Annotated in this window: 37 protein-coding genes and 1 rRNA gene; 12 read left to right on the top strand and 26 right to left on the bottom strand. The window is 75.4% G+C overall.

The annotated features are described in order from the left end of the window. The 4 genes from ACFXPX_RS29200 to ACFXPX_RS29185 form a co-directional block, all read left to right on the top strand. A partial coding sequence (locus tag ACFXPX_RS29200) for a TetR family transcriptional regulator C-terminal domain-containing protein (protein WP_380644027.1) occupies nucleotides 1-300 on the top strand: 300 nt, incomplete at its 5' end. A 299-nt stretch (nucleotides 301-599) separates the two neighbouring features. Then, on the top strand, nucleotides 600-1,637 hold the full coding sequence (locus ACFXPX_RS29195) for an agmatine/peptidylarginine deiminase (protein WP_375893511.1): 1,038 nt from the start codon (nucleotides 600-602) through the stop codon (nucleotides 1,635-1,637). Between the two features lie 64 nt (nucleotides 1,638-1,701). After that, nucleotides 1,702-2,895, top strand: a complete 1,194-nt coding sequence (locus ACFXPX_RS29190) for an agmatine deiminase family protein (protein ID WP_380644026.1) — start codon at nucleotides 1,702-1,704, stop codon at nucleotides 2,893-2,895. A 158-nt stretch (nucleotides 2,896-3,053) separates the two neighbouring features. After that, nucleotides 3,054-3,500, top strand: a complete 447-nt coding sequence (locus ACFXPX_RS29185; RefSeq protein ID WP_380528728.1) for a hypothetical protein — start codon at nucleotides 3,054-3,056, stop codon at nucleotides 3,498-3,500. Nucleotides 3,501-3,658: 158 nt separating this feature from the next. Here the strand turns inward: ACFXPX_RS29185 and ACFXPX_RS29180 are convergent, their stop codons facing one another. Next, nucleotides 3,659-4,867: an agmatine/peptidylarginine deiminase gene (locus tag ACFXPX_RS29180; protein ID WP_380644025.1), complete on the bottom strand. Its 1,209-nt coding sequence runs from the start codon at nucleotides 4,865-4,867 to the stop codon at nucleotides 3,659-3,661. Between the two features lie 164 nt (nucleotides 4,868-5,031). Between ACFXPX_RS29180 and ACFXPX_RS29175 the strand changes: the two genes are divergently transcribed. Further along, nucleotides 5,032-5,670, top strand: a complete 639-nt coding sequence (locus ACFXPX_RS29175) for a TetR/AcrR family transcriptional regulator (protein WP_380405135.1) — start codon at nucleotides 5,032-5,034, stop codon at nucleotides 5,668-5,670. A 110-nt stretch (nucleotides 5,671-5,780) separates the two neighbouring features. Here ACFXPX_RS29175 and ACFXPX_RS29170 read toward each other — a convergent pair whose 3' ends face one another. Beyond that, complete coding sequence (locus tag ACFXPX_RS29170) at nucleotides 5,781-6,707, bottom strand: DUF4436 family protein (RefSeq protein ID WP_380528732.1); 927 nt, start codon at nucleotides 6,705-6,707, stop codon at nucleotides 5,781-5,783. Nucleotides 6,708-6,993: 286 nt separating this feature from the next. Here ACFXPX_RS29170 and ACFXPX_RS29165 point away from each other — a divergent pair, with 286 nt between their 5' ends. Continuing rightward, nucleotides 6,994-8,736: a protein kinase gene (locus ACFXPX_RS29165; RefSeq protein ID WP_380644024.1), complete on the top strand. Its 1,743-nt coding sequence runs from the start codon at nucleotides 6,994-6,996 to the stop codon at nucleotides 8,734-8,736. A gap of 85 nt (nucleotides 8,737-8,821) precedes the next feature. Here the strand turns inward: ACFXPX_RS29165 and tatA are convergent, their stop codons facing one another. Next, a complete protein-coding gene (tatA, locus tag ACFXPX_RS29160; RefSeq protein ID WP_380644023.1) occupies nucleotides 8,822-9,088 on the bottom strand; it encodes a Sec-independent protein translocase subunit TatA in 267 nt (88 codons plus the stop codon). Between the two features lie 243 nt (nucleotides 9,089-9,331). Here tatA and ACFXPX_RS29155 point away from each other — a divergent pair, with 243 nt between their 5' ends. From ACFXPX_RS29155 to ACFXPX_RS29145, 3 genes are all read left to right on the top strand, one after another. Further along, nucleotides 9,332-10,534 carry an agmatine/peptidylarginine deiminase gene (locus ACFXPX_RS29155; RefSeq protein ID WP_380644022.1) on the top strand — a complete coding sequence of 401 codons (1,203 nt, stop codon included), beginning with the start codon at nucleotides 9,332-9,334 and terminating at the stop codon, nucleotides 10,532-10,534. Nucleotides 10,535-10,628: 94 nt separating this feature from the next. Further along, nucleotides 10,629-11,387 carry an urease subunit gamma gene (gene ureA / locus ACFXPX_RS29150; RefSeq protein ID WP_380644021.1) on the top strand — a complete coding sequence of 253 codons (759 nt, stop codon included), beginning with the start codon at nucleotides 10,629-10,631 and terminating at the stop codon, nucleotides 11,385-11,387. Next, the gene (locus tag ACFXPX_RS29145; RefSeq protein ID WP_380644020.1) at nucleotides 11,384-13,108 is read left to right on the top strand and encodes an urease subunit alpha; all 1,725 of its coding nucleotides are present in this window, start codon (nucleotides 11,384-11,386) and stop codon (nucleotides 13,106-13,108) included. Before ureA ends, ACFXPX_RS29145 begins: the two co-directional genes overlap by 4 nt. Before the next feature lie 25 nt (nucleotides 13,109-13,133). Here the strand turns inward: ACFXPX_RS29145 and ACFXPX_RS29140 are convergent, their stop codons facing one another. The 9 genes from ACFXPX_RS29140 to ACFXPX_RS29100 form a co-directional block, all read right to left on the bottom strand. After that, nucleotides 13,134-14,507 (bottom strand): NADase-type glycan-binding domain-containing protein, encoded by a 1,374-nt coding sequence (locus tag ACFXPX_RS29140; RefSeq protein WP_380644019.1) that lies wholly within the window; start codon nucleotides 14,505-14,507, stop codon nucleotides 13,134-13,136. 3 nt (nucleotides 14,508-14,510) lie between these two features. Then, nucleotides 14,511-15,077, bottom strand: a complete 567-nt coding sequence (locus ACFXPX_RS29135; protein WP_380528746.1) for a phage tail protein I — start codon at nucleotides 15,075-15,077, stop codon at nucleotides 14,511-14,513. Then, entirely contained in the window at nucleotides 15,074-17,035 is a 1,962-nt protein-coding gene (locus tag ACFXPX_RS29130; protein ID WP_380644018.1) for a putative baseplate assembly protein, read from the bottom strand. Before ACFXPX_RS29130 ends, ACFXPX_RS29135 begins: the two co-directional genes overlap by 4 nt. After that, a complete protein-coding gene (locus ACFXPX_RS29125) occupies nucleotides 17,035-17,487 on the bottom strand; it encodes a GPW/gp25 family protein (protein WP_380528750.1) in 453 nt (150 codons plus the stop codon). Before ACFXPX_RS29125 ends, ACFXPX_RS29130 begins: the two co-directional genes overlap by 1 nt. Continuing rightward, the gene (locus tag ACFXPX_RS29120; RefSeq protein WP_380405161.1) at nucleotides 17,484-17,795 is read right to left on the bottom strand and encodes a PAAR domain-containing protein; all 312 of its coding nucleotides are present in this window, start codon (nucleotides 17,793-17,795) and stop codon (nucleotides 17,484-17,486) included. Before ACFXPX_RS29120 ends, ACFXPX_RS29125 begins: the two co-directional genes overlap by 4 nt. Before the next feature lie 101 nt (nucleotides 17,796-17,896). After that, nucleotides 17,897-19,675 (bottom strand): VgrG-related protein, encoded by a 1,779-nt coding sequence (locus ACFXPX_RS29115; RefSeq protein WP_380644017.1) that lies wholly within the window; start codon nucleotides 19,673-19,675, stop codon nucleotides 17,897-17,899. After that, nucleotides 19,672-20,394: a LysM peptidoglycan-binding domain-containing protein gene (locus tag ACFXPX_RS29110; protein ID WP_360244219.1), complete on the bottom strand. Its 723-nt coding sequence runs from the start codon at nucleotides 20,392-20,394 to the stop codon at nucleotides 19,672-19,674. Before ACFXPX_RS29110 ends, ACFXPX_RS29115 begins: the two co-directional genes overlap by 4 nt. Nucleotides 20,395-20,444: 50 nt before the next feature. Then, entirely contained in the window at nucleotides 20,445-20,870 is a 426-nt protein-coding gene (locus ACFXPX_RS29105; RefSeq protein ID WP_375893480.1) for a phage tail protein, read from the bottom strand. An 82-nt stretch (nucleotides 20,871-20,952) separates the two neighbouring features. Further along, nucleotides 20,953-21,291: a hypothetical protein gene (locus ACFXPX_RS29100; protein WP_380593509.1), complete on the bottom strand. Its 339-nt coding sequence runs from the start codon at nucleotides 21,289-21,291 to the stop codon at nucleotides 20,953-20,955. A gap of 1,795 nt (nucleotides 21,292-23,086) precedes the next feature. On the opposite strand from ACFXPX_RS29100, the gene ACFXPX_RS29095 reads away from it, so the two are divergent. Further along, nucleotides 23,087-23,500, top strand: a complete 414-nt coding sequence (locus ACFXPX_RS29095) for a hypothetical protein (protein ID WP_380644016.1) — start codon at nucleotides 23,087-23,089, stop codon at nucleotides 23,498-23,500. 760 nt (nucleotides 23,501-24,260) lie between these two features. Here ACFXPX_RS29095 and ACFXPX_RS29090 read toward each other — a convergent pair. The 8 genes from ACFXPX_RS29090 to ACFXPX_RS29055 form a co-directional block, all read right to left on the bottom strand. Beyond that, nucleotides 24,261-24,419, bottom strand: coding sequence for a DUF6760 family protein (locus ACFXPX_RS29090; RefSeq protein ID WP_380528759.1), 159 nt, complete (start codon nucleotides 24,417-24,419; stop codon nucleotides 24,261-24,263). Continuing rightward, nucleotides 24,416-24,904 carry a hypothetical protein gene (locus ACFXPX_RS29085; RefSeq protein ID WP_375893475.1) on the bottom strand — a complete coding sequence of 163 codons (489 nt, stop codon included), beginning with the start codon at nucleotides 24,902-24,904 and terminating at the stop codon, nucleotides 24,416-24,418. Before ACFXPX_RS29085 ends, ACFXPX_RS29090 begins: the two co-directional genes overlap by 4 nt. After that, complete coding sequence (locus ACFXPX_RS29080; protein WP_350509413.1) at nucleotides 24,901-25,341, bottom strand: phage tail protein; 441 nt, start codon at nucleotides 25,339-25,341, stop codon at nucleotides 24,901-24,903. Before ACFXPX_RS29080 ends, ACFXPX_RS29085 begins: the two co-directional genes overlap by 4 nt. Before the next feature lie 69 nt (nucleotides 25,342-25,410). Then, nucleotides 25,411-26,961, bottom strand: a complete 1,551-nt coding sequence (locus ACFXPX_RS29075) for a phage tail sheath family protein (protein ID WP_380644015.1) — start codon at nucleotides 26,959-26,961, stop codon at nucleotides 25,411-25,413. 224 nt (nucleotides 26,962-27,185) lie between these two features. Then, the gene (locus ACFXPX_RS29070; protein WP_380644028.1) at nucleotides 27,186-29,351 is read right to left on the bottom strand and encodes an ATP-binding protein; all 2,166 of its coding nucleotides are present in this window, start codon (nucleotides 29,349-29,351) and stop codon (nucleotides 27,186-27,188) included. 20 nt (nucleotides 29,352-29,371) lie between these two features. Continuing rightward, entirely contained in the window at nucleotides 29,372-30,115 is a 744-nt protein-coding gene (locus ACFXPX_RS29065; RefSeq protein WP_380644014.1) for a DUF4255 domain-containing protein, read from the bottom strand. 198 nt (nucleotides 30,116-30,313) lie between these two features. Beyond that, the gene (locus tag ACFXPX_RS29060; RefSeq protein WP_380644013.1) at nucleotides 30,314-33,565 is read right to left on the bottom strand and encodes a hypothetical protein; all 3,252 of its coding nucleotides are present in this window, start codon (nucleotides 33,563-33,565) and stop codon (nucleotides 30,314-30,316) included. Between the two features lie 355 nt (nucleotides 33,566-33,920). Next, a complete protein-coding gene (locus ACFXPX_RS29055) occupies nucleotides 33,921-34,664 on the bottom strand; it encodes a LuxR C-terminal-related transcriptional regulator (protein WP_380532610.1) in 744 nt (247 codons plus the stop codon). A gap of 221 nt (nucleotides 34,665-34,885) precedes the next feature. Between ACFXPX_RS29055 and ACFXPX_RS29050 the strand changes: the two genes are divergently transcribed. Both ACFXPX_RS29050 and ACFXPX_RS29045 read left to right on the top strand, forming a co-directional pair. After that, nucleotides 34,886-36,328: a hydrolytic protein gene (locus ACFXPX_RS29050; protein WP_380532613.1), complete on the top strand. Its 1,443-nt coding sequence runs from the start codon at nucleotides 34,886-34,888 to the stop codon at nucleotides 36,326-36,328. Nucleotides 36,329-36,749: 421 nt separating this feature from the next. After that, nucleotides 36,750-38,087 carry a DUF4157 domain-containing protein gene (locus ACFXPX_RS29045; protein ID WP_380644012.1) on the top strand — a complete coding sequence of 446 codons (1,338 nt, stop codon included), beginning with the start codon at nucleotides 36,750-36,752 and terminating at the stop codon, nucleotides 38,085-38,087. Between the two features lie 61 nt (nucleotides 38,088-38,148). Here the strand turns inward: ACFXPX_RS29045 and ACFXPX_RS29040 are convergent, their stop codons facing one another. The 6 genes from ACFXPX_RS29040 to rrf all read right to left on the bottom strand — a co-directional run. Then, a complete protein-coding gene (locus ACFXPX_RS29040; protein ID WP_380593513.1) occupies nucleotides 38,149-38,721 on the bottom strand; it encodes a hypothetical protein in 573 nt (190 codons plus the stop codon). Further along, nucleotides 38,718-40,109 (bottom strand): hypothetical protein, encoded by a 1,392-nt coding sequence (locus ACFXPX_RS29035; RefSeq protein ID WP_380644011.1) that lies wholly within the window; start codon nucleotides 40,107-40,109, stop codon nucleotides 38,718-38,720. Before ACFXPX_RS29035 ends, ACFXPX_RS29040 begins: the two co-directional genes overlap by 4 nt. Beyond that, nucleotides 40,106-40,915 (bottom strand): ATP-binding cassette domain-containing protein, encoded by an 810-nt coding sequence (locus ACFXPX_RS29030; RefSeq protein ID WP_375893457.1) that lies wholly within the window; start codon nucleotides 40,913-40,915, stop codon nucleotides 40,106-40,108. The genes ACFXPX_RS29035 and ACFXPX_RS29030 overlap by 4 nt, the downstream gene beginning before the upstream one ends. 32 nt (nucleotides 40,916-40,947) lie before the next feature. Then, on the bottom strand, nucleotides 40,948-41,775 hold the full coding sequence (locus ACFXPX_RS29025; protein WP_380644010.1) for a zf-HC2 domain-containing protein: 828 nt from the start codon (nucleotides 41,773-41,775) through the stop codon (nucleotides 40,948-40,950). After that, nucleotides 41,772-42,332, bottom strand: a complete 561-nt coding sequence (locus tag ACFXPX_RS29020; protein ID WP_375893453.1) for an RNA polymerase sigma factor — start codon at nucleotides 42,330-42,332, stop codon at nucleotides 41,772-41,774. The genes ACFXPX_RS29025 and ACFXPX_RS29020 overlap by 4 nt, the downstream gene beginning before the upstream one ends. Before the next feature lie 146 nt (nucleotides 42,333-42,478). Next, nucleotides 42,479-42,562 (bottom strand): 5S ribosomal RNA (gene rrf, locus ACFXPX_RS29015); the annotation flags it as partial.

Genomic DNA, 42,562 nt, shown 5'->3' with positions numbered 1-42,562 from the left:
GTCGAGGTCCGGGAGAACAGCACCGCCTGGGGCGAGCTGCGCGCCAGCGCCGTCTTCGACGAGACCCTGCGCGAGGACCTCGCCCGCGCCACCCGCCTCTGGGTGCAGGAGACCGCCGGGCTGCTCGGCGTGATCCGGCCGACGGCCTCCGCACTGGCGCTGGCCGGCGCCGCCGAGCGGCTCACCGCGCTGCTGGAGGGCCTCAGCACCCGCTGGCTCAGCGGCAGCCTGCCGGTCGCCCACGCGCGCGCCCTGATGACCGAGGCGATCGACACCGAGATCGCCCGGCTCGAAGCCTGATCCGCCCGAACCGCCTGGACCGCCGGGGCCGGCGACCCGGGCGGACGGCGCACTCTGTGACGGTGCCTGCGGTGAGAGTCACGGCCATTGCCCGAACTTGACTGACTTTTTAGTCAGTGCGACGCTGCAGGGGACAGCAGGCGCTGCCCGCCCCGTCCGTCGACTCCGTCCCGCTGTGCGCCCACGCGCCGTGACCCGGAGAGTGGAGACGGCTGCGGCCCCCTCCCCCGACGACGGACCGGCCCCCGGGACCGCGGCGCGAACGGCACCTGCGCACCCCGCACGATCAGGAGACCACCGTGAGCTACTACCACGACGACCACTCCGGCGAGTCGGGCCCCTGGGTGCCTGCCGACGACGTCCCGCACGCGCGGACCTGGATGTCCTGGCCCTCCCGCCGGGGCGTGTGGGGGCTGCGCCTGGGCGGCGTCCAGGAGGACATCGCCCTGATCGCCCGCACCATCGCCCAGTTCGAGCCGGTGGTCATGTGCGCCCCGGACGACTACACCGCGGACAAGGCCCGCTCCTGGTGCGGCCCCTCCGTCGAGGTGATCACCGCGATCCCCACCGACGACCTGTGGATGCGCGACATCGCCCCGGTGTTTCGCCGGGACGGCCACGGCGGGCTGGAGGCCGTGGTCCTCAACTTCAACGGCTGGGGCAACAAGCAGGTCCACTACGACGACGCCCGGGCCGCCGAGCGGATCGCCGCCCACCGCGGCCTGCGCCACTCCTATGCGGACTTCGTCGGCGAGGGCGGTGCGGTCGAGACCGACGGCGACGGCACCGTGATGGCCACCGAGAGCAGCCTGGTCAACAAGAACCGCAACCGCGGCATGAGCCGGGACGAGATCGAGGACGCCGTCCTGGAGGCCTACGGCGCGGACAAGATGATCTGGCTGCCCGGCATCAAGGGCGAGGACATCACCGACGACCACGTCGACGTCACCTCCCGGTTCATCCGCCCCGGGGTGGTGATGGTCCAGCTGCCGCCGGCCGACCGCAACGACTCCTGGGCGCGCGACGCCCGCGAGCAGTTCGCCATCCTCTCCGCCGCGACCGACGCCCGCGGCCGCCGGCTCCAGGTCATCCCCGTGCACGGCCCGGACACCGTCCGCTCCCGCAGCTCCAAGTTCGTCGACTCCTACCTCAACTTCGTCCTCGTCAACGGCGGGGTCATCACCGCCCAGTTCGGCGACGCCTACAAGGACGCCGCCGCCCGGGACGCGCTCGCCGCGGCCTTCCCCGGCCGCCACGTCGTCCAGCTCGACGTCGACCGGCTGATGACCGGGGGCGGCGGCATCCACTGCTCGACCATGCACGAGCCGCTGCCGTAGCCGGAGCGCGAGCCGCCCCCGTTCTCCTTCCCGGACCACCCTCGAACCTGCCCGGAGAGCCCGTATGACCAACGCCCGCACGCCCGACGCCCGTACGCCCGACGCCCTGTCCCGCCGCGGCATGATCCGCTCCATCGCCGGCATCGGCGTCGGAGTCGGCGTCCTCACCCTCGGCCTGACTGCCTGCGACCCCAACGACCTCGGCGACCTCGACGGCGCCGTGCCGCCGTCCCAGCAGCCCGGCACCCCCGGCGCCCGCCGCTTCGGCGCCGAGTGGGAGAAGCACCAGCGCACCGTGATGTCCTGGCCCGCCTCCGAGACCGTCTGGGGCGAGCAGCTCCCGGACGTCCGCAAGGACATCGCCGGCCTCGCCCAGGCCATCGCCGCCCGCGAACCCGTCGTCCTGATGGCCCGCCCGGAGCAGAAGGAGGCCGCCCAGAAGGCCTGCGGCGCCGCCGTCGAGGTCGTGCCGGTGGCCGTCGACGACCTGTGGGCCCGCGACACCCTCCCGGTGTTCGTCGAGGAGGGCGGCAAGGTCAAGGGCGTCGACTTCAACTTCAACGGCTGGGGCAACAAGCAGCAGCACGCCAACGACTCCAAGATCGCCCGGACGGTGCTGACCAAGTTCGGCGTCGAGCGCGTCGAGACCCCGCTGGTCGCCGAGGGCGGCTCCTTCGAGACCGACGGCCAGGGCACCCTGATGGTCACCGAGAGCTCCGTCGTCAACGAGAACCGCAACCCGGGGATGAGCCGGGACCAGGTCGAGGCCGAGCTCAAGAAGGCGCTCGGCGTGACCAAGGTGATCTGGCTGGCCGGCGTCAAGGGCAAGGACATCACCGACGCCCACGTCGACTGCCTGGCCCGCTTCGTCGCCCCCGGCGTCGTCCTGCTCGACCAGTCCTTCCCCGGCGGCCCGGCGGACGTCTGGTCTCGCGCGGCCGAGCAGGCCCGCGGCGTGCTCAGGAACGCCACCGACGCGACCGGCAAGAAGCTCCAGGTGATCGAGCTCCAGCAGCCGGACCCGGACAAGATCACCGGGCGCGGCGACGCCTTCGTCTCCTCGTACATGAACTTCTACGTCGGCTCCAAGGGCGTCTACCTGCCCAAGTTCGGCGACACCCGGGCCGACGAACGCGCCCAGCAGGTCCTCAAGCAGTACTTCTCGGGCCGGGAGATCGTCCCCGTGAAGATCGACGCGATCGCGGCCGGCGGCGGCGGTATCCACTGCGCCACCCACGACATCCCGGCCGTCGGCTGACCGGGTACGGGCTGCCGCGCGGCGCCGCGCCCGGCGCGCGGGGAGGCCGCTTCGCCCGGCTCACGGCCGTCCTGCGGGGCTGGCCGGCCCGGCCGGCGGTCGGGGGCGAGGCGGCCGCGGGCGAGGCCCCCGGTGAACTCCCGTACGGCTGGGCGACGGTGACGACCGCCGTGGCCCGGGCCGTGGCCGGCGTACCGCCGCAGGCGCTGACCGTGCGGTCGGCGCAGCGGCTGCCGGCCGTGCCCGCCGTCCAGGAGCACCTGGACGCGGTGCTGGTCGCGATGGTGGAGTCCGCCCTGCGGCGCAGCCCGCCGGGGGCACGGGTACTGGTCCGCACCGAGCTGACCGCCGGCCGGCCCGGAACGCCCGACCGGATCCGGGTCCAGGTGGCCGACCGCGGGCCGGACCTGGCCGGCGAGGCGCGCCACCGGCTGCCCGCGGTCCCCTCCGGATCCCCCGGCACGCACCGCGCGACGGCCGAACTGGCCTGTGCTGCAGCCCGGTTGAGCGCGGCGGGCGGCGGCGCCCTGTCCGCCGGGGCCAATCCGGGCGGCGGGCTGCTGCTGACCCTCGCCCTCACCACCGCGGCCCGCCCGGGCTGGTGAGGCCCGGGGCCGCCGCTTCCGCCGGGCGCTGGAGTGCCCCCGCCCGGATCGACCGGGCGGGGGCACTCCGTCGTTGCGTCGACCGTTGTCCCGGCCGGGGTGGCGGACCGGGCCTCGACGGCTCTACCGGGTTGACGGGTTCTGCCGGGGTGGTGGGTTCAGACGGCGGGCTGCTGCTGGGTGACGCAGTGGATGCCGCCGCCGCCCGCGCCGAGGTAGTCGATGTTGAGCTGCTCGACGGTCCGGCCGGGGAAGAGCCGCGCGAGCGCGGCCCTGGCCGCGGCGTCGGCCGAGGTGTCGCCGAACTGGGCGGAGATCACCGCGTTGTTGCAGAGGTAGTAGTTGGCGTAGGAGCCGACGAAGTTGGGGTCGGTCGAGCGGATCAGGTTGTAGTCGGGTCCCTGGATCTTGCTGACCGCGATCCTGACCCCCTGCGCGCTCGTCGCGCCCGAGAGGATCTGGTACTGCTGGCGCTCGTCGTTGGACCAGACGTCGGTGTCCCCGGACAGCGGCATCTGGACGGCGGCCGCACCGGCGCCGAGGAACCGCGAGGTCGCGTCGACGTGGTCGTCGGTGATGTCCTGGCCCTGGATGCCGGGGAACCAGATCATCTTCGAGGCGCCGTAGGCGGCGTACAGCGCGGACTCGATCTGGGTCTGGGACAGGCCGGGGTTGCGGTTGGAATTGACGATGCTGCTGCTGGTCGCCATCAGGGTGCCGGCGCCGTCGGTCTCGACGGCACCGCCCTCGGCGACGAGTCCGGCGGCCGTGAACGGGATCCCGAGGTAGGCGGCGACGCGCTGGGCCACCAGGGCGTCGTTGGCGTGCGTCTGCTTGTTGCCCCAGCCGTTGAAGTTGAGGCCCACCGTGTCCAGGCCGCCCGCGCCGTTGGTGCGGAAGACCGGGCCGGTGTCGCGCATCCAGCAGTCGTCGACGGGGATGGTGCCGATGACGGTGACCCGCGAGCCGCACATCGACTGCGCCTTGGCGACGCTGGCGGGGTTGGCGCACACGGTGACCGGCTCGTACTTGGCGATGGTCTTGGCGATCAGGGCGATGTTGGCCTGGACGCCGCTGAGCTTGTTGCGCCAGATGCCGGTGCTGTCCGGCCAGGCCATCCAGGTCCGGGTGTGCGGGACGGTGTCGACCGGGACGGCGTAGCCGGTGGTGGCGGGCGCCCTGCCTCCGGATGCCGTCCCGCCGGGTGCCGTGCGGCCGGGTGCCGTGCCGCGGGCGGCGGCCTGCGGCGCGTTCAGCCCGGTCAGCGCGGCGCCGGCGGCGGTCAGCCCGGCGGCTGCCAGGAACCCGCGCCGGCCGAGGCGCCCGAGGGGCGCCGGGTCGGGTCTGTGGTGATCGCGATCGTCCACTTCTACCTCCGTGTCAGTTCCGGCCGACGGCCGTGGAGTTGCCCAGAAGGTAGAACTGGCCAAGCGCTCGGTCAATATCTCGCGCACGGATCGGGTGGGGATCCCTCCGAATCGTTTTCCGGCCCGCCCCTCCCGCGGCCGCCCCGCTCGTTACAGTGGCGGCCATGGCGACACGGGCGACAGGAACAGCGCGGGAGGCGTCCTCCGCGCCGGGCGGCACCGGCCGGGCACGGGCCTCCGCCAAGGGCGAGCAGACCCGGGCCCGGCTGATCGCGGCGGCCCGGACGCTGCTCGCGGGCGGCGACGCCGGGCGGTTCACCACCCGCAACGTGGCCGCGCTGTCCGGGGTTTCGCACGGGATGTGCCACTACCACTTCGCCGACCGCACCGAACTGATCGTCGCGGTGGTCGCCGACATCCGGCCCGAGTGGATCACCCCGCTGGAGGAGGCGGTGGACGGCCCGGGCGGCTACGCCGAGCGGGCGGAGCGGGTGCTCGCCCTGCTCACCCGGCCGGAGAGCCCCGACCTGGCCCGGCTGCACGCGGCGCTGCACTGGCTGGCGCTCAACGACGAGCGGGTCCGGGCCAGTCTGGAGGCGGAGTACGCACGCTGGCGGTCCTGCTTCGTGCGCCTGTTCCGGACGCTGGCGGACGAGCGCGGCGACGGCTCCGACCCCCGCCCGCTGGGCGAGGCCTTCGCCGCCGCCGTGGACGGGCTGGCCGCGATCGGCTCGCTGGACGGGACGGTGGACGCGGGGCGGGTGCTGCGCAGGCTGATGGCCGCGCTGTCCGCGAGCGGGTGACCGGCCGAACCGCTGACCCGCTGACCCGCTGACCCGCTGACCTGCTGACCGGCAGACCGGCAGACCGGCTGACCCGCCCGGGCCCGTGGGGGCCGGGCGGGTGGGTGCGGTCAGGCGCCCTCGGCCTCGGCCTCCTTCTCCCGGCGCAGCCGGTGCTCGGTGCGGATGCCGCACCAGGCGGTGCAGGCCAGGCTCGCGGCGATGATCCCCTCCGCCCAGAAGAACGCCACGTAGTCCATCAGCGATCCGATCGGCGGCGCGCCGGGGGCCGCGTTGCGCATGCCGATCAGGGCGAACAGGCTGGCCGCCATCCAGCCCAGGGAGGGCCAGACCAGGCCCTCGCGCTTGCGGTAGAGCACCTCGGCGGCGCCGAGGACGGCCAGGGCGATGGCCCACATCGCCGCGATCATGAACCAGGAGAGGATGAAGGTGCTGCGGGAGCGGGTGATCCTGGTGTCCAGGGCCACCGCGCCGTTGCTCGCGGTGGTGGCCTGCGGGCGCAGCACGAAGAACGGGTCGGTGTCGGTGAGGACCACGCCGACCGGCACGGCCGTGCCTCCGCTGGTGGCGGCGAAGCCCACCTCCATGCGGTAGCGGTCGAAGGGGTAGTCGGTCTTGGTGCCGTCGTAGATCCCCACCTGGACGAGCTGGGAGGGCGCGGTCTCCCCCTCGGCGGCCTTGACGGTCACCTTGGGGGTGCCGGTGACGCTGATCTCGACCGGGCGGGCGAAGGTCTGGGAGCCCGGGCCGGCGGCGAAGCGGCCGTGCGGGACGGGCGTGACGTAGAGCGTCAGCTGCTGGGCCGTCGGGTCCACGTCCTGCGCGGTGACGTCGAGTTCGATCCAGTCGGCGGCCGAGGGGACGGCCAGCTCGCGGGTCTGCTCGCGGGTGTTGCGTTCGTTCAGGTAGAGGCCGATGCCGCTGCCGCAGAGGGCGACGACCATCGCCAGGAGGACGGCGAAGCGCCAGCTGCGGCGGCGGGGGGCTCGGGGCGGCGTGGCGGGGGGTGCGCCGGTCTCGTCGATGGTGGCCTGCACGGTGGTCCTTCCTGGAGCGCGCGTCGGACGCGGGGCAGGATCGCTGCCGTCCGGGCTGCCGCGCACCGGTGTCTCGTCCGGGGCTTTCCGCTGGGTTGCCCCGCATCCTCCATTGAACTGAAAATTCAGTCAAATGCCCGAATCGCTCCCGTTGCCCCGACCGCTCTACCAGCCCTTCACCGGCCCTGCGCCGGGCCCGCTGCGCCATCCCCTGAGGGAACCTCTAAACTTCGCGGCGATGCCATCCGTGCCCCACCCCTCCTTGTCCGCCGAGAGAGGCCGCCCCATGTCCGCTGACCGATCCCCCTTCGCCCTCCAGCCGGTCTTCCAGGCACTGACCGCGGACGACCCGCGCGAGGTCGGCGGCCACCGGCTGTACGCGCGGCTCGGCGCCGGCGGCATGGGCCGGGTCTACCTCGCCTACACCCCGGGCGGCCGCCCGGTGGCGCTCAAGGTGGTGCGCCCCGAGCTGGCCGGGGACCCGGACTTCCGGGCCCGGTTCGCCCAGGAGGTGGCCAGCGCCCGGCTCATCCACGGACTGTTCACCGCCCAGCTGGTCGACGCCGGGCCGGACGCCGCCACCCCGTGGCTGGCCACCACCTACGTGCCCGGCCCCTCGCTCCAGCAGGTGGTGCAGCGGTTCGGCCCGCTCCCCGAGCGCACCGTCCTGCTGCTGATGGCCGGGATCGCCGAGGCGCTCCAGGCCATCCACGCCAGCGGGGTGGTCCACCGCGACCTCAAGCCGGGCAACGTGCTGATCGCCGCCGACGGCCCCCGGGTGATCGACTTCGGCATCGCCCGGGCGGCCGACGCCGTCGCCCTGACCGGCACCGGACTGCAGATCGGCTCCCCCGCCTACATGGCCCCCGAGCAGGCCATGGGGCAGTCCGCGACCGCGGCCACCGACGTCTGGGCGCTCGGCGCCCTCGCCGTCCACGTCGCGGCCGGCGCCCCGCCGTTCGGCGACGGCCCGCACCCGGCCACGCTCTACCGGACCGTCCACGAGGAGCCCGACCTCGCCCGGGTGCCGGAGGGCCTGCGCGAGCTGCTCCGGCGCTGCCTGGCCAAGCGCCCCGAGGACCGGCCGACCACCGCCGAGGTGATCGCCGCCGCGGCCGGCCACCCCGCGGTGGGCGGGCAGCTGCGGTTCGGCGAGGACTGGCTGCCGCAGCCGCTGACCAGCCAGATCACCCGGCACACCGAGCTGCCGCAGACGCCCGCCGAGGCCGCCGGGACCGGCGGGACCGGCCTGAACGCGGCCCCGACGATGCTGGCGCCTGCGGCGATGCCGACGCCGATGCCTACGCCGACCCCGACCGTGCTCGCCACCGCCGCGGCGGCGCCGGGCGGCCCCGAGCTGCCGGGCGTGAGCGCCACCCCGTCCGGGCCCGCGTCGACCGCTCGGCCGAGGCGGTTGCGCGGGCGCACCGCGCTGGTCGCCGTGGTCGCCCTGGCCGTCGGCGCCGCGGCGACGGTGTTCGTGCTCGACGACCCGGACCCGGTGGAGGCGGCGACGGCCGACACCCCGGTGGCCGGCTCCCCCGGGCCCGGCACGCCCGCCGCCTCGTCGGCGCCCACCGGCCCGTCGGGCCCCGCCCGCACGCCCTCCGCCACCACCGCGCCGAGCCGCTCGACGCCGCCCGCCCCTGCCGCCGACTTCACCCCGGACTACCGGGCGGTGGAGCTCACCTCGGCGGATCCGAACTACGAGTTCGACCTGGCCGCGGGCACGGTGGTGCCGGTCGAGACCGTGAACTGGTACGTGGGGCGCACCGACAGCGAGTTCCTGATCCCGGAGACCGCCGACTCCTACATCGGCCGGGACTCCGGCCTCGGCCCGGCCGAGTGCCTCCAGGGGCTCGGAAGCCGTCCGACCGCCCGGGTGCCGTTCAGCGCCGTCGGGCCGCGCGGCGCCTTCTGCGTCCGGTCCGCGGACGGCAAGGAGCTGGCGATCGTCCGGGTGCTGTCGACGGCGGGCGCGGACGGGGCGGTCAAGGTCTCGCTGGACCACTACCGCCGCAACGGCTGACACCCCCGGGAACGGCCGAGAGCCCGTCGCCGCCCACGGCACGGGTGGGAGCGACGGGCTCTCGGCGCTGATCGGCGGCCCGGGGTCAGACCGGGCGCCGGGCCGGGTCGGCGGCAGCGGGGGCGGCAGGCCCAGGTGTGGCAGGCGCCGGCGCGGCGGGCCCGGCCGCCGGAGTCGCGGGCGTGGCGGCGGGCTGGTCCTCCTCCCGCATGGCCGCCGTCTCCGCCTTGAGGATGCGCATCGACTTCCCCAGTCCGCGCGCCATGTCGGGCAGCTTCTTGGAACCGAAGAGCAGCACCACGACCACCAGCACCACCAGCAGGTGCCAGGGCTCCAGTCCATTGCGCAGCATCGTCGCCTCACCCGGCCTTTCGTCGTCGGGACCGGGGCCGCGTGCGGCGGCCCGGGTCGTCTCGGGATGGTTTGGGTGCTTTCACCGTAGAGCTTGACTGATTTTTCAGTCAATGCGAGAGTGCAGTTCCGGCGATGCCCGGGCCGCCGTGCCCGCCGCCGATCGGCGCAGCGCGCAGCACTCCCCGGAGGCCCCGCCCGCCGCGCCGGACCGGATCCACCCTCGGCCCCACCGGAGTCCACCGTGTCCCAGTCCTCCCTCGCGCGCCGCACGGTGCTGCGTTCCCTCGCCGGCGCCGGCCTGATCGCGGCCGGCGCGACCGCCTGTGCCTCCGGCGGCGACGACGCGGCCGAGCCCGCGGCCCCGTCCTCCGCCCCCGCCGGGCAGCCGTCCGCGAGCGCCACCGCCGCACCGTCCGCGACGGCGGCCCCCTCCCCCGCCGGCGGACGCCAGCTCGGCGGCGAGTGGGAGAAGCACGAGCGGACCTTCATGGCCTGGCCCGCCTCCGAGAACGTCTGGGGCGAGCAGCTCGGCGGCGTCCGCAAGGACATCGCCTCGGTGGCCCGCGCCATCGGCAGCCGCGAGCCGGTGGTCCTGCTGGTGCGCCCCGGCCAGGAGGATTCCGCCCGCAACGCCTGCGGCAAGGACGTCGAGCTGCTGTCCGTCCCGGTGGACGACCTGTGGGCCCGCGACACCGTGCCGGTGTTCGTCGAGGAGGGCGGCAAGGTCAAGGGCGTCGACTTCAACTTCAGCGGCTGGGGCGGCAAGCAGCAGCACGACAACGACGCCCGGATCGCCCGCGCCGTCCTGGACAAGTACGGGATCGAGCGGGTCGCGACCCAACTGGTCGCCGAGGGCGGCTCCTTCGAGACCGACGGCCAGGGCACCCTGATGGTCACCGAGAGCTCGATCGTCAACGCCAACCGCAACCCGGGCCGCGACCGCGACCAGATCGAGGCCGAGCTCAAGCAGGCCCTCGGCATCACCAAGGTGATCTGGCTGGCCGGCGTCAAGGGCAAGGACATCACCGACGCCCACGTCGACTGCCTGGCCCGCTTCGCCGCCCCCGGCGTGGTCTTCCTCGACCGGGCCTTCCCCGGCATGCCCGCGGACGTCTGGTCCCGCTCGGCCGACCAGGCCCGGGCCGTGCTGGCGGACGCCACCGACGCCACCGGCAAGAAGCTCAAGGTGATCGAGATCAGCCAGCCCGACCCGGACAAGATCACCGGCCGGGGCGACGCCTTCGTCTCCTCGTACATGAACTTCTACATCGGCAACAAGGGCGTCTACCTGCCGCTGTTCGGCGATGCCAAGGCCGACGGGCACGCCCAGGAGGTCTTCAAGGACCAGTTCCCGGACCGCGAGATCGTCCCCGTGCAGATCGACACCATCGCCTCCGGCGGCGGCGGCATCCACTGCTCGACCCACGACCAGCCCGCCGGCTGACCCCCACCACCGGTACCGACGACCGGCCGGCCACCCGGCCGGCCGCCCCGCCGCCCGGCACCGCCGCCCCGCACCGAGGGAGAAGGGACCCCTTGTGCAGCTGACCCCCACCGAACGCGACCGGCTGCTGATCTTCACCGCCGCCGAACTCGCCCGTGCCCGCCGCGCCCGCGGCCTGCGGCTGAACGTCCCCGAGGCCACCGCGCTGATCTCGGACACCGTCTGCGAGGCCGCCCGCGACGGCCTGCGGCTGGCGGAGGCCGTCGCCCGCGGGCGCTCGGTGCTCTCCCCGGAGGACGTCCTGCCCGGCGTCCCCGACCTGGTCACCGAGATCCAGGTCGAGGCGGTGTTCCAGGACGGCACCCGGCTCGCCGTGATCGCCGACCCGTTCGGCGGGGGTGGCCTGGGCGAGGCCGCCCCCGGCGCGGTGCTCCCCGGCCGCGGCGCCGAGCCGGTGCCCGCACCGGTCCGCACGCTGTCCGTCCGCAACACCGCGGACGTCCCGGTCTCGGTCACCTCGCACTTCCACTTCTTCGAGGCCAACCCGCGGCTGGCCTTCGACCGCGCCGCCGCGTACGGCATGCACCTGGCCGTCCCGGCCGGCTCCTCGGTGCGCTTCGACCCGGGCTCGGACGTCGAGGTCGGGCTGGTGCCGATCGGCGGCGAGCGGGTCGCGATCGGCTTCGCCGGACTGGTGGACGGTCCGCTGGACTCGCCCCGGGTCCGGCGGGAGGCGCTGCGCCGGGCGGCCGAGCAGGGCTATCTCGGCGCCAACGGCCCGAGCAGTGCGGACGGCCCGAGCAGTGCGAGCAGTGCGAGCAGTGACGACGAGGCGGAGGAGAGCCAGCGGTGAGCAGCAGCAGCGGCAGCGCGTCGATCGAGGCGGCCGAGTACGCCGCCGTGCACGGCCCGCGAGCCGGCGACCGGGTCCGGCTCGGCGACAGCGGGCTGGTCGTCCGGGTCGAGTCGGACTCCCAGCGGCCGGGCGACGAGTTCCTCACCGGTTTCGGCAAGACCGCCCGCGACGGCCTCCACCTCAAGGCCGCCGCCGTCCGCGACACCTGCGACCTGGTCATCAGCAACGTCCTGGTGATCGACGCGATCCAGGGCATCCGGAAGACCTCGATCGGCATCCGGGAGGGGCGGATCGCCTCGATCGGGCGGGCCGGCAACCCGGACACCCTGGACGGCGTCGACGTGGTCGTCGGCACCGGGACGGCGATCGTCTCCGGCGAAGGCCTGATCGCCACCGCCGGGGCCATCGACACCCACGTCCACCTGATGTCCCCGCGGATCATGGAGGCCTCGCTGGCCTCCGGCGTCACCACCATCATCGGCCAGGAGTTCGGCCCGGCCTGGGGCGTCGGCGTCAACTCGCCCTGGGCGCTGCGCCACGCCTTCAACGCCTTCGACGCCTGGCCCGTCAACATCGGCTTCCTGGGCCGCGGTTCGTCCTCCCACCCGGCGCCGCTGGTGGAGGCGCTGGCCGAGGGCGGTGCCTGCGGCTTCAAGGTGCACGAGGACATGGGCGCCCACACCCGAGCGCTGGACACCGCACTGTCCGTGGCGGAGGTCCACGACGTCCAAGTGGCCCTGCACACCGACGGGTTGAACGAGTGCCTGTCGGTCGAGGACACCCTTCGGGTGCTGGAGGGCCGGACCATCCACGCCTTCCACATCGAGGGCTGCGGCGGCGGACACGTCCCGAACGTGCTCAAGATGGCCGGCGTGCCGAACGTCATCGGCTCCTCCACCAACCCCACCCTCCCGTACGGGCGGGACGCGATCGCCGAGCACTACGGCATGATCGTCTCCGTCCACGGCCTGAAGACCGACCTGCCCGGCGACGCCGCCATGGCCCGCGACCGCATCCGCGGCGGGACGATGGGCGCCGAGGACGTGCTGCACGACCTCGGGGCGATCGGGATCACCTCCTCCGACGCCCAGGGCATGGGCCGCGCCGGGGAGACGGTGCGCCGCACCTTCGCGATGGCCGGCAAGATGAAGGCCGAACGCGGACCGATGGAGGGCGACGGCCCGTCCGACGACAACGAGCGGGTGCTGCGCTACATCGCCAAGCTCACCGTCAACCCGGCCATCGCGCACGGGCTCTCGCACGAGGTCGGCTCGGTCGAGGTCGGCAAGCTCGCCGACCTGGTGCTGTGGAACCCGGCCTCCTTCGGTGCCAAGCCGTACCTGGTGCTCAAGGCCGGCTTCCCCGCGTACGGCGTCACCGGCGACCCCAACGCCGCCACCGAGAGCTGCCAACCCCTCGTCCTGGGGCCGCTGTTCGGCGCCCACGGCGCCACCCCGGCGGACCTCTCGGTGGCCTTCACCAGCCGCGCCGCCGCCGAGGCGGGCACCGGCGACCGGCCGTACGACCGGATGACCACCCGGCGCCGGCGGGTCGCCGTCCGGCACACCCGCGGCATCGGGCCGGCCGACCTGGTCCGCAACAGCCGGCTCGGGCAGATCATGGTCGACGGGCAGCGGGGCCTGGTCACCCTCGACGGGACCCCGCTGCACTCCGACCCCGCCGAGGAGGTCTCGCTGAACCGCCTCTACTTCCTCTGACCCCGCCGCGGCGGCGGACACCCCTTCACGTCCGCTTGAAGAACTCCACCTCGGCCAGCGCGACGGTGCGGCCCGGGCCGGTGCCCGCCGCCTCGCGGACGGTCAGCTTCACCTGGACGACGTCGCTGATGCCGGTCGCCACCGTCTGCGGGCCCGGCTGGTCGTTGAGCGTGACCTGCTTACGGTGCACCTCGCCGTCCGAGGCGGTGACCTCCAGGGCGAGCACCAGCGGGCGGGCCTGCTGCCGGAACTGCTCCGGGTCCGCGGAGGCGCCGGTGTGGACGATCAGGTCCACCAGCCGGAACGGGGTGCGGAAGGTGAAGTCGACGGAGTCGCCGATCGCGGGCGCGCCCCAGTAGGTGTTGGAGAGGCCGTCGTCGGCCGCGCTCGCGGGGTGCCCCTCGACCGCGGCCGACGCCGTGGTCAGCGAGGGCGAGACCGGCGCGGTGCTGCCCAGCTTGTCCAGCACGTCCTGGTAGGCGTTCTTGCCGAGCGGGTACAGCAGGACCCCCGCGACCACCAACGCGAGCAGCACGATCAGCGCGATCGTGCGGCGCAGCGCGTTGCCCGAACCGCCGATCCGCACCCGGCGCCGGAACGGCCACCGGGTGCGCCACCAGGGCAGCTCCGGGGCGGCCGCGGTGACGGTCAGCGGGGCCGCGCAGCGCCGGCAGAACCGGCGCTCGGGCAGGTTGGGGGTGCCGCAGCGCGGGCAGGGCGGGCCGTCCTGGGCCTCCTCGACGGCGGAGGCCCGGACGACGGGACGCGGCGCGACGGGCTTGGCGGGCTGCACGGCGACCGGGTCGGTCGGCTCGGTCTGCGGTGCGGCGGGCGGTCGCGGCCTCGGGTCCGGCTCAGGGGCCGGGGCCGGGGCGGGCTCGGATGGCGGGGCGGGAGCCGGTACGGGCCGCGCCCGGGTGGAGGTCGAGCGCGAGGTCTCGGCGGACGGCGGGGACGGCGGCTCCTCGACGGGCCGCTTCTCGACGGGCGGCTTCTCGACGGGCCGTTCCTCGACGGCCGCGGCGGGTTCCGGGACCGCGACCTCCGGGACCGCGACAGGTTCCGGGGCGACGGGCGGTTGGGTGCGCCGACTCCGGCTGGTGACCCGCCGGGAGACGTTCCGCCAGGTCCGCGAGGTGTCGGGGGCGGCCGGCTCGGGCGCAGCAGGCCCGGGCTCGGGCTGGGGCGCAGACTCCGCTTCGGGCTGGGGCCTGGGCTCGGGCGCAGCAGGCTCGGGCTCGGACCCCGTCGAGGCCGGCACGGGCGCGGGCCCGGCCACCGGAGCGGGCGCGGCCCCCGCGGCGGGCGCGCGTCGCGACCACCCCAGGTAGGCGCCGCAGTTGCCGCAGAAGTCGTCGCCCTCCGCGTTGGCCGTGCCGCATTCGGGACACACCGGCATCCGTCAGCCCTCCGCTCGCCCGGGTGGACCGGGCAGGATCTCGACCCGGCAGGTCAGGTGGACCGGGCAGCCGGCCCGGACGACGGCCAGCACCTGGTCCTCGTCCAGCCCCGCGCCGCCCAGCGGCCAGACCCGGACCAGCACCCCGCCGCCGCCCGGTGCGGGCGGCAGGGCGCCGTCGGGGTCGGTGGACCAGGCCGCGCCGCCGCCGTCCGTGATCTCGGCCCCGGCGCCCAGCACCAGGCGCAGCCGCTCGGTGAGCCCGCGCCGGGTGCCGCGCCAGCGGTGCAGTTCCACGGCGCGCCCGATCACCGCCCGGCGCACCTCCTCCGGCCAGGCCGGGTCGACCTCGACCGCGACCCAGGAGGCCAGCCAGTCGAGGAAGTCGGTGGGCGCGAGCTCGGGCCGGAAGTAGGCGGGCAGGTTGTCCAGGGTGGCGAAGACCGGGGCGAGGACGGTGTCCAGGCCGGCCGTGAAGCGCTGGGCGAAGTCGTCGTCGGCGAAGAGCGCGGGCAGCAGTTCGCCGATCGGGTGCGGGCTGGGCAGCCCGGGGACGGCGGCTCTGGTCATGGGGTGCCGTCCCCGGTGACGGCGGTGACCACGACCTGGTGCTGGTGCGAGAAGACCAGGGCGTCCGGCGGGACGTCGACCCGCTCGGCGGGCGCGCCCCGGCGTCCGGTGATCGGGTCGGCCGGGAAGAGCCGCAGCTCCTCGACGCCCGCGACGGCGGCCACCCGCTGGAGCACCGCGAACACCTCGCCGTACTGCACCGCCCGGCCGAACGGCCAGCCGGTGCCGGCGGCGCCGCCGCGCAGCGGGTTGAGGTGGCGGTAGAGCGCGTCCAGCACCGCCTCGCGGACCCGGTCGGGGTCGGCGGCGCGGGTGGTGAGCCGGGCGACCACGGTGACGCCCTGGTAGGCGGGCGGCTGGACGAGGACCCGGGTGCCGATCAGCCGCCGCTCGTCCAGCGCGGCCGCCACCTCGGCCAGCACCTGTTCGTCCGGGATGAGCTGCTCGAAGCGCAGCCGCTCGCCCTCGTCGGCGACGGCCTCCGGCACCACCAGCACCCGCACGGCCCCGGCCTCCCCGCCGGTGGCGGGCACGCAGCTGACCCGGGCGGCGGAGGGCGCGGCCTGCCGGGCGATCAGCTCGAAGTCCCCGGCGGTGACGGCGCGTTCCTGCAGCCGCAGCTGGTGCGGGGCGCGCGCCTTGGCGTTCTCGACCGTCTCGCCGTCGACCCCGCCCCGGGCGGCCTCCCGGTTGTCCACCCGGGCGACGTACGGGACGGAGCTGCGCAGCACCGTGACGGTGTTGCGGGCGACGTTGCCCGCGATCCCGCCGCCGGTGCGGTACTGCGGGACGCGCAGCCGGGCGCCCTTGGGCGGCACCGCGCCGAAGGCGCGCACGCTGCCGTCGGGCTCCCGGACGGCGGGCGGGAACAGGAACTCGCCGTTGGTGGCGTCCAGCACCACGTGCCGGTCGGTCGGCGCGGAGTCGCCGAAGTGCTCGACGACGGTCCAGCGCTGCCAGCCGTCGCCGGCCGAGACCTCGACCGCCGGTGCTCCGCCGTCCAGCAGTACCGGCGGCCGGGCGAGCCGGAAGCGCTGGCCCGCGACGCCCTCTGAGGTGCCCAGCGGCGCGTCGGTGACGGTCCGGGCGTGCACGGCGGTGGCGGTGCCGCCGACGGTGAACACCTCGGCCCGGCGCACGGTCGGGGACTCGGAGTAGAACGGCTGGCCGGGCTGGGGCTCGGTCACCCGGCAGCGCAGCCAGCCGGCCCGCCGCCCGGCCACCACCGAGGCGGTGTGCCCGGCGGGTACGAACACCACCACCTCGCCGGGCCGGTTGAGGCCTCCGGTGGTGTCGCTGCCGGTCTCGCAGGCGATCCAGCGGGCGCCGTCCCACACCTCCCAGACCAGCGGGGGCTGGCGCGGGTCGACGCCGACGCCCTCCACCCGGCTGTCCAGTCGCACGGCCAGGATGCAGCGCGGGACCACGGCGGGCAGGGCGAACAGCATGGCGTCCCCGGCCTCCGGCCGGGTCTGGAAGCACCGCACGTCCGCGCCGTCCGCCAGCCGGCCGGTGACGTCGGCCTGCTCGCCGGTGGCGGAGACGGTGACCAGCCGCTCCAGCGCGCTGGGGACAACCGGGAGGTCCTCGGCGGTGGCGAAGACCACCGCCTCGTCGGTCTCGGTGCGCAGGGTGGACACCTCGGTGCCGGCGCGCAGCAGGACCGTCTCGGGCTGCGGGGCGGAGAGCCAGAAGTCGACTTCGGCGCGGGCCGCGGCGGGCGGGAAGAGCCGGATGCCCAGCAGGTCCAGGAAGGCGGTGTAGTTCTTCTCGGGCACCCGGTTCAGCCGGTAGAGCAGCTGGTCGACCAGGTAGGCGAAGGTCTCGATCAGGGTGACGCCCGGGTCGGAGACGTTGTGGTCGGTCCACTCCGGGGCGCGCTGCTGCACGTACCGCTTGGCCTCGTCGACGAGTTGCTGGAACCGGCGGTCGTCCAGGTTCGGGGAGGGCAGTGCCATCAGCGGGCACCTCCGTTCGCGGCGGCGGCCCGTTCCGGGTCCGCGGTGTCCGCTTCCGGGGACTCCGGGATCGTGTAGAAGGGGAAGACCAGGTTGCGGCGGTCGTTGGTGGCCCGCACGGTGTAGTGGACGTCGATGTAGAGCGTGCCCTCGTCGACCCGGTCGAAGGCGATCACCACGTCGTCGACGGTGATCCGCGGCTCCCAGCGTTCCAGCGCGATCCGCACCTCGCGGGCGATCCGCCCGGCGGTGGTGCTGTCGCCCGGGGCGAAGACGTACTCGTGGATGCCGCAGCCGAACTCGGGGCGCATCGGCCGCTCGCCGGGGGCGGTGCCGAGGATCAGCCGGATCGCCTCGGCGAGCTCACGGTCCCGCTCCACCATGCCGATCCCGCCAGTGGCGTTCACCCGCAGCGGGAAGGCCCAGCCGCGGCCGATGAAGTCGTTGCTCATATGTCCCCGCCGATCAGCACGTTGAACGCCCCGGCGATGATCTGGGCGCCGCAGGTCGTCTTGTCCCGCATCCGGGCCGCGGGCAGGCCGCCGATCAGCACCACTCCCCTGGTCACCCCGCCGAGGTCGGGCTCGACCAGGTTGGCGGGGCCCATCTCCACGTGCGGGACGCAGGCGTGCACGGTGCCCGCCACCGCGGCGGGGCGGCCGCCGATCAGTACCGTCGCCACCTTGAGGGCACCCGGCGGCGGGGTGGTGAGGACGCCGCCGTGGTCGGTCGGGTCCCCGGTCCGGGCTGCGGGGGGCATGTGCGGTCTCCATTTCCGAGGGCGCCCTGCCGGGCACTCTTCGTGCTGCGGTTCCTGCGGCGGTTCCTGCTGCGCTTCTTGCTGCGCCTCTTGATGGTCCGTCAGTTGATGCGCACGAAGGCCCCCTTGAGGACGGCCTCGGCCCCGCCGTCCACGGTGACCGCCGTCGTGCCGCGCACGTTCACCGAACCGCCGCGCACGTTCACCTCGCCGGTGCCCGCGTCCAGGGTGATGCCGGAGGAGGTCAGGCGCACCGTGCTGCCCGCCCCGCCGACCCCGCCGTGCACGGTCAGCAGGATCTCCCCGCGTTGCTGGTCCAGCCGGACCTCCAGCTTCCCGTCGCCGCTGGCCAGCCGGACCCCGGAGCTGCCGCCCGGCACGTCCAGCAGTTCCAGCCGGTGGCCCGAACGGGACACCACGGAACGGCGGTTGACCTTGCCGGCGGTCGCGTCGACCAGCGGCACGTCGTGCGGCGAGGGCCGGTCCACGCCGTTGTAGAGCCCGCCCAGCACGTACGGGCTGTCCAGGTCGCCCTGTTCGAAGCCCACCAGCACCTCGTCGTTGACCTCCGGGCTGACCACGCCGCCGCCCCCGTGGCCGCCCCACTGCACGGTGCGCACCCAGTCGGAGACGTAACTGTCGTCCAGCCAGGGGAACTTCAACCGGACCCAGCCGCGCTGGTCGGCGCCCGGCTCCCGGACGTCGGTGACCACGGCGACGGCCAGGCCCGGCATCCGCGGGCCGCGCGGCGGCGCGTTGCCGCCGGTCGTCAGCCCGGCCAGCGAACGGTCCGGCGAGGTGCTGACCACCACCGTGGTGCGGTAGCCGCGGAAGGGCTCCAGCAGGTGCCGGACCCCGGTGGCGGTGTAGCGGCCGGAGAAGGCCGCGCCGACGTTCCCCAGCGCGACGGCGGTGCCCGCCCGCAGCCGCGGGTTCCCCTCGGCCACCACCTCCAGTTCGCCGAAGCCCCCGGCCACCGAGGCGGCCAGCGAACGGGCGACGGCGGCGGTCTCCGCCTGGGTGCGGTACGGGGTGTCGGCGACGGTCAGCCGGGCCCGGCCGGGGAAGGCCGAGGCCACCACCGAGGGGCTCAGCCCCGGCAGCACGGTCGTCGAGGCGACCGACGGCTCGGTGGCGACCAGGGCGCTCTTGGTGGTGACGTTCCAGCCGCGCGCCTCGACCGTGTCCGCCCCGGCCGCGCCGGTCAGCACCCCGCGCAGCTCCAGCAGGTTGCGCCCGTACTCCAGCACCAGCGGGTTCTGCGGCGCGGGCGTGCTCGGCGCCGGCGCCGAGGAGGCGGGCTGCGGCCGGACGAACTCCAGCTTGCCGTCGTCGTCCACCCGCACCTGGGCGCCGCTCTCCTGCGCCAGGAACTGCAGGAACTCCCAGTCCGGCACGTTCGCCTGGGACAGCTGCTGGTGCACCACCGGGAAGGAGTCGACCTGCCCGCAGGCCAGGCCGGCGCCGGCGGCGACCTCGCGCACGATGTCGGCGGTGGTCATGTTCCGGAAGGCCTTCACCCGGCGCCCGCGCATCAGCCGGTGGGTCACCGCCGCCGCCCGCACCACCGTGTACGAGCCCGTGGTGTCCACCTCCAGCTCCAGCGCCGTCACCTCCCCGGTGAACAGCCGCGCCCGGGTGTTGCCCTGGACGGTCACCACGGAGACCCGCAGCTCGGTGCCGATGGTGATCCCGGTCGCGGAGAGGAAGGTGTGGTCGGCGTCCCGGAAGCTCAGCACCGCCGTGTCCGGCAGGCCGACGCTCTCCTCGATGTCGCAGGACACCAGCTGCGCCGCCCACACCGGCGGCAGCGGCCCCGGCGCCTCGACGACGGGATCCGCGGCGAACGGCCGGCCGCCCCGGGCCTCGGGCGTGGTCACGCCGCACCGCCCCGGGTCAGCTCGTCGATGCCCGGCACGATCAGCTCCGCGCCCGGGACCAGCACCAGCGGGTCGTCGATGCCGTTCGCCTCCGCGATGGTCCGCCAGGCCGTCGCGTCCCCGTACGCCCGCCAGGCCAGCAGCGGCAGGCTGTCGCCCGCGATCACCCGGTGGGTGCTGCGGGCCTCCGGGGAGCCGGAGGTCGGGTTCTGCCCGGCCGGGTCCACGCTCGCCTCGTCGATGGAGAGCGAACAGACCGCGCGCAGCGGGTTGCCGTCCACGTCGAAGAGCGTGTACGTGACGGACAGGCCGGTCAGCACCCCGTTGAACGAGGTCGTCTTCAAGGTGCCCCAGTCCAGCCGGATCCACGGGCTGGCCGGGGTCTTGCGCGCCAGGCTCGTCGGGGTCGGCACGCAGGCCGTCATCAGCTGCTCCACCGCCCGCTCCACCGAGTTGTCGTGGGTCGCGGTCGAGTCCAGGAACACGTCCAGGGAGAGCGAGCGCGGGCCGCTGCCGACGAACTCCGGCAGCGCCGACTGGCCCGCCATCCGGGACGGCGTGCGCCGCCACTCGGTGGACTTGCGCAGCACCAGGGTCGCCGGGTTGAACTGGAGCGGGAGCCGCGCGATCGCACCGCCGGGCTGGGCGCCGACGGTGGCCGGCGGCTCCATGATGGTCAGTTGCGCCCGGGTGACGCTCGCGGGGACCGCCGAGGACATCTGGCTGCTCCTTGGGTCTTGGAGAGGGGAAGGGGGGTGAGGGGTGGCGCTCAGGACGGGCGCAGGCCCGCGTGGGCGATCTCCAGGGACTCCATGGCCGGTTGCGAGCTCGACGGGTCGAAGGACGGCCCGTCCCACCGCACCGGGACGATCCCGAGCACCTGCCAGCCGACGATCCGGCTCAGGTCCGGCCGCAGCGCCACGATCTCGCCGTCCTTCGGCTCGACCTTCCGCACGATCTCGTTCAGCCACCGGGCGATCTTGGCGGTGTCCGCGGTGACCGCGCGGCTCAGCGTGATGTTCGTCCAGGTGATGCGGCCCGGCAGTTGCCAGGCGAACCCGTTGTTGCCGCCCTCCGCGTACTGCTCGATCTCGACCTGCGCGCCGAGCCCCGAACAGGTGGTGAACTCGCCCAGGTCGTTCCCGCCGATCGTCAGGCTGAAGAACACACTGCTCGCGAAGATGTTGTCGGTCATCGGCCCCGCCTCCTGCTGTGCTGCTGCTCACGGTCTACGTCGATCCGGTCCCCCGGCGGCCGTCCGGCCCCGGCCCGCGCGCTCAACGGCGCAGGTCGTACGGCTTCCCGGCCCGCTCCCGGCCCCTGCGCAGCTCGGTGCGCAGCAGGCGGCCGACCGGTTCGACCAGGCGCCGGGCCAGTTCGTCCAGGTCACCGGGTGCGGCGTGGTCGGGCTTGTCGGGGTCCTCGGCCGCCGTGGCGCCCTTCCCCGCACTGCCCGTCCCCGCGCCGCCGGGCGGCCGTTGCCCACCGGGCTGACCGGTGCCCGACGGGGCCGCCTGCACGGTGGTCGGCCGGCGCGCCGGGACGGCGGTCAACGGCACCCCCACCAGCCCCGCCTGCTCGGCCACCCGCTGCAACACCTGTGCCGTACCGGGCATGGAACGGTGGACGGCGGGCGGCGGGGACTGGACGAACGAGGCGCTCCCGGATCCGACGGACTGCGCGGCCCGGGGCGCTGCACCGGGTGCCACGGACCGGGACACGACCGGCGACCGCACCGCGAGCGGCTGGGCCTGGGTCTGGGTCTGGCTCTGGGCCGGCGGCAGCGGGCCGGGCGCGCCCGGCAGCCGCTGGAGCGAAGGGACCACCGGCAGCGCGGGCACTGCGGGCGGTGCGGGTCGGACGGGCTGCGCAGGTCGGACGGGCTGTGCGGCGCCCACCGGCGCGGCCGCCCCTTGCGGCGACGACCCGGCTGCCGCCGCAGGCCACTGGGCGCGCTGGACGACCGGCGAGGGCGCGCCGGAGGACAGCGGCGAGGCGGCCCGTGGGAGCGCCTGGACACCCGGCGGCGCGAGGCGGACCACGGGCACCGGCGCCGACGCGGCCGACCGGCCGCCGGCCCACCCGTCGGACCGGGCTCCGGATCGGGCTCCGGACCGGGCACCGGGCTGCGGACGGCCGGACAACGACCGGGCGGCAGCGAGGCGTTGGACAGTCGCAGGACTGTGGCCACCACCTCCCTGCGGCTGCTGCGCCACGGGCACCGCGCCGCGCGGCCGTTCGGACCGGACGGGTGAGGGGCCGTCGGCGGACGCCGCAGTCGGTGCGGCGCCGCCGGGCGCTGAACTCCTCTGCGCGGAAGGGCGATCGACCGCCGCCCGGCCACCCCGGTGTTCGGGTGAACGCCGGGAGCGCAGCCGCTGCACGGCCGTCGCCACCGCGTGCCCGACGCCCCCGCCGGACGGACGACCGGCGGCCACGACACCCTCTCGCGGCTGTGCCACCGGCTGCCCGGCGTCGGCAGTCCGGCCGCCCCCGGGGCTCGTCCCGCGCCGGGGAGCGACAGCCCCCCGGCTCTCCCGCGGCGACGCAGCCGACAGCGACCGTGCCGCGGCCGTCGCATCCTGCTCCGGCTGCGGCCCCGAATCCGTCCGGCGCGCACGGGCGTTGGGCCAGGCCACCGGAACCACCGGCGGGGCGGCGGGTACCGCAGCGGCCCCCGACCGGGCACCGCCGCCGCCCGCGAGGGGCACCGACGCCGCCGCCAGGGCGACCGCCATCGGACGCTCCCCGATCAACCCACGCCTCCGGGCGGTGGATTGGACGGCCCGCTGCACGCCCAGGCCGCCTCCGGCCGGACGGGCCGGAACCACCGGGCCGCCGCCGACACGTCCGGCCGCACGCGGCTCCGCGACGAGGCCGGATCCAGCAGTCGGGGAACCAGTTGACGCTGCGTCAATCATGTTCAAGGAAACTGGCGTTGAGGCTGGTGCACTGACCGCGCGCTGCACGGGCGCACCCCCACCGGCGGCGGGCGCGCTCGGCCCACCGCCTCCCGGCAGGGCGACCGAGCCCCGCCGGACCCGCCGCCGCCCACCGGCCGACGAACCGGCAGCGCCTGCGGCTGCCGCCGTCGGCGGCATCGCGTCGAGGGGCGCGCCCAGACCCGAGCGCGGCCGCGCCGAGGCCTGGGTCGGAGTCGGAGCCTGGGCCGGGATCGGAGTCGGAGCCGGGGTCGGCGCTTGCGCCCGAGCCGGGGTCGAAGCCGGGGCTCGGGGCGGGATCGCGGTTGGGCGCGAAGGCACCCGGGACGCTCGTTCGGCGGTCGGTGAGGACGGCGCACGCTGGACGGTTGCCCCGTCGACGGGCCCGGGCCCGCTCCCACGCGCCGCCCGCTCACCGCTCCCGGCCTCCCCGCCACCCGTGACTCCGGGCTCGGCGCGAACCACCGGCATGGCCGGGGCACCCGGTGCGGACTCGGTCGTCCGGCGAGCGGACGCAGCCAGGGGCGCCGCGCTCGCGGGCAGCGCCGTCAAGGGCGCGCCGAGCACCGGACGGGCCGGTGCGTCACCACGCGTCGCCGCGGCCCGCTGCACGGCCACGGGGGCGGCGCCGCCCGGGCCCGACGGCGCCGTCCGGGCCGCCGACCCGGTGCGCTCGGGCTCCCGCCCGGCACCGGCCGACTCCTCCGCCGCAACTACCGGCTGGGACTCTTCAACAGCAGGGCTCGACACGCCGCCGACGACGTCCGGCGTGGCCCCGCTCCGCCGCCCCGGAACGGCCGTCACCGGCCGTACGGTCAGCAACCGGGGGCGCCGCGCCACGGTCAGCGGTGCGCTGACGGCCCGCGGTCGCACCGCACGCTGAACGGCCGGGCCTGCCACGCCGTTCCGACGCGGCACCCCGGCGGGCGTCTCCGACTCCCGGGCCGTACGGCCCGTCGTACCGGCGGGCGTCTCCACGGCTCCGGCCTCGCCGGGCACGGTTGCCGCACCCGCCGCCGGACCGGCACCGCCCGACGGACCCGGCACCGCGGCCCCGGCCCGCCGATCGGCGCCACCCGTCCGCACTGCGCGGGCCCCGGCCCCGGCCGACCGTACGGGCAACTGCCGCAGCCGGACGGACCGTTGGACGGGCCCGGCCCGCCGCCGATCCGCCCGCGCGGACGGCTCGGCCGACCCCGGCGAGTCCTGCGACTCCGCCGGCCCGGCCGCCACCGCACCCGCCGTAGGCCGCAGGACGAGCTCCTCCCCGGCGCCGGCGGTCACCGACGGACGGCCCGGCACCGCGACCGCCCGCAGGATGCCCGCCGGGGCGGAGGGCAGCACGGAGTGGCCGAGCGGTCCGCTCAGCGAAGGGTCCTGCCAGGCGGAGAGCCGGGAGCGGAACGCCAGGCCGTCACTGACGCCGCGCGGCGACGCCCCGGCCAGGGTGGGGACCAGCGGCGCCACGGCGCGCCAGCCCCCGTCCCCGGCCGCCGGTCGCGGCCGCGCGACCCCGACTGCACCGACTGCACCGACTGCACCGGCAGCCGAGCCCGAGGCCGTGTCGGAGCCCGACCCCGGATCAACCCCGGCGCCGGACCCGCCGCGCCGCCGCCCGATCCAGTCCCGCAGCCCCACCCCCGTCACCCACCCTCACTGATGCGGGAGTTGAGCCGCGCGACCTCGCGCACCCACTGCCCGCGCTCGTAGTGGGTCAGGTCGAGGAGGTCCTCCCGCGACCAGTGGAGGTGGTAGGCGATGTACGCGATCTCCTCGTACAGCCGAGCAGGCGCGTACGTCACGATTCCCCCAGGCGCCCACCGGCGAGGTCGACCTCGAAGGCGCCGTCGCAGTGCGGGCAGGTCACGGCGGCGCGCGTGTGGCCTTCGCTGTTGATCCGCTGGTAGAGGTCCTGGAGGAAGGCCACGTCGGTGGCGTACATCCGCTCGACAATGCCCGTGTGCACCTCGGCGAGGTCGCCCAGCCTGGTGATCACGTGGCTGAGCAGCACCACGCTGAGGTAGGCCGGGTTCTCCTTGACCCGCAGGTCGATCTGCGGCATCAGTTCGTCGCGCGCGGTCGCCAGGCGCATGGCGCCGTGGCGGTGCACGGTGCCGTCGTCGTCGACGTAGCCGAGCGGCAGCTCGAACTCGAACTCGGTGTGCGGGGACTGCCGCCGGGGCGGCCCGGCCGGCCCCGCCTGCCCCGGGGCCGCCTGCTGCGGCGCGGGGTTCTGCGGGGCCGGGGCGCCTTCCAGCAGTTCCTCAAGGCCGATCTTGCGCCTCACTCGACCCGGATCTCCTCGAACACGATGGTCACCGTCTCGGTCGCGGCGCTGGACTCGCCCGCGCTGAGCGTGGGGCCCTCCCAGCGGCTCGCCCAGGCGTTGGTGAGCTGGATGCGGCGCAGGGTGGCCCCGGTGGTGTCCTTGACCTCGATGGTGAGGTTCTGCCGGGCGGTGTTGATCGCCCCGTTGTTGAGGGTCTCCTTGATCCAGTCCGTGAACGCGCCGCTCTTGTCCAGGCCGCGGGTGATGGTCACCTCGCCGGGCAGTCGGGCGCCGGGCTGCTTGCGGACGATCAGCTTGCCCTCTTGGGTCACCTGCTTGTACTCGACGACGTCCTGTTCGACCGTCAGGTTGCTGATCTCCTTGACGGACTCGACGTTGTAGCCGCCGAGTTGGACGCCGAATATGTGTGTGGAGAGCGGATCGCCTTCAGCCATGGCGTGTGGTCACCTTCCGATGTGTGTCGACAGTGGGGCCGGCGGGTGGGTCTGCGGTGGGGCCGCGACTCACTCGTCGAGGAGGCTGGTGCTGTCGGAGAACTGGGCCAGCCGGAACACCACGAACTCGGCCGGCTTCACCGGGGAGACGCCGATCTCGCAGATCACCTGTCCGAGGTCGATGGACTCGGGCGGGTTGTTGTCACGGTCGCACTTGACGTAGAAGGCCTCGGCCGCGGTCTGGCCGAACAGCGCCCCGCGCCGCCACTCCTCGGTGAGGAAGGCGGTGATGTTCCGCCGGATGCTGGACCACAGCCGGTCGTCGTTGGGTTCGAAGACCACCCACTGGGTCCCCAGGAGGATGGACTCCTCCAGGTAGTTGAAGAGCCGGCGCACGTTGAGGTAGCGCCAGGCCGGGTCGGAGGAGAGGGTGCGGGCGCCCCAGATCCGGATGCCGCGGCCGGGGAACGCCCGGACGCAGTTGACGCCGATCGGGTTCAGCAGGTCCTGTTCGCCCTTGCTGAGCCGCAGTTCGAGGTCGACGGCGCCGCGGATGACCTCGTTGGCGGGCGCCTTGTGGACCCCGCGTTCGGCGTCGCTGCGCGCCCACACCCCGGCCGCGTGGCCGCTCGGCGGCACCAGCACGTTGCGGCCGGTGGCCGGGTCGAAGACCTTGATCCACGGGTAGTAGAGCGCGGCGTAGCGGGAGTCGAAGCCGGCCTCGTCCTGGCGCCAGGTGCGCATCCGCTGGGCGTTGAGGCCGGGCGGCGGGTCCAGCACGGCGATCCGGTCGCCCATCTGCTCGCAGTGCGAGATCACCGCGAGCTGGACGGTGCGCAGGCCCTCGTCGTCGAGGTCGCCGCGCTGGTAGGCGCTCATCAGGTCGGGCACCGCGACCATGGTGATCTCGTCGATCGCCTCCAGGCCGGAGAAGCCGGTGCGGGCGGCCGCGTCGCCGACGTACTCGGCCGGGTCCAGCCGGGTGCCGGCGGCCGCCACCGGGCCGGTCGCGGGGGCCGGGGCGGCGGCGAGCGCGTGGCTGCGGCGCTCGGGGCGGCTCGGCGCGGTGCCGGGCTGCTCGGCGACGGCGACCAGCTTGGACTCGCGCAGCTGGGTGACGACGTAGCCCTTGGTGTTCTTCCGGGTGGAGACGTCGTAGCTCTCGGCCACCTCGGCACCCCGGCGGACGATCAGCCGGAACCGGTCGTCGGGGACGTTCTCGCCCTCGGCGTCGGCGACCTCGACGGACACCTCGCCGCCCGCGCCGGGCAGGGCCGACAGCAGGAAGCCGCCGATCTCCACCGGCGGGGCCGCCGCGACGACCGGGGCGGGGGCGCCGCCGGGGACCTGCCGCGCCGGGTCGCCGATCCGCACGACGTAGGCGGAGCCGCCGCCGTTGGCGAAGAACCCGTACACCGCGTGCGCCAGGTAGGTGCCCTCGGTGAACGCACCGAACCGCTGGACGTACTGGTCCCAGTTGGTCACCAGCGTGGGCTCGTGGAAGGGGCCGCTGCCGGCGAAGCCGACGAAGGCGGCGACGGCCGTGCCGACGCCCTCGATCGGCCGGGCACCGGACTGCACCTCCTCCACGTACACGCCCGGGGTCAGGTACGACGGCATACGCGCTCCTCCAGATGACCGGTCCTTGGTCTCACTCGCCCCCGAGTCTGCGTCCGGGGCCGCGCCCGGGGACAGGTCCCCGGGGTCAAGATCGGGGGCAGGATGACTGCCCCGGCGGGCACGGCCGGCTGCGCCCGGCGGCCCCCGGACGCTCCGGTCACGTACGCCCGCCGGTCACGTACGCCCGCCGGTCACGTACGCCCGCCGGGCCCGGACCGTTCCGGTCAGGTACGCCCGGCGGCCCCCGGAGGCTCCGGGGCGGGGCGCAACCGCTCCAGCCACGGCCCGAACTCGCTCTCCAGCACCAGCCGGCCGAGCTTGCGGTACTCCCCGACCACCGCGGCGACCAGCTGGGCCATGCCCAGCGGGGTGCCCGCCCCGGCGGCCAGGTAGGCCGCGGAGACGGCGCAGGCCCGGATCGAGCCGCCGGTGAGCTCGAAGTGCTCGGCGCAGTAGTCCAGGTCGAGGTCGTCGCCGCGGGGCAGGGCCGGTCCGAGGCAGCGGTCCCAGAGCAGCCGGCGCTGCGCCCGGTCGGGCAGCGGGAACTCGGCGATGACGTCCAGCCGCCGGGTGAACGCCTCGTCGAGGTTGGCGCGCAGGTTGGTGGTGAGCAGCGCGATCCCGTCGAAGGACTCCATCCGCTGGAGCAGGTACGCGGTCTCCACGTTGGCGTGCCGGTCGTGGGCGTCCTTGACCTGCGCGCGCTTGCCGAACAGCGCGTCCGCCTCGTCGAACAGCAGGACGCCGTTGACCTGGGCGGCCTCGGTGAAGATCCGTTCCAGGTTCTTCTCGGTCTCGCCGATGTACTTGTCCACCACGGTGGAGAGGTCCACCACGTACAGCTCCATGCCGAGTTCGGCGGCGACCACCTCGGCCGACATGGTCTTCCCGGTGCCGGACTCCCCGGCGAACAGGGCGAGCACGCCGTTGCCGCGGCCGCCGCCGGGGCGCATCCGCCACCGGCCGAGCACCTGCTCGCGGTGCCGGGCGCGCAGCACCAGTTCGCGCAGCCGGTCGGCGGTGGGGTCGGGCAGCACCAGGTCGGGCCAGCCGACGGCGGGCTCGATCCGGCGGGCCAACCGGGCCAGCCCGGCGGCGTTCTGCGCCCGGACGGCGGTCCGCAGGTCCTCGGCGCGCACCGGGCGGCGCTCGGCGGCGGCCGTCCGGGCGGCCACCGAGGCGGCCCGCGCCAGCTTCTCCCGGTCCACCCGGTAGGCGGCCACCGTCTCGGCCAGGCCGTCCGTCAGTTCCTCGTCCAGCGGTGTCCCGGCGGCGGCCAGCGCGCGGGCCCACTGCGCGGCGCGGCCGTCGGCGTCCGGCGGCGGGGCGGTGACCACCACGGGACTCTCCCGCGACCAGGCCGGGTCCCACACCAGCGGGCCGTGCACGATCAGCGGGACGGCGGCGAGTTCCGCGCACAGCTCGCGCAACAGCGCGGCCCGCTCGGGGCGTTCGGGCTCCAGCCGGTCCAGCGGGCCGAGCACCACCCCGCCCCCGGCCAGCCGGGCCTCGCGGGCGAGCACCCGTACGGTGGCCCCCGGCGGGCGGGCGGCCAGCGCGGCGGCGTCGACGACCAGCGGCGGACGGCCATCGGCGGCGAGCGCGGCCACCGCGAGCGGGCCGGCGTGGCCGCCCCGGTCCAGCAGGTGGACGGCTCCGCCGCCCGCCGCCGTCGCGGCCGCGCGAAGCCGGTCGACGGCCTGCGCCTCGGCGGGGGTGAGTGCCCCGGCCGGGGCCATCGGTCGGGCCCGGTCAGCCGGGTCGGCGCGGCGGGCCAGCCCGGCGAGGGCGTCGTCCGGTTCGTCCTCGCCGAGCAGGTGGGCCGTCACCCGGTCCGGCACCCGCAGGGTGCGGGAGAGCAGCGGGCGGTCCGGTTCGGTGAGTTCCAGCAGGCCCCCGGCGATCAGCGGGGACCGCGCCGCGAACCGGAAGCGGCCGGCCCCGGCCCCGGGCAGCCCGCACAGGTCGAGGGCCAGCCCGACGGTCGCCCGGCGGCGGGTCAGGTCGTCGTTGAGGTAGCCGTAGAGCTGCTCGAAGCGGGGGTCGAGGTCGGGGGCGAGGGCGACCAGCAGCAGGTCGAGGTCGACCGGGAGCAGCCCGAAGGCGGCGCCTAGCCGGGCCAGCCGGGAGCCGGGCGGCGGGGCGGACGCGTCCTGGCCGGCCGGCGTGCCGTGGCCGGTGGCCACGGCGGCGGAGGCCAGGATCCGTTCGACCGCCTCCGGGCCGAGGTACTGGCCGCGGTACGGGTCGTCCGGGTCCGGGTCGTCGGCCCGGCGCTCGCGCACCGCAGTGCGGACCCGCTGCTCGACCCGGTGCAGGCGTTCCCACAGGTGGCCGTTGTCGGGGCCGTGACCGTCCCCGTTGTCGGGGCCGGGCGGGGCCCCGGGCACCGCCAGGGCGAGGTCCGGGCTCACCTGATCCCACCCCCGCTGCTCCCGCCCTTGTTACTCCCACCCCTGCTGCGGCGGCCGGGCGGCAGGGCGCGGTCGCGCGGGGCGGCGAAGCCGTCCGCTCCGGGGTCGCCGGCGGTGTCGCGGTAGCGCAGCCGACGGCCGGGGTCGACGGCGGGCGACCCCGCCGCGTGCGAGGTGTCCACGGCGTGCACCACCAGTCCTTCGGTGACGGGCGGTCCGGCGGGGGTGAGCGCCCCGGCGAGCGGGGCGAGCACCCGCAGGTCGATCGAGGGCCGCAGTTCCCCGCCGAGCGCGGACCAGACGTCGGAGACCGACGGCAGGCCGGTGTCGCGTCCGGCGATGTCCAGGCCGACGGTGAGTCCGAGCCGGGCGAGCGTGCCGGTGAGCAGCCGGGCGGGCAGCGCGTCGACGGCGGTCAGGCACTGCAGCACCTCGGCCAGCAGCCGGTGTTCGTCCTGCGGTCGGTTGGTCCAGACGGTGACCAGGTAGGCCAGTTCGAACCAGCGCGGCGCGGCGCGGTGGCCGAGCACCAGGCCGTCGGCGTCGTGTTCGGCGACGGCGCCGGCCTGGCGGCGCCCGGTGTCCTCGCGGACGTCGTACAGGAAGACGCTGACGGTGGGCGCGGTGCGCCGGGCCGCCAGGTCGCGGGTGGGCGCGTCGAGGACGACCTCGACGCCGCGCTCGGGCAGTCCGGCCTCGGCGAGCAGCAGCCGCAGCGCCTCGTCGACTTCGTGGATCACCGCCGCTCCACCTCCCCGGCCGGCCCCTGCCCCTGCCCCTGCACGGGAAGTCGACCGGGCCGACGTCCCGTGCCCGCCATCTCACGCCTCACCAGCGCTCCACCCTCTCCGTGCACAGCACACCACCGCCTCCGGCCTCACACCCGCACGGGAAGTCGGCCGGGCCGACGTCCCGTGCGGCCACGGCGTCCTCCGGGCTCACCGCCGGTCCACCTCCCCCGGCGGGCCGATGCTGCCCTCGACCACCAGGAAGGGCGTGGTGACCGGGGAGAAGCCGGGGCCGTCGGCCGTGATGGTGCGCGGGCCGGTCTCGTCCTTGGGCAGGATGAGCAGCTGGCCCGCGAAGGTCCCGTCCGCCTTGGGGTACGTGGGCGCGGCGGCCGCGGTGATGCCGGGGTTCCAGGTGAAGCGGACGGGGGCGCCGGGCGGGAAGTCCACGCCGCGCACGGAGGTCACGAAGCCGGGCTTGCCGATCGGCGGCACCGCGACGATCCGCGGCTGGACGACCCGCAGCGGGGTGCTGGCCCGGTGCAGGCCGGGTGTGGCGTCGGTGCCGGTGGTGGTCAGTTCGGCGGTGACGGTGGTGTCCAGCACCGCGACGGGCGAGAGCACCACCCGGACCACCTGGCTGCGCCCCGGGCGCAGGTCGGCCAGAGCGCAGTTGCCGGCCCGGCAGCCGGGCGGCAGCGCCTCGGTGGGCACGCCGGCGGGCAGGCCGAGGGTGAGCCGCAGGCCGGTGGCGAGGGCCTGGCCGGTGTTGCGCACGGTGTAGCTGACGGTCACGTGGCCGCCGACGTAGCCGGGGGTCGGCTGGGCGTCGACCGCGACGGTGGGGCCGGCCTGCGGCGGTGCGGGGGCCGGCGGCGGGGGCGCGGGGGCGGGCGTGCTGCTCGGGGTGGTCGGCGCGGGGGTCGGGGTCGCGGTCGGCGTGGGTGTCGGGCTGGGCGAGGCGGTGGGGCTCGGGGTCGGCGTCGGCGTGGGCGCGCTCAGCACCGGCAGGACCGTTTCGGCCGAGTCGTTCTCCGGGTTCGGGTCGACGACCGTCCCGGTGACGCTCCAGCCGAACGGCTGGTCACCGGTGCGGGTGCCGATCAGGGTGGCGGTCACCCGCACCTCGGCGCCCGGAGCCAGGGTGCCGAGTTCGCAGCGCAGCGCGGCCGCGTCGCACGTCCCGACGGGCGTGGTGAGCCTGCCGAGCCGGGCGCCGGTCGGCACGGAGGCGGTGAGGACGGTGCCCGGTGAAGCCGCCGGCCCGCGGTTGGTCACGGTGACGGTGACGTCGGTGCTGCCCTCGACCGGCACGGCCGGGGTGCGCGGCGGCGCGCTCAGCGCCAGGTGGACGGACTGCTGGACGGCCGGTTCCTTCTGCCGTCCGGGCAGCCGCCGGTCGAGCGGGGTGAGCTTGCCGCTGGCGAGGTCGTAGGTGCCCAGCCCCTCCGGGGAGTTGGGCGGCAGGGCCCGGCGGGAGGTGAGCACCAGCTGGGCGCCGTTCGGCGTCCAGGCGGCGTCCCGCGGCTGGTACGGGCCGGTGGCGGAGGTGTCGGGCAGCGGCCGGGTGCAGGCGCCCTTGTCGTCGCGCAGCCCGGCAGGCAGCAGCACCGTGCAGTCGGTGCCGGTGGGCGAGGTGACCAGGAGGCCGTCCTGCCGGTTGTTGCCGCCGTCGCCGGCCTTGCGGTTGAAGGCGAGGCGCCGGCCGTCGGGCGAGAACACCGGGCTGTCGTCGATCACGTTGCAGCTGCCGGGGCAGGCCGCCCGGCTGAGGTCGCGCTGGCGGGTGAGGTCGTCGGCGGCGACCGTCCAGACGTGCAGGTTGCCGGGGTTGCCGTTGACGACGGCGGTCCGGGAGAAGGCGATCAGCTTGCCGTCGGGGGACCAGAACGGCTCGCCGTCGGAGGCGCCCGGCTGGTCGGCGGGCGGCTGGACGGTGCCGACGATCGCGCCGGTGGCCACCTGGGCGATCAGCAGCCGACCGGGGCGGGCCGGGGTCTGCCCGGCCGCCGGGGTGCTGCGGCTGAACACGATGAGCCTGCCGTCCGGGGAGAGCGAGGGGTCGGTGTCCCGGTCGGTGGGCCCGCGGCCGGCGAGGTTCAGCGGGTGCGGGTTCGAGCCGTCGGCGTCGGCCTGCCAGATCCGCTGGATCCGCCCGGCCGGGGAGTCCTCGTAGCGGGTGACGACGAGCTGTCGGCCGTCGGGCGTGTAGCTCTGGCGCTCGTACCAGGGGTCGTAGCCGGGGCGGGGGTGGAAGAGCGGGTCGGCGCCCGGGTCGGGGTTGGTGTTGGTGTCGGCGGCCGGGTCCTCGGTGAGCACGCTGATGCCGAGGTCGCGCGGGTCGGTGCCGTCCTGGTGGACGTCCTGGAGGTCGGCGGTGTTGGCGGTGGCGGCGCTGGTCTGCTCGACCACCGGGCCGCCCTCGGCCTGGGTGCCGAGCCAGGTCGGGGTCGAGATCAACCGGTTGGTGCGGTAGAGGAGTTGGGGGTCGGTGCAGTCGCAGGTCGGCGCCCGGTAGAGGTTCACCACGGGCGGCTGGTTCGGGTCGGGCTGCGGGGCCGGGGGCGGGGAGGTGAGCTGGTCGGCACTGAGGAAGAGGACGCCGGTGCCGTCGGCCAGCCAGGCGGCGGAGCCGGTGCGCCAGGTGGAGCCGGTGCCGGGGAAGAACGCCTTGTCGCCGCCGGTGGGCGAGGTGAGCATCAGGGTGCGGCCCTGGTCGCCCTTGTCCCAGGTGTAGACGATCTGGTTGCGGTGGGCGTCGTCGTTCACCGGGTTCCAGGTCGGGTCGACGGCGTCGCCCTCGGTCACGTTGGTGATCTTGGCGGGCGCGCCGCCGGCGAACGGCCGCAGGTAGATCTGGCGGTGTGCCGGGTCCCCGGTGCAGGAGTACGCGATCCACTGCCCGTCGGGCGAGACGGTCGGGTGGGTCTCGTCGGCGGCGCCGTCGGTGATCCGGCGCAGCCCGGTGCCGTCCCGGTTGACCGCCCACAGCACGTGCTGGGTGCCGCCGGAGGCGGTGGTCTCCACCGCCTCGAAGACGACGCCCTTGCCGTCCGGGGCGAGTGCGGGGTGGGCGGTGTCCATGCCGTTGGTGAGCCGGCGCACCGCGCCGTTCGCGTCGCGCAGGTAGACCTGGGGCAGCGGGCTGTCCCGCAGGCTGGTGAAGACCAGTTCGCCGCCGCGGGCCGAGGGTTCCTGGTCGAAGTGGACCGGGCCGGGCCCGAACAGCGGGGTGCTGGCGGCGCCGCCGGTCACCCGGCCGAGGCCGCGGTGGTTGGTGCCGGCGTAGACGATCCGCCCGGCGGCCGGGTCCTCGGCGGTGACGGCCGGGGCCGTCCGGCCGGTCGGCGTGACGGGGGCGGAGCCCAGGGTCAGCACGGCGGTCGCCAGCGCGAGCAGCACCGCGACGGCGGCCCGGGCCGGCCGCCGGACGGGGCGGGGGGTGGCGGTGGCGCCGATCACGCTCGACCTCACAGGATGGCAGGGGCGGTCTCCCCCGCAGTCTCACCGGCCCGGGCGCCCGGGAACAGGGCCCGGGCACCCGAGCCGGGGGTAACGGCCGGTGTCCGCAAAGGGCAGGACGCCGCGGTCGCGGGCGCTGGGGCGTGTCTGACCGTTCGCGTCGGATCAGCGCGCGGCGTTGGGGTGCGTGCATCGCAAGGCGGAGGAGCGAGTCCATGCGGAGCATCGGCGACCGACGACAACGCGGCGAGGTGCGTGCCCCAACGCCGCGCGCCCGGCGGGAACGGTCAGACACGCCCCACGGACGTCCGTCCGCGCCGGGACGCTCCTGCTCCTCGGGATCAGCCCCCCTCTCTCAGATCAGGCCGCGCCGCATCGCGTACCCCACCGCGTGCGCCCGGTTGCGCAGCCCGAGCCGGGTGATGATCTCGTGCAGCACGTTCTTGACGGTGCGTTCCGAGTACGAGGTCTTGGCCGCGATCTCGCTGGTGTCGAAGCCCTCGGCGACCAGCCGCAGCATCTCCGCCTCCCGGGCCGTCAGGGTGGACAGGGTGAGGCCGCGCCCGTCGAGCATGGTGCGCTGGAGCGTCCCGATCCGGTCGAGCAGTTCGCCGAGGAGGTCCCCGGGCATCACCCCCTCGCCGTTGGCCAGGGCGGTGATCAGGTGCACCAGCCGGTCCTGGTCCGCCTCCGAGCGGCGCAGCACGGCGGCGACGCCGTGCTCGACGATGGTCTGCAGCCCGCCGGCCTCGAACTGGCCGACCACCAGGCCGATCCGGCCCGAGGTGGCGAGGCGCAGCCGGCGCAGGTGGTCGGCGACCGCCTCGGTCAGGGCGTCCACGACCAGCAGGGAGACCTCCGCCCGGCCCGCGTCGGCCTCGCTGAGGAGTTCCACCTCGGGCCGCTGGCGCAGCTGTTGGACCACCCCGGTCTGCAGGATCAGGTCCTCGGCGTACACCGCCACGGGTATCTGGGCGGGCCGGGGGCGCCCCTGCACCGGGATCCGTGCCCCGGCCGGGCGGGTGGTCACGGATGGCGGTGCGGCCGACCCCTTGCGGCTGGTGACGGCTTCCACTCGGGTCGCCTCGATCGATGTCATCGGAACACTCCATTCTCCTGCGGTCCTGCGGCTGTTGCGGCCCGGCGCTGTGGCGCGGGGCCGGTCGGGGCCCGGTGCGGGCCCGGTGCGGGCTCTGAGCCCGCGCGGTCGGTGGCGGCGGCGCCGGGCAGGGCCGGTCCGTCCGTACGGGCAAGGGGTGTGCCCACGGCTTGCCCGTACGGCCCTCTCCGCGGACGGTCCTCCGGCCCTACCGTCACGCCATGACCACTTCCGCCGAACTCGGCCTGCCCGCGCTGACGGTGGCGCCCGGTGGCGTGGCCACCACGACGCTGACGGTGCGCAACGACCTCGACATCGTCGAGGCGTACACGCTGGAGGTGGTCGGCGACTGCGCCGCGTGGACCACGGTCGAGCCGGCCCGGGTCTCGCTCTTCCCCGGGACGTCCGAGACGGTGACGGTGCGCCTCGCCCCACCGCGCTCGCCCGCCGCCCGGGCCGGGGACTTCCCGCTCGGCATCCGGGTCCTGCCGACCGAGCGACCCGAGCTGGTGACGGTGCCGGAGACCACGGTCACCGTGACGCCCTTCCAGGAGCTGCAGGCCGCGCTCGCGCCCCGGCGCCGCCGGGGCTGGCTGCGCGGCCGCTACCGCACCTCGGTGCGCAACCTCGGCAACGCCCCGGGCACCGTGGTGCTCACCCCCGGCCAGGCCGGCGAGGAGCTGCGGTTCCGGGCGACCCCGGAGCGGCTGCGCCTGGAGCCCGGCGAGTCCGGGGAGCTGCGGTTGCAGGCCCGGGCCCGCAAGCTGATCTGGTTCGGGAAGCAGGCCTCCTGGCCGTTCGAGGTGGCGGTGGGTCCCGAGCCGGCCCCTGCGGGCAAGGCCTCCGACGGCAGGGGCAAGGACGGCAAGGACGGCAAGGACGGCAAGGACACCGGCGGCGCCGCCGAGGGCACCGCCGCCACTCCCGCGCCCGCCACCCCCACCCCCGCTCCCGCGGACGCCCTCACCGCCGCCCAACGGCCGGTGCTGGAGGGCGAGTTCATCCAGCTCCCGATCTTCCCCAAGTGGCTGCTGGCCCTGCTGGCGGCGCTGATCGCCCTGCTGCTGGCCTGGTTCGCCCTGGTCCGCCCGGCGGTGCGCAGCTCCGCCAAGCAGGCCGCCGAGCAGGCCGTCGCCCAGCAGAGCGCCACCCCGGCCGTGCCCGCCGGCAGTCCCGGGGGCGGACCGGGCGCCCCCGCCGGCGGCAACCCCACCGCGCCGGGCAAGCCGGGCTCCGGGCAGCCCACCGGCAGCGGCGGCCGCCCCGCCCCCGGCCCGGGCCTGGCGGAGCCGGGCACCGGCCGGCAGAGCTCCGCGACCATCGACGTGCCGACCGGGGCCGGCGCCGCGGCCACCGGCAGCTACCAGGTGCCGCACGGCAAGGTCTTCGACATGACCGACCTCGTGATCGCCAACTTCCAGGGCGACCAGGGCGTCGTGACCATCACGGCCGGCCAGAAGGTGCTCAACACCATCGCCTTGGAGACCTTCCGCAATCAGGACTACCACTGGGTGACTCCCATCCAGGTCCCCGAGGACCAGGCTGTGACGGCGAGCGTGACCTGCGAGTCCCCGGGCACTCCGGCCTCGGGCAAGCAGGCACCCACGTGCCACGAACTCCTCAACATCAGCGGAACGTTGAGCGACATCAGGCAGGGGAACTGACCCGGTGCACACGGTGCCCTCCCCTCCCGGCGACCGGACCGGAAAGGTGCACCCGATGCCCCAACGGTGTCAATGGGCCCCTTCCGCCGGAATCACCCCGTTCTCCTCCGTGATCTTCCCCTTCCGTATCTCCTCCCACGGCCCGTGACCATGTCAACGCGGGACGGGCGTCGTGCCCGGTCCGCGCGCCGGGCGACAACCCGTTCGAACCCCGGCACCACGGGCCACGTGCCCTCCCGGGGAACCCGGCCGGGACCCCCCGGGGCAACCGACCGTTCCCCCACGGACGGCGAAGTCTGCCCCCGGCGCCCTACTGACGCGTCATCAGTACAGCAGTAGGTTTGCGCCGTTCCCACACCGGAGACGCCTTCGGGGCCGTATACGCACCGAATCGGCACAAGGCAGAAGGAATCCGACCACCGTGCGCGCACATGAACCGGACCGGCGGGCCGACCAGCGGGGCGACCGGGGGGAATCCCCGGCCGCCCGCGCGCCCCGCCCGGGCCCGCGGCCCGGCAGTGCCCTCGCCCTGCAACGAACCCTCGGCAACGCCGCGGTGAGCCGCCTGGTCCGGGAGGCCCGGGCCGGCTCCGGCGCCCACGGCGGCCACGACTGCGCGGGCCACGGCAGCGCGGGCCACGGCGCCGAGCCGGAGGAACTGCCGCTCCAGCGCTCCCTGGTCCCCCAGGTGCTGCGCAGCGCCGGGAAGCCCCTGGACGCTCCCACCCGCAGCGAGATGGAGGCCCGCCTCGGCGCCGACTTCTCCGACGTACGGCTGCACACCGGCAGCACGGCCGCCGCCTCCGCGGCCGAGGTCGGCGCCCGCGCCTACACCTCCGGCAACCACGTGGTGCTCGGGCCGGGCGGCGGCGACCGGCACACCCTGGCGCACGAGCTCACCCACGTCATCCAGCAGCGCCAGGGCCCGGTGGCCGGCACCGACCGCGGCGACGGCCTGCGGGTCTCCGACCCGTCCGACCGCTACGAGCGCGAGGCGGAGGCCAACGCCGTCCGCGCCCTCGCCGGCCCGCTGCAACGCGCGGAGGAGCCGCCCGCCCCCTCCCCCGCCCGGGTCGGGGGCGCGGTGCAGCGGATGCCCAAGCGGAACGCGGACGTCGCCGAGGTGCGCGGCAGCAGTCCGCCCGCGCGCACCACCCGGGGCAAGGCCCGCGCGGCGAACCTCGACCTCGCCCGGCCGGTGCTGGAGTTCGAGTCCGGCTACGAGGGCCCGGCCACCCAGAAGATGGACGACGACCAGAGCATCGGCTTCTCGCAGGTCGCCCGGTTGAAGAACCCGCCGGGCGCCCCGCAGCGGGTCTCCACCAACTACCACTTCTGGCAGGAGGTCACCGACTCCAACGTCCAGGTCGTCCGGGCGAAGGACGGCGGCTACGGCCAGCACGACTCGGCGCGCGACTGGGTCCAGGACGGCCCCTACCGCCCGAACTACACCAACGCCGTCATCGTCGACGCCCAGAACCAGATCGAGTTCAACGACAACCCGGGCTTCTCCACCTCGGCCCGGATGACCGCCGGGTACTGGCTCCAGCAGTACAGCGTCTCGTTCCGGTGGAAGGTCGCCCCGAACGCGGGCACCTGGAACCGGAACCTGCCCGCCTGGACCAGCCCCGTGGTCACCCACAGCGTGAGCTCGCAGTTCGACCCCGAGCACCCGGACGAGCCGGTCGCGATCACCGTCCACGAGGGCGGCGACCACACCTGGAACGTCGACCTGACCCCGTACACCACGGGGACGTGAAACGGCCGAGCCCCCGGGGAATCCCGGGGGCTCGGCCCAACGTGCTCGACGGTCCGGACGGTCAGCGCCTCGGGCCCATCACGGCGTACACCGCCGTGCCGACCGCCCCCAGGGCCCACGCCGTCCAGGTGGACACCGTGGTGGCCGGGGAGAAGGTCATCCAGTGCACCACCTCCCCCGCGGTGCCGGCGGCGGCCGGGCCGAGGACGGTGACCGCCAGCCAGCCGGTCGGCAGGATCCAGGCCAGGTGCGCTCCCCAGAGCGCCGCCCCGAGCGCGGCCAGGCCGGCCAGCCCGGCGGCGTCCCGGACCACGTACCCGGTCGGGGCGGGGTCCGCCCCCACCAGCCGCAGCGCCAGCAGCGCGGCGGCGGCGACCGCACCCGTCAGCAGGACGTGCGCCGCCCGGCGGGGCACCCACCGGATCGCGGCCGTCCGGTCCAGCGCGGCGTCCTGCCCGCCGAGCCCGACGGAGGCGGCCGCCACGCTCACGGTGAGGGCCAGGACGACCGTCGCCAGGTCCATCGGCCCCGGGCCGTCGTGGCAGAAGGCCCAGGCCGCCAGCAGCACCAGCAGGGCGACGGCCGCCGAGGCGGGCACCTGCCGGGAGCGCGCGTACAGGGTCAGCCACCTCATCGGGACGCCTTCCCGGTCAGCGGCGTCAGCCCGTCCCCGCAGGACAGCGCGTCGGCCCGGACCTCGGCGATCCGCGCGCGCTGCTCGGCCCGCGGCAGCGCGTTCAGCTTCTCCCAGGCGGCCGTCGCGCTCGTCCACGCGGCCCGGGCGTACGGGTCCTCCTCGGGCTTCTCCAACGGCTGGACCTGACGCTCCCCGAGCGCCCAGCTCGCGACGACGCTCTGCGCCGGGACGGAGAGCTGCCCCCCGCCCTCCCACGGGGTGCGCGGCCGGCAGTTCGGCGCCAGGCCCTGGGCGACCAGCAGCCGGGTCAGCTCCGCCCGCGTCGCCCGGGCGATCAGCGGGTCGTCGAAGTCGACCAGCACCGTGTCGGCGGACAGTTGGCGGTCGTCGCCGTTCGCGCGCAGCGTGGTCTCCTCGTGGATCGTGGCCGGCGCCCGGTCGCCCAGGGCGTCGTGCAGCACCCGCAGCGCCTCCTTGCCGGCCGGCGCGAGTACGGGCAGCTGGGTGCCGTTCGCCCGCGTCACGCACACCGGGCCGTCGCAGACCAGGGCCGCGGCGGCCCGGTCGACGACGTAGGTGTCGCGCGGGTCGCCCGGCAGGACCAGCAGGGCCAGCACCGCACCGGCCAGGACGGGGGCCGCCGCGAACAGCCGGGCCCGGGTGGTCGAGGCCGCCAGCAGCGCGAACCCGGTGCCCAGCAGGCCGAGGAACCACAGCGCCTGCCCCAGGTCCACCGCCCCGGAGAGGGTCAGCAGCATCTCGCGCGGCATGTCGGTCACCGGCGACAGCTGGGAGAGGCGGTTTGACGCCTGGCCGGACGGCAGCGCCCCGTCGGTGGTCTGCCGCAGGTACATGACCGCCACCAGGGAGCCCACCACCAGGATCGGCGGGGTGAGCACCGAGGGCAGGGTCCGCGCGAGGCCCATCCCGAACACGGCGCCCGCGACCAGGGCCAGCACCGCCACCAGCGAGATCGGCAGCCAGCCCGCCGGCAGGTAGTCGGTCTCGCCGAGGGCCACCTGGCTCCCGCCCCACAGCACCAGCAGGCCGAAGCCCGCCGCCAGCGCGAGCGCCAGCGCACCGGCGGGCAGCGCCGCACGGCGCCAGGCCGGACGCGGCGTGCTCGCCAGCAGTTCGGCCGTCCGCGAGCGGGCGTCGCGCAGTCCGTACACCGCGCCGAAGCCCACCGAGAGCGGCCACAGGTAGGCCAGCATGGAGCGGGTCGTCAGCGCCATCGACGTCCACTGTCCGGTCCACGCCGCGGTGCCCTGCCACCACAGCCCGTTGACGGCGTAGAGGACGGCCAGGCTGCCGCCCAGGACGACCAGACCGGCCCACGGGGCGACGGAGCGCCTCAGCTCGGTCCGCAGAACCCGGGTGTTCACCAGTTGCCTCCCTGCCGGCCGGAGTCACTGAGCAGCGCCGAGTAGCCGCGCTCCAGCGGGCTGTCCCCCGGGTACTCGCTGCCGCCCGCGGCGGCCAGGTCGTCCGGGGTGCCCTGGAAGACGAGGCGCCCGTCGGCGAACAGCACCACGTCGGTGCAGGCCGCCGCGACGTCCTCGACCAGGTGGGTGGAGACGACCACGCAGGTGTCCCGGCCCAGTTCCTGGAGCAGCTCGCGGAAGCGCAGCCGCTGCGCCGGGTCCAGACCGGCCGTCGGCTCGTCCAGCAGCAGCACCGCGGGGTCGTTGACGATCGCCTGGGCGATGCCGGCCCGCCGCACCATGCCGCCGGACAGGGTCTTCATCCGGTGGTCGGCGCGGTCCGCCAGGCCCACCCGCTCCACGGCCCGCTGGACGGCCGCGGGGATGTCCTGCTTCGGCACCTCCTTCAACCAGGCCATGTACTCCACGAACTCCCGCACGGTGAAGCGCTTGTAGTAGCCGAAGTCCTGCGGCAGGTAGCCGATCCGGCGCCGCAGCGCCCGGTGGTCGCCCAGCCCGGCGACGGAGGTGCCGAGCAGCTCCAGTTCGCCGCCGGCCGGTCGCAGCACCGTCGCGAGCGCCCTGATCAGGCTGGTCTTGCCCGCGCCGTTGGGCCCCAGCAGGCCGTGGGCGCCGAGCCCCAGGGAGAGGTCGAGGCCGTCGACGGCCATCTTCTTCCGGCCGACCCGCACTCTCAGGTCACTGGCCCGGATCTCCCAGGCGTAGGTCTTCGGCGCGATGTCGGCCGCGCTCGTCATGGGCGCCATGCGGTGGCCCCTTTCGAGGGTCGATGGTGTTGTCACAACGTCGAGTAGGTGTTCCGGCGGGCGATCACGGCGGCGACCCCCAGCACGAGGAGCAGGCCCCACACCGGCAGCCGGCCCGGCTCCAGGGCGAGCCACAGGGCCGCGGGGGTACGTCCGGTGACGGCGGCGGGAAGGAGCACGGCGATGCTCCAGAGGGCCGCCAGAGCGACCGCGGCGCGGGCCACCCCGACGACGCTGCCCAGGGCCAGCGCCGTGGACGTGAAGGCGAGCGAGGGCAGCAGCCACTGGGCGGCCGTCATGGTGCCGGTCAGCCACCCCGTCAGCAGGAGCCCGGGCACGACCACGGCGAGCACCGCCGTGGTGCGCCTGAGCAGCAGGGGCAGACCCGCGCGGGCGGTCGAGGCGGTCAGCTCGTACACCGGGTCCAGGGCACGCGACCACGCCGCGGCGACGCCGAACAGCGGCAGCACGGGCGCCAGCAGCGACAGCGGCGAGGCACCGCCGAGCGATCCCGACGGCGCGAGCGCGTCCAGCAGCAGCGCCAGCAGGGTGACGGTGACGGTCATGGCCAGCCACGGCCCCGTCGCGGGCGTCAGCCAGGCCGACAACCACCGCGGACGGCGCCACCGGGCGGGCGCCCGGACCTCGGCGTCCAACTGCGGCGCCAGGCCGGTCCGCACGGTGTCCAGCAGCGCGGCGACCTCAGGCGCCTCGGTGACGACCGAGGCCGCCAGCAGCGCCCGGCACGGCGCACAGGTCTCCAAGTGGGCCTCCAGTGCCCACACCGTGTCCGCGGCCATCGCCGCGTCCCCCCGCGCGTAGTCGGCGACGAGCCGCCGGGACGCGTGTTCCTCCGTCATGCCAGTGCCTCCCGCATCGCGATCCGAGCCCGCCGGGCACGGGTCTTGACCGTGCCTTCGGGCAGTCTGAGCAGCACGGCCGTCTCCCGGACGGACAGCCCGTCCAGCACCGTGGCCTGCAGCACCTCGCGCAGTTCCGGGGCCAGGCGCCGCAGCGCGTCGCCCACGTCGCCGCCGACCGTCCCGGCGAGCGCCTCCTCCTCCGCCCCGGGCACCACCGCCCGCTCGGCGGCGGCCACCGGCGGCTCGGCGTGGTGGGCCCGGCGCCGGAACGCGTCGACCAGCCGGCGCGCCGCGATCGTCCACAGCCACCCGACGGCCGAACCGCCCACGGCGCTCCCGGCGAACGCGCCGGCCGCGCGCCACACCGCCAGATAGGTCTCCTGCATGACCTCGGCGACGATCTGCTCGTCCGCGCAGCGACGGCGCAACCGCACCGCCAGCCACGGCGACGTCCGGCGGTACAGCTCGTCGAACGCCCCGCGGTCGCCCTTGGCCACGAGCCGGAGGAGGCGTTCCTCGTCCAGCTCGTCCAGTGCTCTCCTACGTGATCTCACACCAGCCAGACGCCCGGTCCGGCGCGCAGGTTCTTGATCCGGAGTGACTTGCGTCACAGTGCGGGTCGCCCCTTTCCGTGGAAATGCGGACCCGGAAATGCGAAAAGGCCCACCCGGTCACCCGGGCGGGCCTTCTCTGAATGATTGTTCGGCGGCGTCCTACTCTCCCACAGGGTCCCCCCTGCAGTACCATCGGCGCTGTGAGGCTTAGCTTCCGGGTTCGGAATGTA

Origin of the sequence: Kitasatospora sp. NPDC059146, from assembly GCF_042786665.1 — a bacterium.
GTDB lineage: Bacteria > Actinomycetota > Actinomycetes > Streptomycetales > Streptomycetaceae > Kitasatospora.
This window is presented reverse-complemented; position numbering and strand designations above follow the sequence as displayed.

What these genes read in the sequence shown, in the direction of transcription:
- ACFXPX_RS29140 (WP_380644019.1), bottom strand. Translation starts at nt 14,507, where the DNA reads ATGCCGGTGTGTCCCGAATGCGGCACGGCCAACGCGGAGGGCGACGAC.
- ACFXPX_RS29110 (WP_360244219.1), bottom strand. Translation starts at nt 20,394, where the DNA reads ATGTCCTCGGCGGTCCCCGCGAGCGTCACCCGGGCGCAACTGACCATC.
- ACFXPX_RS29190 (WP_380644026.1), top strand. Translation starts at nt 1,702, where the DNA reads ATGACCAACGCCCGCACGCCCGACGCCCGTACGCCCGACGCCCTGTCC.
- ACFXPX_RS29100 (WP_380593509.1), bottom strand. Translation starts at nt 21,291, where the DNA reads ATGCCCGGTACGGCACAGGTGTTGCAGCGGGTGGCCGAGCAGGCGGGG.
- ACFXPX_RS29130 (WP_380644018.1), bottom strand. Translation starts at nt 17,035, where the DNA reads ATGGCACTGCCCTCCCCGAACCTGGACGACCGCCGGTTCCAGCAACTC.
- ACFXPX_RS29120 (WP_380405161.1), bottom strand. Translation starts at nt 17,795, where the DNA reads ATGCCCCCCGCAGCCCGGACCGGGGACCCGACCGACCACGGCGGCGTC.
- ACFXPX_RS29125 (WP_380528750.1), bottom strand. Translation starts at nt 17,487, where the DNA reads ATGAGCAACGACTTCATCGGCCGCGGCTGGGCCTTCCCGCTGCGGGTG.
- ACFXPX_RS29040 (WP_380593513.1), bottom strand. Translation starts at nt 38,721, where the DNA reads ATGAGGTGGCTGACCCTGTACGCGCGCTCCCGGCAGGTGCCCGCCTCG.
- ACFXPX_RS29030 (WP_375893457.1), bottom strand. Translation starts at nt 40,915, where the DNA reads ATGGCGCCCATGACGAGCGCGGCCGACATCGCGCCGAAGACCTACGCC.
- ACFXPX_RS29080 (WP_350509413.1), bottom strand. Translation starts at nt 25,341, where the DNA reads ATGGCTGAAGGCGATCCGCTCTCCACACACATATTCGGCGTCCAACTC.
- ACFXPX_RS29050 (WP_380532613.1), top strand. Translation starts at nt 34,886, where the DNA reads ATGACCACTTCCGCCGAACTCGGCCTGCCCGCGCTGACGGTGGCGCCC.
- tatA (WP_380644023.1), bottom strand. Translation starts at nt 9,088, where the DNA reads ATGCTGCGCAATGGACTGGAGCCCTGGCACCTGCTGGTGGTGCTGGTG.
- ACFXPX_RS29105 (WP_375893480.1), bottom strand. Translation starts at nt 20,870, where the DNA reads ATGACCGACAACATCTTCGCGAGCAGTGTGTTCTTCAGCCTGACGATC.
- ACFXPX_RS29095 (WP_380644016.1), top strand. Translation starts at nt 23,087, where the DNA reads ATGGCCGGGGCACCCGGTGCGGACTCGGTCGTCCGGCGAGCGGACGCA.
- ACFXPX_RS29075 (WP_380644015.1), bottom strand. Translation starts at nt 26,961, where the DNA reads ATGCCGTCGTACCTGACCCCGGGCGTGTACGTGGAGGAGGTGCAGTCC.
- ACFXPX_RS29175 (WP_380405135.1), top strand. Translation starts at nt 5,032, where the DNA reads ATGGCGACACGGGCGACAGGAACAGCGCGGGAGGCGTCCTCCGCGCCG.
- ACFXPX_RS29165 (WP_380644024.1), top strand. Translation starts at nt 6,994, where the DNA reads ATGTCCGCTGACCGATCCCCCTTCGCCCTCCAGCCGGTCTTCCAGGCA.
- ACFXPX_RS29025 (WP_380644010.1), bottom strand. Translation starts at nt 41,775, where the DNA reads ATGACGGAGGAACACGCGTCCCGGCGGCTCGTCGCCGACTACGCGCGG.
- ACFXPX_RS29055 (WP_380532610.1), bottom strand. Translation starts at nt 34,664, where the DNA reads ATGACATCGATCGAGGCGACCCGAGTGGAAGCCGTCACCAGCCGCAAG.
- ACFXPX_RS29135 (WP_380528746.1), bottom strand. Translation starts at nt 15,077, where the DNA reads ATGACCAGAGCCGCCGTCCCCGGGCTGCCCAGCCCGCACCCGATCGGC.